Consider the following 40,446-nt stretch of genomic DNA (forward strand, 5'->3'; position numbering starts at 1 on the left):
GGAGTGGCTATGCATGATCTGCCAGGTATCACGCATGCCGCCTGTTGCCCCTCCCTTTGCCGCAGGCAAGGGGAGGGCTGGGGAGGGGGAGATTGCGAACATCTCGTCGTTGCGACTTGGCCCCCAATCCACGGCCAGCGCGCTGCAGCAGGCATAATTCGCGCCCCTCCTTTGATTCCGCCAGTATCCGCCGCTTTCCTCGGCAGGCACCGGCGGCTGGCGCGTATGTCTTTCCTGAACACCGAGCTGGCGCAATGGCGCGCCAATCCGCTGCGTGAAATGCTGGCCGGCGCGGTCGCCACCTTTGCGCTGATTCCCGAAGTCATCGCTTTCTCATTCGTGGCGGGCGTGGACCCGCAGGTCGGCCTGTTTGCCTCGTTCGTGTTGAGCATCGTGATTGCGGTGTTCGGTGGACGCCCGGCGATGATCACCGCCGCTGCCGGTTCGGTTGCCCTGGTGGCTGCGCCGCTGGTCAGTGCGCATGGCTTGCCGTATCTGTTCGCTGCCGGCCTGTTGGCCGGTGTGTTCCAGGTGATGTTCGGCGTACTGCGGCTGGGCGTGTTGATGCGCTTTGTCAGCAGCTCGGTGCGCACCGGCTTCGTCAATGCGCTGGCGATTCTGATTTTCTCGGCCCAGCTGCCACAGCTGCAGGGCGCCACCGCAGTTACCTGGATGATGCTCGGCCTGGGCTTGCTGCTGATCTACGGATTGCTGCGGCTGCCAGTGCCGGGGGTACGGGCGATTCCTTCACCGTTGATCTGCATTGTGGTGTTGAGCGTGCTGGCGTCGTGGCTCAGGTTGGAGCTGCCCACCGTGGCGGATCTTGGCACGTTGCCCGAATCACTGCCGCATTGGCTGGGCCTGCCGGCTCTGCCGTTTGATCTGGATACGCTGCGCATCATCGCCATGCCGGCCCTGGCGATTGCGATGGTCGGTTTGTTGGAGTCGATGATGACTGCGCGCGTGGTTGATGAACTCACCGACACACCCAGTTCCAAGAACCGCGAATGCACCGGCCTGGGTGTGGCGAACATCGCCGCTGGGCTGTTCGGGGGCATCGCCGGCTGCGGCATGATCGGGCAGACCGTGGGCAACGTGAAGTACGGCGGTCGGGGGCGCTTGTCCACCTTGTTTGCCGGCGTGTTCCTGCTGGTGTTGATGGTGCTGCTGAAGCCGTGGGTGGCGCAGGTGCCGGTGATCGCGCTGGTGGCGATCATGGTGATGGTCAGCGTCTCCACGTTCGATTGGCGCAGCCTGGGTGCGCTGGTGCGGCACCCGCGCCTCTCCGGCGTGGTGATGCTGGCGACGGTGGCGGTCACGCTGGGTACGCACAATCTTGCGGCCGGTGTTGGCGTGGGTGTGCTGCTCAGTGGCGTGTTCTTTGCGCTGAAAGTGGCGCGCCTGCTGCAGGTTGAATCACAGGATGAAGCCGATGGGAGCCTGCATTACGCGGTGAGCGGGCAGGTGTTCTTTGCCTCGGCTGATGCCTTCATCGATGCATTCGATCCGCGTGTCGCGGAGGGGCGCGTTGTGGTGATTGATCTGTCGCGTGCGCAGTTGTGGGACATCACCGCCGTGGCCGCGCTGGAGAAGGTGGTGAGTCGCTATCGCCATCACGGCGGAAGGTGGTGAGTCGCTATCGCCATCACGGCGTGAAGCCGCGCGTGCGGGGATTGGATCGCAATGGCCGCATGTTGCTGCGGCGGGTGCTGCGCGAAGGTGCTTTGGCATTGGAGGATGCCTGAGCCCGTAGGAGCGGCCTTGGCCGCGAAGCTACCATGCATCCGCCGCAGGCAACCCCTGCAATTGCAGGAGTGCTGCGATGGACAGCCGTATCGGCTTCGCGGCCGAGGCCGCTCCTACGGCGCTACTTCTTTAGATCACATCCCAGGCATAGCCGCCGCGTTCAAGCACCGAGGTGGCCAGCGATTCGATGATCTCGTCTTCGTTGCGCTCCAGCCCGCGCACATTGCGGGCCATGCGCCGACGCGCCTGGCGGGCGAACAGGCGCGCGATCTGGTTGGCGTCATCGGCTGCCGGGTGATTGGCCTGGATGAGGCTCTCCACGCGCGAGAGCACGCACAGGCCGACGAACAGATCAATGGCGATGTCAGCCACGCGCTTCTGGGCGTGCTGTTGATCGGCGATATGTTTGCCGTGCTTGCGCAGCAGGCGGTCCGATGCCTTGGACAATTCCACGGCATATTTTTCCAGCAGACGCGCCAAGGGGCGCAGGGATTCGTCCAGCGGTGCGCGGATGCGGCCGGTACCGTAGCCGGTGGCCTCGCGCATGCGGCGGCCGGCATAGTCACCCAGCACGCCGAAGCCCTTGATCGGGTCATTGAAGATGCCGCCCACCGCGCTCTGCAGCTCGCTCAGTGTCGCGCCCACGCCCTTCAAGCCATTGAGTGCCACGTACAGGCGCAGAATCTCGTTGGTGCCTTCGAAGATCGAAAGGATGCGGGTGTCGCGCGTCATCTGCTCGTAGGGCAGTTCACGCATGAAGCCGTTGCCGGCGGCAATCTGCAGCGATTCGTAGCAACAGCGTTGCACCGCTTCACTGGCGAATACCTTGCTCATCGCCGCTTCCACCGAGTAGTCGGTACGGCCGCTGTCGATCAGGTGCGCAACCATCCACACCGTGCTTTCGGCGGCGAAGCAGTCGGCGGTCATCTGCGCGATTTTCTCGCGCACCAGGCCGAACTCGGCAATTGCCTGGCCGAACTGTTTGCGCTCACTGGCCTGTGCGCAGGCCATGCGGATCAACGCCCGCATGCCGCCCACCGCGCCGCCGCCCAATCCGGTGCGGCCGCTGTTGAGGATGTTCATCGCCACCTTGAAGCCCTTGCCGACCGGGCCCAGCACATTGGCCGCCGGCACGCGCACGTCGTTGAAGGCCACGGTGGTGGTGGACGAGGCACGGATGCCCATCTTGTCTTCGTGCGGGCCGTGGCTCACGCCGTCCCACTTGGCCTCGACGATGAAGGCGGTGACCTTGCCTTCGGGTGTGTCGGTGCGGGCGAACACGGTGTAGAAATCGGCGATGCCGCCGTTGGTGATCCAGATCTTCTCGCCGTTGAGCGTCCAGGTACCGTCGTCGTTGCGCGTGGCCTTGGTGCGGATGGCCGCGGCATCGGAGCCGGCGCTGGATTCGGTGAGGCAGAACGCGGCAATCATCTCGCCGCTGGCCAATGCAGGCAGGTAGCGCTGCTTCTGTTCATCGTTGCCGAACAGCAGCAGGCCCTTCATGCCGATGGAACTGTGCGCGCCAATGGTCAATGACACCGAGCTGTCATGGCTGCTGGTCTGCCCCAGCACGCGTGCATAGGCGCCGTTGGACAGCTCCAGGCCGCCGTATTCCTCGGGAATGATCAGGCCGAACAAGCCCATCTCGCGCAGCGCCTGGATGAACTCCGGTGGCTGCTCGGCATCGCGGTCGTACTGGCGCAGCTCGGCGGTCTTTTCGCCCAGGAACTGGTCGATGGCGTCGGTCATCGCACCGAGCATCTCGCGGTCGCGTTCGCGGATCTGCGGATAGGGAAACAGGGCATCTTCGGCGATATGGCCGAAGAACAGCTGCTTGGCGATGCTTTCGTCCAGGTTCTGCGATGCAACGTCGTTCACGGAACAGCTCCTTTCACTGCGGGGAGGATCAGCCTTGCTGCAATCATCGCCCACCGCCATGAAAGGATCATCCCCCGGGACGTTGCCATGGCTGGAACTTGCCGTCCTTGCCGTGGTCAGTGTGTTGCGCAGATGTGCCGTGGCAGGGCCGGTAACCGCCTTGCGGAGCTCCCTTGATGGACATGCATGCACTACCGCAGTCAGCCTGAACCTGTGTGGGTACGGACCGTCGCCGGCATCGCCGCGCTGGCGTTCCTGTCGGCGCTGGCGCGCCTGTTGCTGCAGGTGCCTGAGGCGGCACCGACGACGCGTGAGCCGCGCGTGCAATTGCGCTGGCTGCCGCCGGCAGCCGCCCAGCCGCAGCGCGTGGAGCCGCTGTTGATCCCGCTGAAAGCGGCGCCTGATCCGGTTGTGGCGGCCGATCAACCGGCAGGCACGCAGCCGCTTGCTTCCGCTGCAGAGGCATTGCCCGTTGCTGCCGAACCCCGGGATGATCTGCTCAAGCGCCTGTACGGCTCCGATGGCCGGCCCGATCTTCCCGATGCCCCGGCTGAGCGACAGAAGGCGTCAGTGGAGCGAGTGTTCGAGCATCGTGATGAACTGGCCACCGGCGTTGGTGAACGGGCAACGGCGGACCTGTTCAACGGCAAGACCGCAGGCACCCGCCAAACACGCACGCAGCGTGCGCTGTATGGGCGTGACATCCAGGCGGCGGAAGCGCGGCGGCCACCGGAAGTTGCCTTCAACCCGGCTTCGCACGAACGTCCATCGGACCTGGGCAGCGAGGCCACGGGTGACGCTTACAAGGCCGCGCCGATTCGTTTTGAAAAAGTGCCGGACATGAAGGGCGAAGCCAGCCGCCGCATCCGCGCCGCGATCGGCGCACTGGAAGGCCGCTACCCGCGTTGCAGTGGCGAACAGCGCACGCGCTGGTTGGCGCCGGCATTGGCGCACCTGGATACGCTGCAGCGGGTGGAATACCGCTACAACAACGGCGCCGACCCGACCGAAGCCGAACATACCTTGCCCAGCGCCGCCGACAGCGCCTATGACCAGGCCCGTCGCGCCCTGTGGGATGCCGAGCGGCGCATGAAGACCTGCGGGTAACCGCACTGTCCTGCACGAGCCGCCCGGTGCACCGGGATGGCAGCTGGTGTGGCGCCTTGCGCGGAGCCGGATGACAGGATGTCTGTCGTGCTGCGCTGCACTGTGGACATGCCCCGGACAGGGCGGCGACAAACCCGGACAGGTTTCATAACCAATTGTTTTTCTGTGGTTTTATCGGCGAATTGTGTGTCTAGAATCGGGGTTCCTACACGCTCCGGTATTGCGATGAAGTCGATCACCCTGATGTCATGTGTGCTGGCCCTTGCCTCCACTTTCGGTTGCCAGGCCAATACCGCCCCGGCCCCCGCCACGCAGGCAGGTGTTGCCCCCGGCCATAGCCACCCGCTGCCCAAGCACGCGCTGGTGGGCTACCTGCACAACTTCGACAACGGCCAGGGCCTGCTGCCGGTGGCCAAGGTGGACGACAGCTGGGACGTGATCGTGCTGGCCTTCGCCGACGACATGGGCGAGGGCAAGGTGGCCTTGAACCCTGACCGTGCGCTGGACCGCACGCAGCTGATCGCCGATATTGCCGCCAAGCGCGCGCAGGGCAAGATCGTGGTGCTGTCGTTCGGCGGCGAGCTGGGCAGGGTGACGCTCAACACCCAGCGTGACGAGGACAACTTCGTGCGCACCACCGCCGAGGCCATCAACACCTTCGGGCTGGATGGCATTGATATCGACCTGGAAAAGGTGGCCGGTGTGGTGCACGGCGCGCCGGTCACACCGCATCTGATTTCAGCGGTGAAGCGCCTGCATGGCATGTACCCCAACCTGTATGTGTCGATGGCGCCGGAGCACCCGTATGTACAGGGTGGCCTGGTGTCGATGGAAGGTATCTGGGGCGCGTACCTGCCGCTGATTGATGGCCTGCGCGAGGAACTGGATCTGCTGCACGTGCAGCTCTACAACAACGGTGGCCTGCCCACGCCGTACCGCGCGGAAAAGTACCCCGCCGGCAGCGTGGACATGATGGTGGGTTCGGCAAAGATGCTGATTGAAGGCTTTGCGCTGGCCGGCGGCAAAGGCCGCTTTGAAGGCCTGCGCGCCGACCAGGTGGCGCTGGCATTGCCGTCGGGCCTGCGTGCAGCCGGCAATGGCTATGCGACCCCGGCCGACATCAACCGCGCCTTCGATTGCCTGACCACGGCAACGCAGTGCGATGACGTGAAGCCGTCACAGCCGTACCCGGATTTCCGCGGCGTGATGACCTGGTCGATCAACTGGGATGTCAGCGACAACCGCGCATTCTCGCAGCCGGTGGGTGAACATCTGCGCGCGGCCAACGCGCGTTGAAGCATTGCGTTGCCGCGTAGGTGGGGAACAGACCCCCGCCTATGTGGCGGCGCTGTTTCCGCAGGAGCGACCTCGGCCGCGAAACTACCAGTGTCTTTCGGATTGCAGCGTTGGCGCTTCCTGCAACAGGTTCGATGCCGGCTTCGATGCAGTACCGGCTTCGCGGCCGAGGCCGCTCCTACGGCGGCGGCCACTGGAAATGCAGCAGCGTGACCATTTCGTCGGGCATGAAGCCCGGATACAAATGCTGCATCACCGCCAGCAATCCTTCCGGCGTACGACATTGCCGATCGTGCTCATCGCGTAGATCGACGGCGGTCAGTGTGTCGAAGCGGCGTAGATCCGTGATCAGCGATACGGGTGTGGAATGCCGGCCCGGCGCCAGTTCGATGCGTGCCTGCGTAATCCCATGCCAGCGAGCTCCTCGCCGTACGCTGGTGTTGCGCCCGGTATGGAACCGGGGGTTGGCGAAACCGAGCAGGGGCGGGGAATTGGGCATGACCGGCAGTCGTGGGACGGCCGTTCATTCTGGCCGTGAAGGAAGCGGTTTTCATCACCTGCCGTTCAAACGCCGGGGATCAGCATCAGCGCCGTTTCCCCTGATCGGTTTCCGGCATGTCGCGCGCGGCGATGCTTGCAGTGGTGCTGTTGTGGGTGGGCGTGTGTACGCCGTTGCAGGCGCGCACCATCTACCGCTGCGTGCAGAAGGGCACGGTAAGCATGGCCACCGCACCGGAACCCGGCTCCACCTGCAAGGCGATGACGGTGGATGACAACGCGGTGCAGACGCCCAATCTCTGGGGCAATTTTGGTGTGTTCAGCGGCACGCTGTATGAGCGTGAGCAGGACGGCAAGCTGGTGTATTCAACGCGCAATCTGCCGGGCTCGCGCCCGTACCTGCGCTTCACCGTGGCCACACCGCCGGGCGAGCCGGCGCATGAAGGGCTGGGCCGCGTGGGCAGGCCGCAACTGGACCGGCATGCACGGCAGTTCCGCGCTGCCTCGCGGGCGACCGGCGTGGATGATGCCTGGCTGCGTGCGGTGGCGCATGCCGAAAGTGCGTTCGACGAAAAGGCCATCTCCCCCAAGGGCGCGCAGGGGGTGATGCAGTTGATGCCGGAGACGGCCACCGAGTACGGCGTGACCGATCCATTCTCGCCATCCCAATCCATCAACGGCGGTGCGCGTTACATGAAGTCACTGCTGGGCCGCTACAACGGCGACCGCACCCTGGCTGCTGCGGCGTACAACGCCGGCATCGGCGTGGTCACCCGCTACGGTGGTGTGCCGCCGTATGCGGAAACGCGGCACTACGTGGACAAGGTGTTGGCGTTGTACGCGCGCTACCGCGAAGCCATGGGCACCGGCCCGGAGCGGCCGGCGCAGTAGGGCCAGTGCAGGCAGCGGTGTTCCTTCCGATTGATTGCTGTGGGCAAGGGCGCATGGAGTGCACATGCGCCTGGCCTTCGAGCCGTGTCGTGTTCTACGGCAGCTGCAATTGCTTCCAACCCACGTGATGCATCAGTTCACGCACCACCAGCAGTGCGGCGATGAATGCGGGCTGTGCGGGGACGCCCATTGAATGCGCGGGCATGCCGGAGGCAACCTGTGCCACCTGGTTGAAGCTGTATTCCACATCATCGATGCGGATCTGCGGTGCAGCGGAGCGTTCGCGCCCCAGCAGCGACGGCAGCGCAGCAAGTGAATCATCTGCGGCTATCAGAATGTCCAGTGGATGGCTGCGTAGCGCTGCCACGTGCGGCATCAATGCGTCTTCGCTGAGGGCGATGGCGCGCTCCAGTGCCGGCTCCGACGGTGGGAAGCCTTGCAGCCCCGCATCCAGCAGATCATTCAACGACAGCGGCAGCACAATGGCTTGTGCCCCGGCGGGCTGCAGGCGGATGCAGGGTTCATCCATGTACAGGCGGGTATGCATGAGGGTGGGGATATCCGTGGCTTCTGGGAGGTTTCCGCGTGGCCTTGCAACGTCTATGGTGCCTGCTCCGGAATGGGGTGGGTGTGGATGGAACGCAAGTATTGGGTGAGCGCTGTCGTCGTTGTAACCGGGGCCGCGCTGGCTGCCAGTTTCCTGTGGGCGCCGCCGCCGCCGTTGCCCAGCGGCCCGGCACCAACGCCGTTGGGGTGGCGGGCGCAGGTGGGCCTGTTGGGCGGCGACGGTGTCATCGGCAATGCGCAGGGCACGCCGGCACAGACACGCTTCAGTGACCCATGGGGGGTGGCAATCAGCGGCGGCGTGCTGTTCGTGGCCGATGCCGGCGACAACAACCGCATCGTCTACCGCACGCCCGATGGCATGTTCCATGTGCTCGCTGGCGGCCGCGAAGGTTTTGCCGATGGCGTGGGCGATGCTGCGGCGTTCAACACGCCCTCGGGTATTGCAGTGGATGCGCACGGCAACCTGTATGTCGCCGACACCGGCAATCACGCCATCCGCAAGATCACACCGCAGGGGCAGGTGCGTACGCTGGCCGGCAACGGGCGTGCCGGGTTTGCCGATGGCGCCGGGGCGCAGGCGCAGTTCGACGGGCCGATGGGCGTCGCGGTGGGGGCTGATGGGCGTGTCTACGTCGCCGATACCTGGAACGACCGCATCCGTGTGATCGAAACCGATGGCCGCGTGTGGACGCTGGCCGGCGGTGATCGGCCGGCCTGGGTTGATGGCCCGGGCGCGCAGGCACGCTTTGATACGCCGACCGACGTGGCCGTGGATGCGCACGGCAACGTGTGGGTGGCCGACCTGCAGAACAATGCGGTGCGCACGGTTACCCCCGCAGGTGAGGTCAATACCCGGATGGGTGGCCCCGACGGCGCGCGGGTGCTGTGGGGGCCGATGACGTTGGCGCTGGCCCACGATGGCGTGGCATACATCGGCGAGCGGTTGAGCGGCCGTGTGGTGCAGGTATCGGCCAGCGGCCATGTGGTGGCGGTAGCGGGCAATGATGCCGAGCGTTTCGCCCGCCCCGCCGGTGTGGCCGTGGCGGCCGATGGCAGTGTGGTGCTGGCCGATGCCGACGCCCATCGTGTCCATCATCTGCAGCAGCTGCCGGCTGGTACGGTGCCGCAGCTCGCCGAGCTGGGGCCTTCGGCGGAGAACCCGCTGCCGCGCAATCAGGGGCGCTGGCCGCTGGCACCGCAGACCGGCTGGCATGAAGTGACCGGCACGCTGGGCGAAGTGCGCGGCAATTTCAGCGGGGAGAGCCGGCATCATCTGCACAGCGGTTTCGATGTGCGGGGTGACTTGGGCCAGACCGTGCTGGCCATTGCCGCGGGCAAGGTCAGCAGCCCGGCCGCCACCTGGTCGCTGGGCGGGCAGGCCGAAGGATTCTCGCTGGACAAGCTCGACTACATCCACATGAAGGTGGGCCGCGATGCTGGCAACCGCCCGCTCGATGCGGCGCGCTTCCAGTTGCTCAACGATGAAAGCGGGCGGCTTGATCGCGTGCGCGTGCGCCGTGGCACGCGATTCCAGCCGGGCGATGCGCTGGGCAGCATCAACAACCAGGCGCATGTGCACCTGGCGGTGGGGCCGTCGGGCTACGAACGCAATGCCGTGCGCCTGGGCTTCAACAACTACGCCGATCATGTAGCGCCGAAGATTGACGACATCGCGCTGCTGGACAGCTTTGATCAGCGCCTGCGCGACAAGGTGGATGGGCGCTTGCAGGTAGCCCGCGATGGCGGGGGCCTGCAACTGGTGGTCGAAGCCTGGGACCAGGTGGACAACAACCTGCCGCGCCGCCGGCTGGGGCTGTATGCACTGGGCTACCAGATCCTCGATGCGAACAACCGGCCGCTGCCCGGTTACGAGCAGCCGCGCATGAATCTGATCTTCAACCGCATGCCACCGCAGCGCGAAGCGGTGAAGGTCGCCTATGCGGCCGACAGCGGCATCACCGTGCACGGCAACAGCAGCACACGTTTCCGTTATGTGCTGACCAATACCGTGCGCGATGGCCAGCTCGCCACTGGAATGCTGCAACCAGCGGAGCTGCAACCGGGTAACTACACAATCCGCATCACCGCCAGGGACTACAGCGGGAATGAGGCGTCAGCGGGACGCGAGTTGCAGATGTCGGTGCGGTAAATCCTCGCAATCAACGCATGCGAGCGTAGTGCCGAGCCATGCTCGGCAGAGGCTTCACTGGGAACATGTCTGTCAGGTACGTGCTGCACATTGCCGGATCGCCTGGAAGCGCTGAAAAAAAGCCCCGGCATTGAGCCGGGGCTTGAAGTACTTCTTCTAAGAGAGATTACCGTGCAGCGCTACGATCAGAAATCATAGGATGCGGTCAGGCGCACCGAGCGCGGCGCGGTGTAGTACGTACCCATGCCGTAGGTGTTTGACTGCGTGTACGGGCCGGTCTCGAAGGTGGCGTCGGACTGGACCGGCTTCAACTCGTTGAGCACGTTGAACACATCCAAACCGAGAGCCAGCTTGTGGTCGGCAAAGGAGGGGCGATACATCACGCCCAGATCCAGTTGCTTGGTCCACGGCTGGCGACCTGCGTCACCCGGGCGAGACGGCTTGCCATCGCAATAGTGATAGGAAGAACCATAACCATTGAGCGGATCGGTATGGTTCGCGCCGTAGTAGCCCAGGCAGCTCTTGGGCATGCCCGACATGATGCGCAGGGTCGCCGAGGCAGTCCATTCGTCATTGAACTGATAGGCGCCGAAGCCCTTCAGCTGGTGGCGACGGTCGTTGGCCATGTAGCCACCGGCGTACTCCATCAGTACCGAGGAGTCCCAGTCCTGGGTCTTGGAGACGTCATCCTGACCAATGTCGGACTTCACCTGGCCTTCGGTGTTGCCGAAGTTGCGCGACCAGGTGTAATCCAGGCGGCCGTACCACTTGTCGGTCATCGGGTGTTCCAGGAACAGGTCGATGGCGACGTAGTCACGCTTGGCCTTGGTGCCGCCGTAACCCCAGTCCTGGCCATTCATCTGGAACGCGGTGTAGCCCGATCCATCGATGTGCTTGGCACGGAACGTATTGGTCTTGCCCGGATTGAAGATCACGCAGCCCGGGATCTCCAGCCCCGAGGTGTCGACATTCATCGACTGGAGCTTTGCTTCCATCAGGTCGGGATCGCAGATGTCATCGATGGCGGTCTGCAGACGACGGTAAGTGACCTTGGCACCGCTGTTCCACGATTGGCCGATGGTCTTCTCGAAGCCGAGGATCAGTTCATCCTGGTACTGCGACTTCAGGTCGGTCGGTGCAACAGCGGCCGGATCCGGAGTAACGCCATATTCGCCGTTGGACGACACCGGGCCTGGGCCCAGCGCGGTGAGGCCGGTCGGGTTGCCGTTGGCATCGATGCCCGTATAGGTGAAGTACTCACGCGTGAAGGTCGAGGCCGACGCACCGCGGATGGCGACGCTGTTGGGCAGGGCCAGGTAGTAACGGCCCAGGTTGGCAAACACCTTCAGCGAGGAGTCGCCGAACACGTCCCAGCTGGCGCCAAGGCGCGGGGCCCACTGGTCGCCGCTCTCCACGTACGGCACGGCCGCACTGTTGAAGTTGGTGAACTTGTCGTTGCGGACGCCCAGCGTGACCAGCCAGTTCGGCGTGATCTGCCAGTTGTCTTCCACGAAGTAGGCCTTCTGCTTGACCGACATGCTGGTGGTGGTCGAGAACACGTACTTGTATGCGAAGTAGCCGTCACCGCCCGGGGGCGTGATGTTGAAGCCAGGGCTCGGCGATTGGTCCGGGCTGATGCGTGAGTAATACCAGGCGTAACCGGGGCCAGTGATGGTCTGACCTTCGTTGTTGGCGTTGTAGTACATGTTGTCGATACCGGCCTTGAGCTGGTGATCGCCAATGCGGTACTCCAGGTCCACGCGCAGTCCGCGGGTGCTGCTGCCGGCATCACGGGCCTTGGTATCACGGGCAGCCTGATCGTTGCGGATCGGGGTGCCGCCGGTGATGGACGGGTCCTGCAGGTTGACGCCGCTCAGGTACGGGTTCTGCGATTCGCCGGGGTTGTACTGCAGGTTGCTCTGCTTGCTGCGGCCCCAGACTGCACTCAGCGTCAGGTCCTCGGTGAGGTAGCCGGTGTATTTGAAGATGTCGAAGTCATCCTTGATCTTCGTCGTGTCGGAGAAGGTTCCGGTGCGAGCACCTTCCTGCAGCGTGCCGTAGTCAAAGGCAGTGTAGTAGCCGCTGGTCCGGTCGGTATTCTGGATACGGGTGTATTCCAGGGTGTGGTCGTCGGTGATGTTCCAGTCGATCTTGCCGTAGAACTTCGGCGTGTCGATGGTGTAGTTGTTGCGCGCCTGCGTGCTGGACGCAACGCTGTTGGTGGATACGCCATCCTTCTTGTCGGTTTCTGCGGCCAAGTGGATGAACAAACGGTCCTCGATCAACGGGCCGCTGACATAGCCGCTGACCGTGGTACGGCTGGCGGTGTCATTGTTGCGGTAGCGATACAGCGTGCCCGGCCTCTTGTCATCGGTGTACTCGTAGCCCGGTGCCAGCGCGTTGTTCGGATACCAGACATCACGCGGAGATGCCGCCAGCTTGTCAGGTGCCCAGGTGGTCTGGAAGCCGAAGTGCCATTCATTGGTACCGCGCTTGCCCAGCTGGTTGATCACGCCGCCGGTGGAGCGGCCATAACGGGCGCTGTAGCCGCCGGTGTAGGTTTCCTGCTGGTCGATCGAGCCGTAGGGCAGGCCGACACCGCCGATGTTGCTCAACGGATTGGAGGTGTTGAAGCCGTTGAGGTAGTAGGCATTCTCCGTGACGCTGGAGCCACCAAAGGCCAGTACCGTGCGTGAGCCATTGGAGAATTGCTGGCTACCGGCAACAACGCCGGGTGCCAGCAGTGCGATGGATTCGGCGCTGCGGCCCAGCGGCAGCACATCCAGCTGCTCGGAGGTGATGACCGACTTGGAGACGGTGTTGGTGACGTCGATCTTCGGCATATTGGCCGCAGTGACGGTCACCGCATCCAGCGTGGTGGCCCCGCCACCGCCGAAGGAGACCTCGACACCGGCGCCGACGCGCAGCTGCACGTTTTCGCGCTTGTCGATCACGGCGCCATCGCGCTGCAACGTGACCGAGTAGTTGCCGACCGGCAGCGAGCCGAGGTTGTAGCGGCCATTGGCGTCCACCGTGGCGGTGCGCTTGAGGCCGGATTCATTCTGGACCGTGATGGTCGTACCTGCGGCGGCAGGCGCGTTGCCATACAGCGAGCCGGTGGTGCTCTGGGCCGACGCGGCGGCGATGACCGAAGTCAGGATCACCGCGAGCGCTGTGCGCTTCAGTCGGACTGCTTGCTTTGCACTGCTCATTGAATTCCCTTGGTCTTGGAAGCGATTTCGTGCCGGTAGCTGAATAGAGTGAAACTTCCGTTACAGCTGAACGAAATATTAATTTCATTTCTTATTGTTTTGCAATACCAGCTGTAACTATCAATAAGTGCATGAATTTAAAGGATATTGCTAATTCATTTAAAAATGAATGGGCGCTGAGCGGCCTACTGATTTGCCCGCTGTAAGAGAGCTTGGGAGGCACAGTGGCTCTCCCGGTCGCAGCTGAGCGCGACGCCAAGGGCGGATCGGGTACGGGGCTCTTACGGAGAAAACCACGCATGGCAGCCGGCGCAGCCATGCTGATGACGGGCCGAAGTGCCCGTCAGGGAAGAGGTCTGCAACTGCGCGTTGCGCCCCCTTGTTGCCGTTCCCATCGGTGCTGGCAGCACCGCACAGGTGGTGCCAGGAAGGTGTTGCGGGCCCAGCGTGCGGCAATCATCCCGTGGTGAGCATCCCCAATCGCACCCGCTCCGCCTCCAGGTCATCCAGCGGCCGCACCTCAATGCTGCCGTAGGCCGACCACGGGAACTGCTGGGCAATGCGCATGGCTTCATCGGCATCGGTGGCTTCGATCAGGTTGAAGCCGGCCAGCACTTCACGGGTTTCGGCGAATGGGCCATCGATGATGCGTGCCTGGCCCTGGCGGGTGCGCAGGGTCTGTGCGGCGGTGGGCGGTTGCAGCTTCTGTGATGCCAACAGCTTGCCGCTGGCCCGCAACTGGTCGGCATGGGCGATGCAGCGGCGCATCAGCGCGTCGTAGTCGGTTGCCGGCAGGGCTTCCAGCAGGGTCGGTTCGATGTAGATCAGCAACAGGAATTTCATCGTGCGTGCCTGGCGTCGGGAAGGCGGCCATCTTGCCGCATGTGTCTCGCTGCATTGCCGCATTAATGCGTTCAGAAAAATCCTGTGCGGCGCTGTCGAGAATCCCTGCGCTGGATCGTCGTATCGGATGTGAGCCGGCAATGGGCCGGCGACGGAGACATGGCGATGAAAGTGATTGTCCTGGTGAAAGCCAACGCCGATACCGAGGCCGGGGTGATGCCCAGCGAAGCGGAGCTGGCGGCGATGGGCGCGTTCAACGAGCAACTGGTGAATGCCGGAATCATGCTGGCCGACGAGGGCCTGCATCCCAGCGCCAAGGGCGTGCGCGTGCGCTTTGACGGGGCGACCGGGCGCAGCGTGATTGACGGCCCGTTCGCCGAGACCCGCGAACTGGTGGCCGGGTTCTGGCTATGGCAGGTGCACTCGATGGCCGAGGCCGTGGAGTGGCTCAAGCGCGCCCCGTTCAACGCCGAAGGCAGCGAGCCGGTGGAGGTGGAGATCCGCCCGATCTTCGAAGACGCGGATTTCGGTGAGGCCTTCACTCCGGAATTGCGTGCGCAGGAGCAACGTCTGCGTGACCGCATCGGCCAGAACAACTGATCCCATTCATACCGCGAGGAGCACGACCATGAAACTGATTCCGTTCCTGGGTTTCAACGGCAATACCCATGAAGCCATGGCGTTCTACGCCAAGGCGCTGGGTGGCAAGGTGGTCTCGGAAATGAAATATGGCGACATGCCGTCCAGCCCCGAAATGGATGGCGAGGGCTGCGCTGGCTTCAACCCCACGCCGGACCAGGTGGCGCACAGCCTGGTCGAGGTCGGTGGCGCGATCCTGATGGCCGCCGATGGCTCACCAGCCGATGGGCAGACCGCCACCACCATCAATGTCGATGTGGACAGCATCGAAGAGGCCGAGCGCGTGTTTGCCGCACTGGCCGAAGGTGGGCAGGTGCAGATGCCGCTGGCCGAGACGTTCTGGGCCAAGCGCTGGGGCATGCTGGTGGACCGTTACGGCAAGCCGTGGATGGTCAATTGCATGAAGCCGATGGAGGGTGGCTGATGACGACCACGCCACAGATGATCTTCGTCAACCTGCCGGTGCGTGACCTGGACGCTTCAAGGGCTTTCTTCGCTGCACTGGGTTACAGCTTCAACCCGCAGTTCAGTGACGAGAACGCCGCCTGCATGGTCATCAGCGACAGCATTTTCGTGATGCTGCTGGTGGAGCCGTTCTTCCAGACCTTCACCAACAAACCGCTCAGCGATGCGCGCAGGCAGACCGAGGTCATCACCTGCCTGTCGGCCGACAGCCGGGCGGCGGTCGACAAACTGGTGGACAAGGCCCTGGCGGCCGGCGCCAGTGAGCCGCAGCCGGCACGCGACTACGGCTTCATGTACCAGCGCGGCTTCCAGGATCTGGACGGCCACCTGTGGGAGATCGCCCACATGGATGGCGAGCCGGGTTGAATCACTGCGTGACCGCCTCGCCGTGGGGCGGTCAACGTGCAGACAACGCTACGAAGGAGACACGTATGAGTTACGTCGATGGATTCGTATTGCCGGTGCCGCAGGAGCGCTTGCCTGAGTATCGCCGCCTGGCGCGCAAGGCCGGCGCGGTGTGGAAGGAACATGGTGCGCTGGCTTACCTGGAAGCGGGGGCTGATGACGTCAAGCCGGGCAAACACACCTCGTTCCCGCAGGCGGTCAAGTTGAAGGAAGGCGAAGTGGTGGTCTTTGCCTATGTGGTCTACCGCTCGCGTGCGCATCGCGACCGCGTCAATGCCAAGGCAATGGCTGATCCACGCCTGGCGTGCATGGATGCCAAGACCATGCCGTTCGACGGCAAGCGCATGTTCTGGGGCGGCTTCAAGACCTTCATCGATCTGTGAATACGGGCAGAGGGTGCTGGGCGCTGTTGCTTGCGCGCATGCCGGGGCAGTGATGTGATCACTGCCTGATGAAACATGCAGATCTCCAGCAACAGCTCGACACGTTGTGGCGAATGGAGTCGCCACGCCTGGTCGCGCGCCTGGCCCGCATGCTGGGCGACCTGGACAGCGCCGAGGAGCTGGCCCAGGACGCCCTGGTCGCCGCGCTCGAACACTGGCCGCAACAGGGCATTCCCGACAATCCAGCCGCATGGCTGATGGCTACCGCGCAGCGGCGTGCCATCGACCGCCTGCGGCACCTGCGTCTGCACGCGCAGCGGCAGGCGCAGGTGCTGGACGAACTGCAGGATCACGTCATGGGTGCGGATGCGCACGATCACATGGATGACATCGGCGACGACCTGCTGCGGCTGGTGTTCGTTGCCTGCCATCCGCTGTTGCCGGCCGAAGCACGTGTCGCACTGACCCTGCGCCTGTTGTGCGGCCTGACCACGCATGAAATCGCGCGTGCGTATCTGCAACCGGAGCCCACCGTTGCCCAGCGCATCGTGCGCGCCAAGCGCCTGCTTGCCGAGCGGCAGGTGCCGTTTGAGGTGCCGCGTCGCAACGAGTTGGCGCAGCGCCTGCAGTCGGTGCTGGAGGTGGTCTATCTCGTTTTCAACGAAGGCTATGCAGCCAGTGCCGGTGATGACTGGACGCGGCCGGCGTTGTGCGAAGAAGCGCTGCGGCTGGCGCGCGTGCTGGCGGGGTTGATGCCCAATGCGGTTCCGGTGCTGGGCCTGCTTGCCTTGATGGAACTGCAGGCCTCGCGGTTGCGCGCGCGTGTCGGTGCTGACGGCGCAGCCGTGCTGCTGCTGGAGCAGGACCGCAGCCGCTGGGATTGGCTGCAGATTGGACGCGGCCAGGCCGCGTTGGAAAAAGCATTGGAGCTGCACGGCGGCGATGATCCGTATGTATTGCAGGCGGCCATTGCCGATTGCCATGCGCGTGCGCGGCGTGCCGAGCACACCGACTGGCAGCGCATTGCCACGCTGTACGCACGCCTGGGCGAAGTGATGCCCTCGCCGGTGATTGAACTCAACCGCGCCATGGCCGTGGCCCAGGCGCAGGGTGCCAGCGTGGCGTGGCCGCTGGTTGAGGCGCTGCAGAACGATGAGCGCCTGCAGGGCTATGCGCCCCTGGCGGCGGTGCGCGGCGACCTGTTGGCCCGCCTCGGCCGCCATGACGAAGCGCGGGCGGCCTTTGAACAGGCCGCCGAACTCAGTGGCAATGCCCGGGAGCGCGCGGTGCTTCGCGCGCGTGCAGCCTCGGTGTAACCAAAAAACGGTGGGAACAACCGGGTGCTGGGCAGGCGTTGAGGCCTGCTTGGCCCTTTGGCATGCCTGCACGTTCTGGCAAAGGGGATCAGACGTAACTATTTGATTTCATGAACAGGAGGGGCTTGGATCAGCCCCGCCTCACCCCATCCAGTTATTTGTTAATTAGATGAACGGAAATTTAAATTGCTGAATTCCACTTAAATTTATTGTTAACGAGTTGTTCAGCGATTTATATTTCCGTTGTCCTTCCGTTCAGGTTGGGCGAAATCCTTGAAGTCTATTCCGTTGTTTTGGTCATTTTGGCTCAGAGAGAGGAGTAACAGATGGCTTCACATTACGTTTCCAGAGGACTCAAACGCAGCGCATTGACGGTCGCGTTGGGCCTGTGCGTTGCAGGCGGCGTTCATGCGCAGAACACGACGGGCAACATCGCCGGCACGGTGCCGGCGGGCTCCAGCGTGACCATCGTCAACAACAGCGGCTTGAACCGCACCATCACCGCAGATGCGAATGGGCGCTACAACGCCAGCAACCTGCCGGTGGGTAGCTACACGGTGACTGTCGGCGGCAGCAAGCGTGACGTCGTGGTGACGGTTGGCAATACCATCAATGTGTCTTTCGGTGGCGGAAATGCGACTACCTTGGACACCGTGAGTGTCACAGCTACCGCAGCCAATGCCATTGACGTGCGCACCGTGTCTACGAGCACCGTAATCACTGCGCAGGATCTGCAGCGCCTGCCGCTGACCCGTTCCGCCGAGGCGATTGCCATGCTGGCGCCGGGCGCGGTGGCGGGCAACAGCGTGTGGTTTGGCAATGCGGTGTCGCTTGGCGGCGCCAGCGTGGCCGAGAACGCTTACTACATCAACGGCTTCTTCACCGGCAACCCGATGACCAACGTGGGTGGCTACACGCTGCCTTATGGCTCGATCGAACAGCAGGAGACCTATACGGGTGGTTACAGCGCCAGGTACGGCCGCTCCGATGGTGGCGTGATCAACCAGATCGGCAAGAGCGGCAGTAACGAGTTCCATTTCGGCGCGCAAGTCACCTGGACGCCGAAGGGGCTGCGCGAGGGGGCGCCGAACCGCTACTACCCGAACGCGACGCTGCCGCCGGGTTATGCCTACGAGGATGATTCGGTCCCGGGCCAGCTTTTCAGCCGTGGTGATCGCAACAAGAGCTGGAGTCAGACCTACAGTGCCTATGTCAGCGGTCCGCTGATCAAGGATCGCCTGTTCGGCTTCATTTCGGCCGAGCAGGAAAAGAGCGAGGCCGATACGTTCCCGACGGCGGTAGGCGCGCCGCAGGTCCTGAATGACACCACCAAAAATCCCAAGCTCTACGCCAAGTTGAACTGGAATATCACCGACAACCATCTGTTGGAGATGACCTATATGGCGCAGCGCTACCGCTACAGCGGTAGCTACTCTGACTATGATTTCGAAGAGAACACTGTTGGTGAGCGCAACGGCGCGGTGCCCAATGAGGTCCGGGAGAACGATGAGTTCTCGATCCTCAAGTACACCGGCTATCTCACCGAGAACCTGACGGTGAACGCGATGTACGGTCACTCGCGCCTTCGCTACAGCAGCATCCCGACGCTGACGGGTTTTGCGCGTGTTTCCAGTGCGAATCTGCAGAACAAGGCCTACTGGCCGGCGGGTACGCCGAACAGTGGTATCACCAATCCCCAGGTTGCCAGCAACGGCACGCCGGGGGCCAGCGATTACGGTGACGGACTGCGCCTTGAGCTGGAATATGTTCTGGGCGACCACACCCTCACCGCAGGTATCGACAACCAGAAGTTCGAGGCCAAGAACGAGGGTGTTGACCAGTTGGTGGATCGCTGGATTTATCACAGCACCAATGCGCCGAACAACCCGATCAACCGTACGCTGGATGTGGGCGCGCCGGGTTCCCAGTACTACGTGCGCAAGTACATCTACAGCAACTCCACCAGCATGTCGCTTGAGCAGAAGGGCTGGTACCTGGAAGACAAGTGGCAGGTCACCGACAACCTGTTGCTGTCGCTCGGCATCCGCAACGACCAGTTCACCAACAAGAACAACACGGGCGCCGCTTATGTGGACACAGGTGATCAGTGGGCACCGCGCCTGGGCTTCAGCTGGGACGTAAAGGGGGATTCCTCGTTCAAGATCTTCGGTAATGCGGGTCGTTATTACCTGGCACTGCCGCAGGCTGTGGCAGTGCGCGGCGCGTCCTCGTCGATCTTCACCAGTGAGTACTTCACCTATTCGGGAATCGACGCCAACGGTGTTCCGACCGGGTTGACGCCGATCCTGAACCTGGCCGGCACCGGGCCCGCGGGCCCGGTTTCGTCCAACCATGAAACCGGCCAGCCCAAGGACGCCGGCAGCTTCGCACCGACCGACTTGAAGTCGTCCTATCAGGACGAATTCATCCTCGGTTTTCAGGCTCAGTTGAATGAGCACTGGAACTACGGCGCCAAGTTGACGTACCGCGATCTGAAGGCCGCGATGGATGACACCTGCGATGCCCCGGCAATGGAAGCCAAGCTGACCAAGATGGGCATTGACCCGTCAACCGTGGCCATCCCGGGTTCCACTGGCATCGACGGTGGCTGCTTCATCGTCAACGTGGGCGACAGCAATACCTTCAAGTTCGCCAACAAGGACGGAAACGGCTACACCCAGTTCCGCATGACCCCGGACGATTGGGGTTGGACGGTTCCGATGAAGCGCACCTACAAGGCGGTGGACCTGTTCCTGGAACACCCGTTCGACGGCAAGTGGGAAGCGCGGGTGGATTACACCTACAGCAAGAGCCAAGGCAACATGGAAGGCCCGGCCAACTCCGATTCCGGTCAGGGTTCGGCGTCGCATGACAACGGTGTTTCCACCAGCGTCAACTGGGACGGTCCGGCGTTCATGTACTACTCGATGGGTTATCTGCCGAATGACCGGCGCCACCAGATCAAGATGCGTGGCAGCTACGCGTTGACGCCGGAATGGCTGGTCAGCGGCAGCGTGCGCATCCAGTCGGGCATGCCGATCACCTGCTGGGGCTACTTCAATGACCAGGGTGGCGATCCGGCGCAGAACGAGACCGATCCGGTGGGCTACGACGGCTCGTATTACCACACCTGCTTCGGCGAAGCCTCGCCTCCGGGCAAGAAGTTCGCGCCGTGGACCAAGCGTGTCGATCTGGGGGTGACGTACCGTCCATCGTTCGCCGAGGACAAGCTGGCGGTTTCGCTGAACGTGATGAACCTGTTCAACGAGCGCAAGCCGACTGCCATCGACGGCGAAACCGAGACGTCTGTGGCCACCGTCAGCAACACTTACAACATGCCCCTGCGCTTTGCGACTCCGCGCTACGTCATGATGAACGTGTCCTACGACTGGTAAGCCAGCTCCGCTGTAGTCGTTCAACCCTGAGCCGGCCTTCGTGAGAGGGCCGGTTCTTTCTTGTCCGTGCCCATGTATTCCGACACTGCCCGCTGAGCCGTGCTGCTGGCTACACTCCAACGGTTGCCTGACCAGTGGAGAATCAGTGTGAAGCGAGTAGTAATCAGCCTGTTGGCGATGTCGGTGTCCACCGCCTTGATGGCCGCACCGCCCAAATTTGACGGCGCGCGGATTTCCGCCGATGTGAAGGAGCTGTCCTCCGACGCCTACGAAGGCCGCTCACCGGCCTCGGCCGGCGAGGAAAAAACCATTGCCTACCTGAGCCAGCAGTTTGCTGATGCCGGTCTGCAGCCGGGCGGTGACCTGAAGGACGGCAAGCGTCTGTGGACGCAGGCGGTACCGCTGCTCAAGGGCGATATCGTCGGCAAGCCGCAGCTTGTGCTGACCAGCCAGGGCACGCCGCAGACGCTGACCCAGGGCCAGGAAGTTGCCGTGCGTGCGGCGATGAACGGCGACAGCCAGGTGGCCATCAGCAACGCGCCGCTGGTGTTCGTCGGCTATGGCGTCAAGGCCGCCGAGCGCAACTGGGACGATTTCAAGGGCGTGGACCTGAAGGGCAAGATCGCCGTGGTGCTGATCAACGACCCGGATTTCGAGAGCGGTGCCGGCGACTTTGACGGCAAGGGCATGACCTACTACGGCCGCTGGACCTACAAGTACGAAGAAGGCGCGCGCCAGGGCGCGGCCGGCGTGCTGATCGTCCACGAAACAGAACCGGCATCCTATGGCTGGGCAACGGTGGCCGGTTCCAACACCAACACCATGTTCGACGTGGTGCGCGACAACCCGGCTGAGGCGCATCCGGCGCTGGAAGGCTGGCTGCAGCGCGATCTGGCAGTGGCCATGTTCAAGCGCGCCGGCCTGGATTTCGAGGCGCTGAAGAAGCAGGCACAGTCGCGTGATTTCCAGCCGGTGGAACTGCGGGGCGAAACCTTCTCGGCCAACTACCAGGTCAAGAACGAAGTCATCACCTCGCACAACGTGGCCGCGCGTCTGGAAGGCAGCAGCCATGCCGACGAAACCATCATCTACAGCGCGCATTGGGACCATATCGGTGTTGGCGAGCCGGACGCACGTGGCGACCGCATCTTCAACGGTGCCATGGACAACGCCAGCGGCACCGCCGCACTGGTCGAACTTGCGCGTGGTTTTGCCAAGCAGCCGCAACCGCAGCGTTCGGTGCTGTTCCTGGCGGTCACGGCCGAGGAAAAGGGCCTGCTTGGCTCGGAGTACTACGCCAGCCACCCGTTGTATCCGCTGTCCAAAACGGTGGCGGTGATCAACATGGACGGCATGGCGCCGTACAGCCCGTCGCGTGACTTCGGCATCTACGGCTCGGCGAAGATGGAGCTGCTGGACCAGCTGAAGGACGTCGCCAAGGGTTGGGACATCCGCTACACGCCGGACCCGAAGCCGGAAGCCGGTTTGTTCTTCCGCTCCGATCACTTCCCCTTTGCCAAGCGCGGCGTGCCGGCACTGTCGTACGCAGCCGGGCAGGACTGGATTGACGGCGGCGTTGCAGCCGGCAAGAAGGCCTCCGACGACTACACCGCCAAGCGTTACCACCAGCAGGGCGACGAATGGCAGGCCGACTGGACCTTTGCTGGCGCTGTGCGTGACCTGGAAGTGGTTTACACCCTGGGCGAACAGCTGGCCAATTCACGCAGCTGGCCGAACTGGAGCCAGGAAGAGGCGTTCCGCGCGGTACGTGATGCGAGTGCTGGCGAACGCAAGTAAGTGCTCAAGGCCCCTCTCCCGCACGCGGGGTGAAAGGAGCAGCTTGCGAACCACGGGTTCGCTGCTCCTTGAACGACCTTGCGCAAGGGCCGGGGCGCGGAGCGGGGCTTGGGGTGAGGGCAGGGGTGCCCCAGTCATCTACGCAAGCCAGGAAGAAACACCAGCAAGCCCGCTCAAAGCCACCCCTCCCCAACCCTCCCCTTGCCTTCGGCAAAGGGAGGGGGCTCACAGCCTTGTCGCGCTGCGTATTGTTCAAGACGCATCTTCCGCACGCAGGGTGAAGGCAGCTTTCCGCTTGCCTTGCCATTGATTCGCGCCCTCTTCAACCTCACTCACCTACCATCGGCGCGTGCAGCAGCCAAGGAGCAGGGATGTCGAACAAAGGTGTGTGGGGCGTGATGTTGTGGTTGGCGGGGGTCGCTGCCCCGCTGGGGGCCGATGCGGCGACCTTGCCGCCGAACTGGCAGATCCTGCCAACGCCCCCGGATCTGGCCGAGGACGGCCTTCCCGCCGCGCTGCGCACACCCGAGCTGGGCAAGGACGGCAAGCGCCTGCCACGGGTGCAGATGGTCGTGGACCTGCCGTTCGCGCAGGTGTTGCCGGTGGTGCAGTCGGCACTGAAACCGATGGGCACGCTGGTCGGGGAGCTCGACAGCAACCAGGTGGCGCGTATTGGCCAGGGCTGGGGCGATGTACTGATGGCGCGCCGGCCCGAACTGGTGCGCGAGTACCTGCGTGACTACGAGTTGCCGCAATTGCAGCAGTACGTCAGCGAAGGGGCGTTGCTTGAATCGGAGATTCCCGTGCGCATGGCCCGGCTTGAGCGGAATTTCCGTTTCGAAGGGCGCGGGGAACGCATGCCTGCGTTGCAGGGTGCCTTCAGCTACTGGACCGGCAGCAGCGAGCAGCGCCACGGCGCAATGGGGCGCAGCAAGGGTACGGTGCATGTCCGGGTGACCCAGCTGGATGCGGTGATGGGCAAACCCGCCACCGCTGTCACCCTGTGGCGCACGGACGACTGGCCCAATCCCGATGGCGGCATCGTCGGGCAGTTGCGTGCGCTGGCCAACAGCAACATTTTGAGCAGCGGCCCGCAGAAGCGGATCCAGCGCAACAGCGTGCCGCAGCCGGTGTTCAACCCGGTGTTTGAAGCATTGAGCGCGCTGCCGGGCGCGGGGCTGCGGATGGGCGCGGACGCATCGGAGTGGATTGCGCCACCGGCGCCGGTGGCATCCATCATCGAGCCGCAGCTACAGGCGCCGGATGCCGGCGCAGCGGGCGTCAAGGCCAACCCCGTGCTGCGCATCGAGCAGGTGCTGGCACGCAAGACCTTCGAAGCCGATGGCATGCAGGTGCTGGCCGATGGCAGCGCCCTGCTGGTGCAGAACTACCCCTTTACCTTGATGCACTGGTCGCCTGCCGATGGCGACGCACCGCGCACCCTGTGGACCTCGCCACAGCAGAGTGTGGGCCGCTGGCAGCTGTCGGCCGATATCCCCGCGCAGGTGGCGTATCTGCGGGTGGATGGGCAGGTGGCACGCTACGACACCGCCCAGTCCTCGCTGGTCTGGCATCGGTTGGCGTTTGACCAGAAGGGCGTGCTCGGCGACAGCTACGTCCGTTACATCCACGATGGCAACGGCATTCCGCTGGCGTACCGGCGTGACTACACGGGCCTGCGCGAAACCTTCAAGGTATGGGCACCGGACCGACCGTCCGACAATGCCGGAGCCCCCTGGAACTACACACTGCGCTGGGCTTCGCCACGCCAGCACGTGATGCGCGGGAACCTCCCCGGCAACCTGCAGGTCAAGCCGGTGCAGTGGGACGGCCCGTTGGCCAACACCTGGATTGAGGATGTGTTCGGCCTCGCCGAGCTGGATGGCGACAGTGGCCGGGTGCTGCGGGTGGTGCCGCTGCCGCGTCGCTTTGGTGGCGTGGATACGCAGGAAGACATTGGCATGACGCAATGGACGCCGGAACCGTTTGGTTCGATCAAGGGGCGCTGGATCGCCGTCGGCTTCGTGTTGATGGACGGTGAGCAGCGCAACCCCGGCATGCATGTGGTCGACGTGGACAGCGGCAAGGTACGCCATTCATTGACCCTGCCCGGATTGGATTCACTCAAGGTCGCCGCCGGCTCACCGGACGGCCGCCTGCTCGCGCTGGGCAGCGCCGGCCGCGGTGTGGCGGCCGTGTTGTGGAACCTGGACAGCGGCCGCTCGTTGACCCTGCAGGCGGACCGCAGCAGTTGCTCGGAGCTGCGCCAGTTGCAGTGGAGTCCCGATGGCGAGCGCCTGTGGGGGCGTTGTGTCAACGCACTGGTGCAGTGGGAGCTGCCTTCTGCCTGGCAGTCGCGCCGGCAATGAGTGGTCGGCGAACAAACGCACCACGCACGCTCACCACCCGCGACATTCCGCAGGTGATGGCGCGGGCGGGGCGTGAGCTGCGCTGCGGGGCGGCCGGCTCCCCGGGCTGAGGGGTTCTGGTCGGCGGCCGGCCCGGTCCGGTCGCCGATTTCCCGGTTTCGTCGCATGGCCCTTGTGCCGTGGCAGCGGCCACTTATCCTCGACGCCAGTTCCCACGCTTCGGGCCCCACCATGCTTGCCAGCCTCTTCCTTGGCTTCCGTATCCTCGCCGTCTGGGCGCTGACGCTGGTTGTCTGCGGCTTTCTGTGGAGTGGTCTGTTCAGCGGTCTGGACGAGCCGCCGGGCTGGATCTTCGGCCTGCTGGCAATGACCTTGATGGTCTTCACCCTCAGCGCCATCGTCGGCCATGTGCGCCGTGTCGGGCTGATCGCCGACCGCCTGGATGCCCAGACCCTGGGCAACCGTCACCGTCGCCAGGTGGAGTTGCCGCTGGATGCGACCACCGCATTCGGCCTGCTGGAGCAGGTCATCGGCCAGATGCCCCGGCTGGAAGGCTTCGAGCGTTCGGTGGGCACCCTGCAACTGCGCGCCCTGCAACGCCGTGCCGATCCCTATGGCGACCGCCCGCCGTCGCGCTGGAACCCGCTGGCGCGGCTGGCGATCAAGCGCAACCAGATCACCGCACGCGTCACCCCGGGCACGGATACCTGCAGCGTGACCTTGTTGTTCGAGCCCGATGCCGGTGCCTGGGTGGATCTGCTGCTGCTCGATGAAGGCAGCAACTTCGAGAACGCCGAGGCGGTGACGCACGCGCTGAGTGGCAAGGTGGCCGAACAGCGCCGCGCCGAGCGCGAGCAGGCCGCCCGCACCGAGGCGGAGAAGGAACTCACCGTGGCCCGGCTCAACCTGCTGCATGCGCAGGTGGAACCGCACTTCCTCTACAACACGCTGGCCAACGCACAGGTGCTGACCCGCGCCGACCCCGAGCGCGCCGAGCAAATGCTGGGCCACTTGATCCACTACCTGCGCAGCTCACTGCCGGGCATCGACCAGTCGGTTTCCACGCTCGGCCAGGAACTGGAACGGGTGCAGGCCTATCTGGAAATACTGCGCATCCGCATGGGCGCGCGCCTGGCGCTGCAGATCGATGTTCCCGATGCACTGCATCACGTCGCGTTGCCGTCGATGTCGCTGCAGACCCTGGTGGAAAATGCCATCAAGCACGGGCTGGAACCCAAGTCCGGTGGTGGCACCGTGTGGATACTGGCGCGGGAGCTGGGCGGCCAGCTGACCGTGACCGTGGCCGACGACGGGCAGGGCATCAACAGCCACAGCAGCGGTACTGGCATCGGCCTGAAGAACCTGCGTGAACGCCTGCGCCTGACCTGCGGTGAGCAGGCCTCGCTGGCCATGGTTTCCAATTTTCCCAGCGGCGTAGCGGCAACCATCAGCCTGCCGTATGTGCCACCTGCGCCGCCGGCTGCCGCTTCTGCGGCGGTGGTGATTCCGCCGGTGCCGGAGTACCCGCATGTTCCTTGAGGCGCTCATTGCCGAAGACGAAGCACTGCTGCGCGAGGCATTGCTCAAACAGCTGCAGCGCCTGTGGCCGGAGCTGCAGGTGGTGGCCGAATGCGAGGATGGCGCCGCCGCACTGGAAGCGCTGGAAAGCCTGCAGCCGGATCTGGCTTTCCTCGACATCCGCATGCCTGGCATCACCGGCATTGATGTGGCGCGTGCACTGCAGAGCGTGAGCCCGAAGACCCAGGTGGTGTTTGTCACTGCCTACGACCAGTACGCCATTGCCGCGTTCGAGCAGGGCGCGGTGGATTATCTGCTCAAGCCGGTCACCGACGAACGCCTGCTGGCAACGCGGCAACGCGTGCTGGCGCGGCGCCAGGCCGGCGTGCCGGATCCGGGCATGCTCGACCGCTTGTTGAAGCAGCTTGTACAGCAGCCGGCCACGCCGCAGACCGCACCGCCGCTGGCCTGGATCACCGCTAGCAACGGCCGCGAAACGCGCCTGGTGATGCTGGAGGACGTGTTGTATTTCCGCGCCGACAGCAAATACACCTCGGTGGTCACCGCCGAGGAAGAACTGCTGCTGCGCAGCTCGCTGCGCGAACTGGCGGCGGCATTGGACCCGAACTGCTTCCGCCAGGTGCACCGTTCCACCATCGTCAACATGAAGGCGGTGGTGTCGGTGAGCCGCGAGGAAACCGGCCGCGGCATCCTGCGCTTGAAGCATCGCAGCGAGACGCTGGTGGTCAGCCAACCGTTCATGAGCCTGTTCCGCGGCATGTGATGCCGCCACCGTTTTTCCAGGAGATGTGCCATGCATTACCTGACCATGTTGCTGGGCGGCCTGCTGTCGATGCTGGGGATCAACGAACCCCCCGGGCAGACATCGGTGACGCGCATCAGCGGTGAGCACACGCTGTTGAGCCGCACCACGGTGCGCCCGGGTGTGGCCAAGTTCCAGTGCCTGCAGAGCGAAAGCGGCAGCTGCGTGTATCAGCTCTACCGCGAGCAGTGCGATGCCCGGCAGGGTACGCAGGTCTGCAGCCGCGAACCGTTGATGGATTTCGTGGTGTTTGTCGGCCGCAGCCGCCAGCTGACGGGCCTGCCGGAAGGCTTTGGCCAACAGGTGCAGATCCGCAGATGACATCGCCGCGACAAGCGCGGCGATGGGGTCCAGCCTTTGCTGTGCTCTCTCCCTTCTCCCGCGTGCGGGACTGCAGCCCCCTTCTTGGGGGAAGGTGCCCGAAGGGCGGATGAGGGCTGCTTCAAATCAGAACGCCGGCTGCAACCTCAAGCCGTCGTCACCAATGTGGTTGAGCCTGCCCACCAGCTCGGAGTGCTGCCGCATGCGGCCCAGCTCACGCATGATGCGGATGTCCTCGTGGCGCAGCTCGCGGTTGGCGGTGACGGCCTGCTTGTAATCCAGCACTTCCGGGTAGTGCTCGGCCATCTCCAGCGCCTGGGCCACGTCGTCCACGCTGTCGGCATCGGAGCTGATGCGCGCGCGGCTGTTGAAGGCCTTCATCCAGCGCTCGAAGCCGGCGGTGTGGTCGAACATGTTGGCCATGAACCAGATCACGAACAGGATCGACACCCACGAGCCCAGCACGATCACCACGCGGGTGAAGGTGATATGGAAATCATCGCGCCACAGGTAGTTGGTGATCAGCCCGAGGATCAGCAGCGAGGATGCCTGCCAGAGCACGATCGAGGCCATCAGCCATTGGCACTTGGCCTGGGCCAGCACCGCGACTTCGTCGCGTATCTGCTGGTCGCTCAGGTTCTTCCAGTGGTCAACCTGCTTCTGGAAGGGCTGGCGGTAAAGTTCATTGTCCTGCAGCAACAATCCCAAACCTTTGAACAACGCAATCATGGTGAGCTCCTTGCAGATCCTGGCTGGAACGAGCGACGGCGAAGCATGAAGCGGTCAGGCGGCTTTAGTTCTAGCACTTTCAGCGCGCTTGGCAATGGGGGTTGTGCGAAGGCACCGCGCTGTCGCGGTTGGATAAATGCGTGAGGGCGGCGGAAATTCTGCGTTGCAACATCACGCAGATGGCCGATTCAAAGAATGCGCGCCGGGAATCGTGCTGCGGCCGCACATGCGGGGGTGAATGCCGCAGCGGGGTGTTTGCCGGGCCATCAGGGCGACAGTGTGGGCAAGGGCAGGGAGCCAGTTGCGCACGCACATCGGTACGATAGCGCCCATGTCGTCCTTATCCCGTCGTGTTTCCGATGCCGCCACCGCCCAGATCCGGCGCTGGGTCCTTGATGCCTTCCCCCGCAACCAGAGCGGTGTGGACTATGACGCACCGCGCGGCGATCCGGGCTGGTTCGGCCCGGACAGCGTCACCTGGCGCATTCATTCCGAGTTCCCCGGCATGTTGGCCGGTGGCCTGTGTGCCCTGATGTTGCAGCTGCTGCATCCGCGCGCGCTGGCCGGCGTGTATGACCACTCCAATTTCCGTGAAGACCTGGTCGGGCGCTTGCGTCGTACCACCAGCTTCGTGGCCGCGACCAGCTACGCGCCGCGGGCCGAAGTGGAAAAGCTGATTGCGCACGTCAAGCGCATTCATGCGCGGGTGGTGGGGCATTTGCCCGATGGCAGCGCGTATGCGGCCGATGATCCGCAGCTGCTGACCTGGGTGCACGTCACCGAGGCATATGGCTTCCTGGAAGGTTGCCGGCGCTATTGCCGCGGCGTGTCCGACGCCATGGCCGACCGTTATTATGACGAATACCGGCGCGTTGCCGAAGCACTCGGCGCCACCGACGTGCCGGCCAGCCAGTCGCAGGTGCATGACTACTTTGCCGCGCAGCAGCCACAGCTGCGCATGGACGAGCGTTCACGCGAAGTGCTGGAGGTGCTCAGCGCCGTGCGCCTGCCGGTGCCGTTGCCGGGCATGTCGCGGGAAGTGTTCCTGGCCGCCGGTGCCGCGTTGCTGCCGCAATGGGCCGAGCAGTTGATCGGCCGCAGCCGTGGCCAGCACCTGCAGTCGGTGGTGTCCGCACGCATGTTGCGCAGCGTGGCGCCGTTGTTCCGCATTGCATTGAACGATGGCATTTCCACCCGTGCGTGCAAGCGGGTGGGCGAAGATCCGGCGGTTTTGATGCAGTGGCCGGCGTGAGGGTTTGATGGGTTTGTTGTTGGGGTGAGAGGGGGCGCGGAGCAAAAGCTCACCCCTCCCCAACCCTCCCCTTCGCCATGCGAAAGGGAGGGGGCAGATGCGGCTTTCGTCGCACGCTGACAGACCACGCAAGACCGCTCCCTCCCTTTGCCAAAGGCAAGGGGAGGGTTGGGGAGGGGTAAAGCCTTTCACAAACACACCAACAGAAAAACGGGCGCCGAAGCGCCCGTTTTCCATCAAGCACTCACAACGCCAATCACCAGACCTTGACCCGCTTGTCCGGTGCCAGATACAGCGCCTGGCCGTCCTTGACCTCGAATGCCGGATACCACGCATCCAGGTTGCGCACGGTCAAGGTGCGGAACTGACCCGGTGCGTGCACGTTGGTCAGCAGTGAGTTGCGCAGCGACTGCTCGCGTGCCTTGCTGCGCCAAGCCTGGGCAAAGCCGAGGAAGAAACGCTGGTCTGGCGTGAAGCCTTCCAGGGTCTGCTCCTGTTTGCCCTGCAGCGACAGGCGGTAGGCGTCGTAGGCGGTGGCCAGGCCGGCGACATCGGCGATGTTCTCGCCCAGGGTCAGGCGGCCGTTGACGTGCACGCCGGGGAAGGGTTCGTAACTGCTGAACTGCGCAGCCAGTGCATCGCCGGCGGCGTTGAACTGTTTCAGATCATTGGCCGTCCACCAGTTGTGCAGCTTGCCGGTTTCATCGAACAGTGCGCCGGCATTGTCGAAGCCGTGGCTGATTTCATGGCCGATCACCGCGCCGATCGCGCCGTAGTTGATCGCATCATCGGCGGCACCGTCGAAGAACGGCGGCTGCAGGATGGCGGCCGGGAACACCAGGCGGTTTTCCAGCGGCACGTTCATTGCATTGATGGTCTGCGGCAGCATCGCCCACTCGTCGTGATCGACCGGCTGGCCGAGTTTGGCCAGGTTGCGCTGGTACTCGAACAGCGAGGCACGCTGCGCATTGCCCAGTGCATCGTCGCGCTTCACTTCCAGGGCGCTGTAGTCGCGCCACTTGGCCGGGTAGCCCATGCCGACCTTGAGCCCGGCAACCTTGGCCTTGGCGTGTGCCTTGGTTTCCGGCGACATCCACTCCAGTGCGTCGATGCGTTTGGCGAAGGCGGCAATGATGTTCCTGGCCATTTCGTCGGCGCGTGCCTTGGTGGCCGGGTCGAAGTGGCGCTCGACGTAGATCTTGCCCACCGCTTCGCCGATGGCGTCGTTGGTAGCGGCCACGCTGCGCTTCCAGCGTTCGCTCTGCTGCGGGGTGCCGCTCAGGGCCGTGCCATGGAAGGCGAAGTGTGCATCGGCGAACGCCTTGGGAAGGTAGGGCGCGGCTTCATCCACTGCGTGGAACGCCAGGTAGTCCTTCCAGGTTTCCAGCGGTTCGCTGGCGACCAGCCGGGACAGGCCGGCGACGGCCCCGGGCTGCCACACGATGAAGTCCTGCTGTGCCGACAGGCCCGCACCGTCCAGGAACGCGGCCCAGTCCAACCCCGGCGCCTTGCTGCTCAGGTCAGCCTGCTTCCAGGCATTGGCGCCTTTTTCGACGTTGTTGGTTTCTTCCTGGGTGGCATGGGCACGGGCGATCTTCGTTTCCAGGGCGACGATGCGTGCGGCCTTGGCAGTGGCATCGCGGTCGCCGGACAGTTCCAGCAGCTTGGCAACGTAGCCTTCATAGGCCTTGCGCAGCTCGGCCATGCGGCCGTCCTGCAGATAGAAGTCGCGGTCCGGCATGCCCAGGCCGCCCTGCACCAGATACGGCGCGTTGCGCTCGGGCTGCAGCAGGTCGGCCGATACCCATACGCCGAACAGGTGCGGCGTATAGAAATTGGTGGCGTTGAGCAGGTCCACGTCCGCGCGCAGCGTGCCGCCCAGCGCCTTGGCCAGCGCCTGCTTGTCGGCGATGCCGGTGATGGCCTGCAACTGCGGCTGCAGCGGTGCGGTGCCGCGTGCCTCGATGGCGGCCTCATCCATGAAGGCGGCGTAGTAGTCGCCGATCTTGCGGGCTTCGCCATCGCTGGCCTTGGCGCTTTCTTCCATGATCGCGCGGGTGTCGGCCAGGGTCTTTTCGGCGATTACGTTGAAGCTGCCCTGGCTGGAACGGTCGGCGGGGATCTCGGTGCGTTTGACCCATTCCCCGTTGGCGAAGTCGAAGAAGTTGTCGCCCGCCGCGACGCTGCGATCCATGCCGCTTGCATCAAAGCCGAAGCTGCCCAGCTGGGCCTTGGCCGCGGCGGTGGCTGCTGCTGCCGGCGCGGCATCGTCGGCAGCCCGGGGGGCGTCCTTGTTGCAGCCGCTCAGTGACAGTGCAGCGCCGATTGCCAGCATCAAAAGGGAACGTTGCAGGGCCATCATGGGGTCCAGGTGAAAAGACCGGCCAAGTCTAATCCCGTGCCCGCAAGGATGCAGATGCGGACTTTGGCAATTGATTTCGTCGTGCAGGTGCAGCAAAAAAAGCCGGATTTCCTCTTCACGGCAGTAGTGGTTGTGCTGCATGCTGTGTGCGGTTTGCTGCTGGTGGTGTCTGGGGAGACACTTGCAGCGCAGTCTCATGCCGGAGCATGCGGTTGCTTTTTTGCTGGCTCCCTGTTGCCCACGCTCTTGGAACAACCTAGTGATGCCTGCCTGTCGCCCCGCCATGCGCTGGAAATGCCCGTGAACCGGGTTCAGGGGCATCCCTTGCGTGTGATTTCCATCGCCGGTGCCTCGGTCGCGGTCATGTTGGCGGTGGCCTTGGCGCTGATGCTGTGGAACGACCGCAGCAGCCGGCTGGAAGCCGCGCAACGGCAGAGCATGGCCCTGGCCAGCGGCAGTGACCGCCTGCTGCGTGCGCAGCTGATCACCCTGGAGCGGGCATTGCGGGGCACCGCCAACGATGGCCGTGAGTTCTACCGGCGGGTGCCGGACAAGGCGGTGGAACTGCTGGAAGCCAATATCCGCGGCGTGCTGGAGCGCAACCGCGACCTGGCCTCGATCACGCTGGTTGATGACCAGGGAAAGCCGCTGTCGCACGGACTGGGTGATCCCACGCTGCGCAGCTGGGTGGTGCCGCAGAACCGCCTGCTCAGCGGCGAGTTGTATGTCGGCGCGCTGGAGCAGTTGCCCGAAGGCGTCTGGGTGGTGCGTACCGCCTTGCCCATGCAGCCGGGGCAGTGGCTGCTGACACGGGTGCGGCTGGGCATGTTCCAGGATGTCGTCAGGGGGCTGGATGTCGGCCGCGACGGGGTGGCCTCCATCGGCAACCTGTACGGACAACTGCTGGCACACAGCCGTGACCCGGCCGCGCTGATCGGCAAGCAACTGCCTTCGCCGATGCACATACTGGCGCCCTCGCCGCAGGTGATGCCGCGTGGCGTGGTGGAGAGCCCCTCCGACGGGCAGAAGCGCATCGCCGCGGTCAGCGTGCCCACCGACTATCCGCTGACCCTGTACGCCGCGTTGTCCTATGACGAAGTGATGGCGCGCTGGTATGTGTTCCTCTACGCGGCCATCGGCATCTTCCTGCTCTACCTGCTGGGGCTGGCCTACCTGCTGCACAGCCTGCGCCGCAGTGCCCTGCAGGAAGAACGCCTGAACGAAGAATTGCAGTCCGGAACCGCCGAGCTGGCACTGGCCCATGAAGTGGGCAAGGTGGGCACCTGGTCCATCCACGGCGATGGGCTGACCCTGGACTGGTCGCTGCTCACCCAGCAGATGTTGAACCTGCCCACGCGGGCGTCAACGCTGGACGGCTTCCTGCGGCGGGTTCATGAGGAAGACCGTGACTGGCTGCAGGTGATGCTGAACCACGCCCGCGAGGGCAAGGGCGCGTTGAATGCCATGTTCCGCCTGTACATGGCCGATGGAACCTTGCGCTGGTTGTCCGCACGTGGCGAAAGAATCAACAGCCCGGGCCAGTCGCCGCGTCTTGCCGGTGCGGTGGTGGACATCAGCGAACGGGTACATATCGAAGCCCGCGCGCTGGAAGCCGAGCGCCAGTTCCGCCTGGTGTTCGACCGCAACCCCGCGCCGTTCTGGATCTTCGACCTTGCCACGCTGCGTTTTCTGGAAGTGAACCAGGCGGCGGTGGACCAGTACGGCTTCAGCCGCGATGAATTCCTGTCCATGTCGATCCTGGACGTGCGGCCGGCCGAAGACCGCGAAGCCATTCGCCGCACGGTGATGGCAGTGGCCAGCGGCCAGCCGATGCTGTTGCCGGTGCACCGGCACAAGCGCAAGGACGGCAGCATCTTTGAAGTGCAGGCGCATGGCGCGCGGCTGGAATTCGGCGGGCACGATGCCTGCCTCGTGCTGGCCGAAGATGTCAGCCAGCGGCTGCGCTACGAGAAGGAACTGGCCTACCGCGCCAGCCACCATGCAGGCACCGGCCTGCTGACCGTGCGCGCCCTGGCCGAAAAGCTCGACGCTGGCGGTGGCGGTTACACCATCGCGCATGTGCAGCTGCGCGGCCTGCAGATGATCGCCGACACGCTGGGGCGTGAGGCTGGCGAGGAGGCCCTGCACTCGGTGGCCGTGCGTCTGGGCGGGCTGGCCGCACGGCATGGCCTGCTGGCACACCAGCCGGCCGAGGATTTCGTGCTGGCGATCCATCCGACGGCCGATGTGCAGTTGGCCCTGGACGCTTTGTTGGAGGCGGTGACCGAGCCGGTCCGCGGCCGTGACACTTTCCACCAGCTGGAAGCGCGTATCGGTGTGGCCAGCAACCCGGTCGATGGTGAGCTGGCCGAACAAGTGCTGGGGCGCGCGGCACAGGCGGCCCACGCCGCGCGCGAGACCGGCGTTGCCCTGGCGCGGTTTGTACCGGCGATGGCCACGCGCTACACCGAGCGGCTGCAGTTGGCCGGGCGCGTGCACATGGCCATTGACCGCAACGAGTTCGACCTGCATTTCCAGCCCATCCGCCACGCCGCCGACGGCAGCCCGGTGGCACTGGAGGCATTGCTGCGTTGGCCGCAGGCCGATGGCAGCTTCATCCCGCCGGGCGACTTCATCCAGCTGTGCGAGGACACCGGCCTGATCATCGCGCTGGGCCGCTGGGTGATCCGCAATGCGGCGCATGCCCAGCAGCAACTGGTGGAGGCCGGCTGGGACCAGCTGCCCATCGCAGTGAATGTATCGGCGGTGCAGTTCTTCAATACCGACCTGGCCAACGAGTTCTGCCGCGTCATCGAAGAATTCGGCCTGCCGCGCGGCTCGCTGCACCTGGAGCTGACCGAGAGCAGCCTGATGCGCAACCCGGCACAGGCACTGCAGACCATGCAACGCCTGCATGAGCGGGGCATCCACATTTCACTGGATGACTTCGGCACCGGCTTCTCGTCGATGTCCTACCTGCAGCACCTGCCGCTGGATTCGCTGAAGATCGACCGCAGCTTCGTGGCCGATGTCGAGACCAACCCGCGCAATGCGGCCATCTGCCGCGCGCTGTTGTCGCTGGGCCACAGCATGGGCCTGATGGTGATTGCCGAAGGCGTGGAGACCGAAGGGCAGTACGGCTGGCTGGCCGCGCATGGCTGTGACCAGGTGCAGGGCTACCTGCTGGGCCGGCCGATGCCGCTGGCCGATATCCTGGCGCTGCTGGCAACGGTGCACAGCGTGGAGTGAGCCACCCTCACGCGGAGGCTTCGCCGTCCTCGCCCATGCATTCCACCAGGTAGTCGATGAAGCTGCGCACCTTGGGTGCCAGGTGGCTGCGGCTGGCATAGACCGCATGGATGTCCAGGGGCGGCACGTCCCATTCCGGCAGCACCGGCACCAGCTGGCCGCTGGCCAGTGCCGGGCCGATGAGGAAATCAGGCTGCGCGATGATGCCCATGCCGGCGATGGCCGCCTCGCGCAGCACTTCGCCATTGTTGGCCCGCATGCGCGGGTTGAAGGTGACGCTGGTCTCGCCGTCGGGCCCGCGCAGCGTCCAGCTGTCGCCACTGGCCGAGTAGGTGTAGGACAGGAAGTCGTGCTCGGCCAGCGCCTGCGGCGTGCCCGGTGCGCCACGCCGGGCGATGTAGGACGGCGCGGCGCACAACGTGATGCGGGCCTGTGCCAGCCGCCGTGCGATCAACGAGGGAGAAGGATGACGGGTGATGCGAATGGCCAGATCGAAGCCTTCTTCCACCATGTCCACCAGCCGGTCGGACAGGGACAGATCCAGCTCCACCTGTGGGTAACGCGCGCTGTAGCCAGGCAGCAACGGCGCCAGGCGGGTGATGCCGTAGCTGACCGGGGCGTTGATGCGCAGCCGCCCGGACGGCTGCAACGCCTGCGCACCGACCGAGGCTTCCAGTGCGTCGAATTCGGCCAGCAACTGGACGCAGCGCTGGTAATAGGCCGCGCCGGTGCTGGTTGGGCTGACCCGGCGCGTGGTGCGGTTGAGCAGGCGCGCGGACAGGCGTTTTTCCAGCGCGGCAATCTGCCGGGTGACGGCGGCGGTGGACATGTCCAGGGCATCGGCGGCGGCACTGAAGCCGTTGCGCTCGACCACGGCGACGAACACCCGCATGGCATCGATCGTGTCCATTGTTTCCGCTTCCGCAATAAAACGTTGTTGCCGAGGTTATTTGTTGCCATGGCGGCGCGCAATAAGCTGGCGAGCATGTTCCTGTCCTGCTGGAGACACCTGCCATGAGTCGCCTGCCTTCGCTCTATATCTCCCATGGTTCGCCAATGACCGCGCTGGAGCCGGGCCTGGTGGGGCCGCGCCTGGCAGAGCTGGCCGCCGGCATGCAGCGCCCGCGCGCCGTCGTGATGGCTTCGGCGCATTGGCTGGGACGCATGCCGCTGGTGTCTGGCAGCGCCGCGCCGGAAACAATCCACGACTTCGGCGGCTTCCCGGACGCGTTGTATCAATTGCAGTACCCGGCGCCGGGCGCGCCGGAACTGGCCCAGGACGTGGCGCAGCGGCTGCAGGCAGCCGGGCTGAAGCCCGTCATCGACCCCAACCGTGGCCTGGACCACGGCGCCTGGGTGCCGCTGCGCTATCTGTATCCGCAGGCGGACATCCCGGTGCTGCAGGTTTCGATCCAGCCGATGCTGGGCCCGGCGCACCAGTTCGCAATGGGCCGTGCACTGGCGCCGCTGCGCGAGCAGGGTGTGTTGCTGGTCGGCTCCGGCAGCATCACCCACAACCTGCACGAGTGGCGCAACTACCCGCAGGGCAAGGAAGCGCCGTACGTGCGGCCGTTCATCGAGTGGGTGGAGCAGAAGCTGGGCGACAACGACATCCCGGCGCTGTTCGACTACCGCCGGCAGGCGCCGTTCGCCGAACAGGCGCACCCCACCGACGAGCACCTGCTGCCGCTGTACTTCGCCATGGGCGCGGCCGGTTCCGACGAGCTGGGCGCCACGCGGATCGATGCAGGCATCGACATGGGCTTCCTGGCGATGGACATCTATCGTTTTGATGGCGCGCGCTGAAGCAAAAATGCAACTGCAGCCGCCTCTACTCCCTCCCTTGCGAGGCAGGGGAGGGCGGGGGAGGGGTAAAGCACGTAGCGCTGACGTCAGGGTGGAATGCCTGAACACACGGCTGTGGATGCAATGCATGCAGCAACAAGCAACAAAGGCACCCCTCCCCAACCCTCCCCTTCACCTTCGGTGAAAGGGAGGGCGCGGTGCGCCAGCAATGCACCGCCCCTCTTGCAGCTTCGGCTCTCTCCCTTGCGAAGCAGGGGAGGGGTAAAGCACGCAGCGCTGACGTCACGATGGAATGCCTGCACACGGCTGTGGATGCAACGCATGCAGCAACAAGCAGCAAAAGCACCCCTCCCCAACCCTCCCCTTCACCTTCGGTGAAAGGGAGGGAGCGGTGCGTCAGCAATGCACGGCCCCTCTTGCAGCTTCCACCCCCTCCCTTGCGAAGCAGGGGAGGGTTGGGGAGGGGGGCTTTTCACCCAACCTCCGCTGACGAAACACCACATCGCCTCGCATTCATCGTGTGCTGTGCTAGTTTTTTTGGGTTGCCAGCGCAGCGCCTCAGCAGGCTCTGCGCGCGCCCGTTTCTGGAACACGCATGCATACGATCGAAGTCGTCCTGGCGATGCTGGTGGCCGTTGTCGCCAGCGGCTACCTGGTAAGAATCCTGCCGTTCTCACTGCCGCTGCCGCTGGTGCAGATCGGCCTGGGGGCGTTGATTGCCGGTGTGTTCAAGCGCGGCCATGCGCTTGAGCCGGACATGTTCTTCCTGCTGTTCCTGCCGCCGCTGTTGTTCCTGGACGGCTGGCGCATTCCCAAACAGGGCCTGTTCCGCGACAAGGGCGCCATCCTGGAGCTGGCGTTCGGGCTGGTGGTGTTCACCGTGGTCGGCGCCGGTTTGCTGATCCACTGGATGATCCCGAGCATGCCGATGGCGGTGGCGTTCGCGCTGGCGGCGATCATTTCACCGACCGATCCGGTGGCGGTCAGCGCCATCGCCTCGCGGGTGCCGATTCCCAAGCGGCTGATGCACATACTGGAAGGCGAATCGCTGCTCAACGATGCCTCCGGCCTGGTGTGCTTCCGCTTTGCCGTCGCGGCGGTGATGACCGGGAGCTTTTCGCTGGCCGAAGCCTCGCTGACCTTCCTGTGGGTGTCGGTGGCCGGCCTGGCCATCGGCGTGGCGGTGACCTGGGGCGTGTCCACGTTCCAGCGCTGGCTGTGGCACGGCTTTGGCGAGGAACCGGGCGCGGCCTTGCTGGTCAACCTGCTGATCCCGTTCGCGGCCTACCTGCTGGCCGAAGAGCTCAATGCCTCCGGCATCCTGGCCGCGGTGGCCGCCGGCATCACCATGAGCTACGTCGAGCTCACCGGCCGCATCAGCGGCAGCATGCGGGTGCAGCGCAGCGCGGTGTGGAACACGGTGCAGTTCACCTTCAACGGCATCATCTTCGTGCTGCTGGGCGAGCAGTTGCCCGGCATCGTGGAGCGGGCGATCCAGTTCATGGAACTCAGCGGCCAGCACAGCGCGTGGTGGCTGGTGGTGTACGTGCTGGCCATCAACGCGATGCTGGTGGTGATGCGGCTGACCTTCGTGTGGTTGTCGCTGCGCTGGAACCTGCTCAAGGCGCGCATGCGCGGCGAGAAGGGCACGCACACGCCCGGGCGGGTGGTGCTGGCGATGTCGGTGGCCGGCGTGCGCGGTGCCATCACCCTGGCCGGCGTGCTGACCCTGCCGCTGATGATTCCCGGCGGCGAGCCGTTCCCGGCACGTGATCTGGTGATCTTCCTGGCTGCCGCGGTGATCCTGGTATCCCTGGTGGCGGCCAGCCTGCTGCTGCCGCGCCTGCTCAAGGGGCTGGAGTTGCCCAAGGACGACACCAGCCGCCGCGAAGAGGACCTGGCCCGCAAGACCGCTTCCAAGGCGGCACTGGCTGCGGTCGAAAAAGCGCGCCAGCAGCTGGTGGAAGGGCAGAGCACCACCAATGTGCAGCTGTACAACGATGCTGCCGCGCGGGTGAGCCTGCTTTACCAGCGCAATCTGGAAAAAGGCCAGGGCCCGGATGAAGACCCGGAGCAGGTCAAGCGCATGGAGCAGGCCTACCGCAGCCTGCGCGCGGCCGGGCTGGAGGCCGAGCGTGATGAATTGTTCCGGTTGACCCGGCGCGGGCAGATCTCCGATGAGATATCGCGCAAGCTGATCCGCAACCTGGACCTGCTGGAAAGCCGGAAGCGGGATTGAGGGTTTTTCTTTGAGGCCTGCCCTCACCCCAACCCCTCTCCCGCTTGCGGGAGAGGGGCTAAAGCGGGTTCGCTTGCGCTCTGAGAGCCCCTCTCCCGCAAGCGGGAGAGGGGTTGGGGTGAGGGCAGCTTTGCGCCTTACGCGTTCTTCAGCTCAAGAAAATACGGCTCCACCGTGCCCTTGATCTTCAGTGTCATCGGGTTGCCGCGACGGTCGCGGGCCTTGCCGGCCTGCACGCGGATCCAGCCTTCGGCAACGGAGTATTCCTCGACGTCATCGCGCTCGATGCCGTTGAAACGTACGCCAACGCCGCGCTCCAGCGCAGCAGCGTCATGGAACGGGCTCTGGGGGTTGACCGCCAGGTGATCGGGAGGGGTCTCGCTCATGTCAATGCTTCATTGAAGGCCACCGTGGCCTTCTTCCGGGCGCAAGGATAACCGCTGGTGACGCATTGCCGGGCGCAACGGCTTCCGCTGCCGCGCCGGCGGCGGCAGAATGCGCGCCATCATGTAGTGGAAAAGTGCCATGCCCGACAACAGCGCCGATTACGAAGATTCCGACGAACTGCAGCCCACGTTCGACGAGGACGACCATCCGGCGCGGGTCTGGAACCTGCTGTGGCTGATCAACCCGGGCGACGAGGACGCGGCCCTGCAGCAGTTCGACGCCTGGCGCGAAGCGCGTGCCGGCGCGGAGGATGACTTCTCCGACGAGAGCTGGTTGTGGGACCTGAAGGACGTCATCGACTGGCGTTCGGGCTTCTACGTGGACTGGAAGGACACCGAGTCCTTCGTCTCGGCGCTGGAGGAGCTGGCCGCGCGCTGGAACCTGGGCATCGACTGGGGCGGCGATCTGGACGATGAGGACTTCGCTGAGGATCTCGACGTACCGGCGCTGATGAGCACGGCTTACGACAAGCTGCGCGAGCACGGTTATTCGGTGTGGAACTGGAACACCGGCGGCGATGCCTATGCCGGCTGGATCGCACTGAGCCGCGACGACGAAGCCATGCTCGCCCTGTGCTCATTGCTGGGCGTGGAAGTACGGCCGGGCAGCGATCCGTTCTGAGCGCAGTCCCGCTTGTAGGAGTCAACTGTCTTGCACAGTCTCCATAGAGCCGACCCGCCAAGGCGCGTTGTCACGCTTCATCGCGTTGAGCCGGGTCAGGTATTTGCGCATGCAGGCGGTAAC

General features: G+C 64.4%; 29 protein-coding genes and 1 pseudogene. 21 read left to right on the forward strand and 9 right to left on the reverse strand.

Features of this window, described 5'->3' with window-relative positions:
* Positions 1-225 precede the first annotated feature (225 nt).
* A pseudogene (locus ACVOLO_RS15465) lies at positions 226-1,617 on the forward strand (SulP family inorganic anion transporter); the annotation flags it as partial.
* A 258-nt stretch (positions 1,618-1,875) separates the two neighbouring features.
* On the opposite strand, the gene ACVOLO_RS15470 reads toward ACVOLO_RS15465, so the two are convergent.
* On the reverse strand, positions 1,876-3,624 hold the full coding sequence (locus ACVOLO_RS15470; protein WP_481571209.1) for an acyl-CoA dehydrogenase family protein: 1,749 nt from the start codon (positions 3,622-3,624) through the stop codon (positions 1,876-1,878).
* Positions 3,625-3,810: 186 nt separating this feature from the next.
* Here ACVOLO_RS15470 and ACVOLO_RS15475 point away from each other — a divergent pair, with 186 nt between their 5' ends.
* Complete coding sequence (locus tag ACVOLO_RS15475; protein ID WP_481571210.1) at positions 3,811-4,731, forward strand: hypothetical protein; 921 nt, start codon at positions 3,811-3,813, stop codon at positions 4,729-4,731.
* 225 nt (positions 4,732-4,956) lie between these two features.
* The gene (locus ACVOLO_RS15480) at positions 4,957-6,027 is read left to right on the forward strand and encodes a chitinase (protein WP_481571211.1); all 1,071 of its coding nucleotides are present in this window, start codon (positions 4,957-4,959) and stop codon (positions 6,025-6,027) included.
* Positions 6,028-6,205: 178 nt separating this feature from the next.
* Here ACVOLO_RS15480 and ACVOLO_RS15485 read toward each other — a convergent pair whose 3' ends face one another.
* Positions 6,206-6,526 carry an ASCH domain-containing protein gene (locus ACVOLO_RS15485; RefSeq protein ID WP_481571212.1) on the reverse strand — a complete coding sequence of 107 codons (321 nt, stop codon included), beginning with the start codon at positions 6,524-6,526 and terminating at the stop codon, positions 6,206-6,208.
* A 116-nt stretch (positions 6,527-6,642) separates the two neighbouring features.
* On the opposite strand from ACVOLO_RS15485, the gene ACVOLO_RS15490 reads away from it, so the two are divergent.
* Positions 6,643-7,416 carry a lytic transglycosylase domain-containing protein gene (locus ACVOLO_RS15490; RefSeq protein ID WP_481571213.1) on the forward strand — a complete coding sequence of 258 codons (774 nt, stop codon included), beginning with the start codon at positions 6,643-6,645 and terminating at the stop codon, positions 7,414-7,416.
* A 94-nt stretch (positions 7,417-7,510) separates the two neighbouring features.
* Here ACVOLO_RS15490 and ACVOLO_RS15495 read toward each other — a convergent pair whose 3' ends face one another.
* Positions 7,511-7,963: a hypothetical protein gene (locus ACVOLO_RS15495; RefSeq protein ID WP_481571214.1), complete on the reverse strand. Its 453-nt coding sequence runs from the start codon at positions 7,961-7,963 to the stop codon at positions 7,511-7,513.
* Positions 7,964-8,050: 87 nt separating this feature from the next.
* Here ACVOLO_RS15495 and ACVOLO_RS15500 point away from each other — a divergent pair, with 87 nt between their 5' ends.
* A complete protein-coding gene (locus ACVOLO_RS15500) occupies positions 8,051-10,132 on the forward strand; it encodes an NHL repeat-containing protein (RefSeq protein WP_481571215.1) in 2,082 nt (693 codons plus the stop codon).
* A gap of 185 nt (positions 10,133-10,317) precedes the next feature.
* Here ACVOLO_RS15500 and ACVOLO_RS15505 read toward each other — a convergent pair whose 3' ends face one another.
* Together ACVOLO_RS15505 and ACVOLO_RS15510 are read right to left on the reverse strand one after the other, a co-directional pair.
* The gene (locus ACVOLO_RS15505; protein ID WP_481571216.1) at positions 10,318-13,344 is read right to left on the reverse strand and encodes a TonB-dependent receptor; all 3,027 of its coding nucleotides are present in this window, start codon (positions 13,342-13,344) and stop codon (positions 10,318-10,320) included.
* 456 nt (positions 13,345-13,800) lie between these two features.
* Positions 13,801-14,187, reverse strand: a complete 387-nt coding sequence (locus ACVOLO_RS15510) for a YciI family protein (protein ID WP_481571217.1) — start codon at positions 14,185-14,187, stop codon at positions 13,801-13,803.
* A 165-nt stretch (positions 14,188-14,352) separates the two neighbouring features.
* On the opposite strand from ACVOLO_RS15510, the gene ACVOLO_RS15515 reads away from it, so the two are divergent.
* The 11 genes from ACVOLO_RS15515 to ACVOLO_RS15565 all read left to right on the forward strand — a co-directional run bounded on the left by ACVOLO_RS15515 (position 14,353) and on the right by ACVOLO_RS15565 (position 27,618).
* A complete protein-coding gene (locus ACVOLO_RS15515; RefSeq protein ID WP_481571218.1) occupies positions 14,353-14,787 on the forward strand; it encodes a YciI family protein in 435 nt (144 codons plus the stop codon).
* Positions 14,788-14,815: 28 nt separating this feature from the next.
* Positions 14,816-15,250 carry a VOC family protein gene (locus ACVOLO_RS15520; RefSeq protein ID WP_481571219.1) on the forward strand — a complete coding sequence of 145 codons (435 nt, stop codon included), beginning with the start codon at positions 14,816-14,818 and terminating at the stop codon, positions 15,248-15,250.
* Positions 15,250-15,657 carry a VOC family protein gene (locus ACVOLO_RS15525; protein ID WP_481571220.1) on the forward strand — a complete coding sequence of 136 codons (408 nt, stop codon included), beginning with the start codon at positions 15,250-15,252 and terminating at the stop codon, positions 15,655-15,657. Before ACVOLO_RS15520 ends, ACVOLO_RS15525 begins: the two co-directional genes overlap by 1 nt.
* 65 nt (positions 15,658-15,722) lie before the next feature.
* Positions 15,723-16,079 (forward strand): DUF1428 domain-containing protein, encoded by a 357-nt coding sequence (locus tag ACVOLO_RS15530; RefSeq protein ID WP_481571221.1) that lies wholly within the window; start codon positions 15,723-15,725, stop codon positions 16,077-16,079.
* A 68-nt stretch (positions 16,080-16,147) separates the two neighbouring features.
* Positions 16,148-17,395 carry an RNA polymerase sigma factor gene (locus ACVOLO_RS15535; RefSeq protein WP_481571222.1) on the forward strand — a complete coding sequence of 416 codons (1,248 nt, stop codon included), beginning with the start codon at positions 16,148-16,150 and terminating at the stop codon, positions 17,393-17,395.
* A 326-nt stretch (positions 17,396-17,721) separates the two neighbouring features.
* Entirely contained in the window at positions 17,722-20,790 is a 3,069-nt protein-coding gene (locus ACVOLO_RS15540) for a TonB-dependent receptor domain-containing protein (protein WP_481571223.1), read from the forward strand.
* Positions 20,791-20,937: 147 nt separating this feature from the next.
* On the forward strand, positions 20,938-22,587 hold the full coding sequence (locus ACVOLO_RS15545; RefSeq protein ID WP_481571224.1) for a M28 family metallopeptidase: 1,650 nt from the start codon (positions 20,938-20,940) through the stop codon (positions 22,585-22,587).
* Positions 22,588-22,958: 371 nt separating this feature from the next.
* Positions 22,959-24,956, forward strand: coding sequence for a WD40 repeat domain-containing protein (locus ACVOLO_RS15550; protein ID WP_481571225.1), 1,998 nt, complete (start codon positions 22,959-22,961; stop codon positions 24,954-24,956).
* Between the two features lie 231 nt (positions 24,957-25,187).
* Positions 25,188-26,495, forward strand: a complete 1,308-nt coding sequence (locus tag ACVOLO_RS15555; protein ID WP_481571226.1) for a histidine kinase — start codon at positions 25,188-25,190, stop codon at positions 26,493-26,495.
* Positions 26,485-27,258, forward strand: a complete 774-nt coding sequence (locus tag ACVOLO_RS15560; RefSeq protein ID WP_481571227.1) for a LytR/AlgR family response regulator transcription factor — start codon at positions 26,485-26,487, stop codon at positions 27,256-27,258. The genes ACVOLO_RS15555 and ACVOLO_RS15560 overlap by 11 nt, the downstream gene beginning before the upstream one ends.
* A gap of 30 nt (positions 27,259-27,288) precedes the next feature.
* Positions 27,289-27,618 carry a hypothetical protein gene (locus ACVOLO_RS15565; RefSeq protein WP_481571228.1) on the forward strand — a complete coding sequence of 110 codons (330 nt, stop codon included), beginning with the start codon at positions 27,289-27,291 and terminating at the stop codon, positions 27,616-27,618.
* A gap of 126 nt (positions 27,619-27,744) precedes the next feature.
* Here ACVOLO_RS15565 and ACVOLO_RS15570 read toward each other — a convergent pair whose 3' ends face one another.
* On the reverse strand, positions 27,745-28,347 hold the full coding sequence (locus tag ACVOLO_RS15570) for a hypothetical protein (protein WP_481571229.1): 603 nt from the start codon (positions 28,345-28,347) through the stop codon (positions 27,745-27,747).
* A 331-nt stretch (positions 28,348-28,678) separates the two neighbouring features.
* Here ACVOLO_RS15570 and ACVOLO_RS15575 point away from each other — a divergent pair, with 331 nt between their 5' ends.
* A complete protein-coding gene (locus tag ACVOLO_RS15575) occupies positions 28,679-29,599 on the forward strand; it encodes an oxygenase MpaB family protein (RefSeq protein WP_481571230.1) in 921 nt (306 codons plus the stop codon).
* A 256-nt stretch (positions 29,600-29,855) separates the two neighbouring features.
* Here the strand turns inward: ACVOLO_RS15575 and ACVOLO_RS15580 are convergent, their stop codons facing one another.
* On the reverse strand, positions 29,856-31,961 hold the full coding sequence (locus ACVOLO_RS15580; protein ID WP_481571231.1) for a M13 family metallopeptidase: 2,106 nt from the start codon (positions 31,959-31,961) through the stop codon (positions 29,856-29,858).
* A gap of 294 nt (positions 31,962-32,255) precedes the next feature.
* On the opposite strand from ACVOLO_RS15580, the gene ACVOLO_RS15585 reads away from it, so the two are divergent.
* Complete coding sequence (locus ACVOLO_RS15585; RefSeq protein ID WP_481571237.1) at positions 32,256-35,210, forward strand: bifunctional diguanylate cyclase/phosphodiesterase; 2,955 nt, start codon at positions 32,256-32,258, stop codon at positions 35,208-35,210.
* A gap of 7 nt (positions 35,211-35,217) precedes the next feature.
* On the opposite strand, the gene ACVOLO_RS15590 is transcribed toward ACVOLO_RS15585, so the two are convergent.
* Positions 35,218-36,120 (reverse strand): LysR family transcriptional regulator, encoded by a 903-nt coding sequence (locus ACVOLO_RS15590; protein WP_481571232.1) that lies wholly within the window; start codon positions 36,118-36,120, stop codon positions 35,218-35,220.
* A gap of 104 nt (positions 36,121-36,224) precedes the next feature.
* On the opposite strand from ACVOLO_RS15590, the gene ACVOLO_RS15595 reads away from it, so the two are divergent.
* Both ACVOLO_RS15595 and ACVOLO_RS15600 read left to right on the forward strand, forming a co-directional pair.
* Positions 36,225-37,016: a dioxygenase family protein gene (locus tag ACVOLO_RS15595; protein ID WP_481571233.1), complete on the forward strand. Its 792-nt coding sequence runs from the start codon at positions 36,225-36,227 to the stop codon at positions 37,014-37,016.
* Positions 37,017-37,611: 595 nt separating this feature from the next.
* Positions 37,612-39,255 carry a Na+/H+ antiporter gene (locus ACVOLO_RS15600; protein WP_481571234.1) on the forward strand — a complete coding sequence of 548 codons (1,644 nt, stop codon included), beginning with the start codon at positions 37,612-37,614 and terminating at the stop codon, positions 39,253-39,255.
* Positions 39,256-39,392: 137 nt separating this feature from the next.
* Here the strand turns inward: ACVOLO_RS15600 and ACVOLO_RS15605 are convergent, their stop codons facing one another.
* Complete coding sequence (locus ACVOLO_RS15605) at positions 39,393-39,641, reverse strand: DUF3297 family protein (protein WP_481571235.1); 249 nt, start codon at positions 39,639-39,641, stop codon at positions 39,393-39,395.
* 139 nt (positions 39,642-39,780) lie between these two features.
* Between ACVOLO_RS15605 and ACVOLO_RS15610 the strand changes: the two genes are divergently transcribed.
* Entirely contained in the window at positions 39,781-40,323 is a 543-nt protein-coding gene (locus tag ACVOLO_RS15610) for a DUF6630 family protein (protein WP_481571236.1), read from the forward strand.
* Positions 40,324-40,446 lie beyond the last annotated feature (123 nt).

The sequence above is a fragment of the Stenotrophomonas sp. STEN056 genome (assembly GCF_056759635.1).

What these genes read in the sequence shown, in the direction of transcription:
- ACVOLO_RS15475 (WP_481571210.1), top strand. Translation starts at nt 3,811, where the DNA reads ATGCACTACCGCAGTCAGCCTGAACCTGTGTGGGTACGGACCGTCGCC.
- ACVOLO_RS15480 (WP_481571211.1), top strand. Translation starts at nt 4,957, where the DNA reads ATGAAGTCGATCACCCTGATGTCATGTGTGCTGGCCCTTGCCTCCACT.
- ACVOLO_RS15485 (WP_481571212.1), bottom strand. Translation starts at nt 6,526, where the DNA reads ATGCCCAATTCCCCGCCCCTGCTCGGTTTCGCCAACCCCCGGTTCCAT.
- ACVOLO_RS15490 (WP_481571213.1), top strand. Translation starts at nt 6,643, where the DNA reads ATGTCGCGCGCGGCGATGCTTGCAGTGGTGCTGTTGTGGGTGGGCGTG.
- ACVOLO_RS15495 (WP_481571214.1), bottom strand. Translation starts at nt 7,963, where the DNA reads ATGCATACCCGCCTGTACATGGATGAACCCTGCATCCGCCTGCAGCCC.
- ACVOLO_RS15500 (WP_481571215.1), top strand. Translation starts at nt 8,051, where the DNA reads ATGGAACGCAAGTATTGGGTGAGCGCTGTCGTCGTTGTAACCGGGGCC.
- ACVOLO_RS15505 (WP_481571216.1), bottom strand. Translation starts at nt 13,344, where the DNA reads ATGAGCAGTGCAAAGCAAGCAGTCCGACTGAAGCGCACAGCGCTCGCG.
- ACVOLO_RS15510 (WP_481571217.1), bottom strand. Translation starts at nt 14,187, where the DNA reads ATGAAATTCCTGTTGCTGATCTACATCGAACCGACCCTGCTGGAAGCC.
- ACVOLO_RS15515 (WP_481571218.1), top strand. Translation starts at nt 14,353, where the DNA reads ATGAAAGTGATTGTCCTGGTGAAAGCCAACGCCGATACCGAGGCCGGG.
- ACVOLO_RS15520 (WP_481571219.1), top strand. Translation starts at nt 14,816, where the DNA reads ATGAAACTGATTCCGTTCCTGGGTTTCAACGGCAATACCCATGAAGCC.
- ACVOLO_RS15525 (WP_481571220.1), top strand. Translation starts at nt 15,250, where the DNA reads ATGACGACCACGCCACAGATGATCTTCGTCAACCTGCCGGTGCGTGAC.
- ACVOLO_RS15530 (WP_481571221.1), top strand. Translation starts at nt 15,723, where the DNA reads ATGAGTTACGTCGATGGATTCGTATTGCCGGTGCCGCAGGAGCGCTTG.
- ACVOLO_RS15535 (WP_481571222.1), top strand. Translation starts at nt 16,148, where the DNA reads ATGAAACATGCAGATCTCCAGCAACAGCTCGACACGTTGTGGCGAATG.
- ACVOLO_RS15540 (WP_481571223.1), top strand. Translation starts at nt 17,722, where the DNA reads ATGGCTTCACATTACGTTTCCAGAGGACTCAAACGCAGCGCATTGACG.
- ACVOLO_RS15550 (WP_481571225.1), top strand. Translation starts at nt 22,959, where the DNA reads ATGTCGAACAAAGGTGTGTGGGGCGTGATGTTGTGGTTGGCGGGGGTC.
- ACVOLO_RS15555 (WP_481571226.1), top strand. Translation starts at nt 25,188, where the DNA reads ATGCTTGCCAGCCTCTTCCTTGGCTTCCGTATCCTCGCCGTCTGGGCG.
- ACVOLO_RS15560 (WP_481571227.1), top strand. Translation starts at nt 26,485, where the DNA reads ATGTTCCTTGAGGCGCTCATTGCCGAAGACGAAGCACTGCTGCGCGAG.
- ACVOLO_RS15565 (WP_481571228.1), top strand. Translation starts at nt 27,289, where the DNA reads ATGCATTACCTGACCATGTTGCTGGGCGGCCTGCTGTCGATGCTGGGG.
- ACVOLO_RS15570 (WP_481571229.1), bottom strand. Translation starts at nt 28,347, where the DNA reads ATGATTGCGTTGTTCAAAGGTTTGGGATTGTTGCTGCAGGACAATGAA.
- ACVOLO_RS15575 (WP_481571230.1), top strand. Translation starts at nt 28,679, where the DNA reads ATGTCGTCCTTATCCCGTCGTGTTTCCGATGCCGCCACCGCCCAGATC.
- ACVOLO_RS15580 (WP_481571231.1), bottom strand. Translation starts at nt 31,961, where the DNA reads ATGATGGCCCTGCAACGTTCCCTTTTGATGCTGGCAATCGGCGCTGCA.
- ACVOLO_RS15585 (WP_481571237.1), top strand. Translation starts at nt 32,256, where the DNA reads ATGCCCGTGAACCGGGTTCAGGGGCATCCCTTGCGTGTGATTTCCATC.
- ACVOLO_RS15590 (WP_481571232.1), bottom strand. Translation starts at nt 36,120, where the DNA reads ATGGACACGATCGATGCCATGCGGGTGTTCGTCGCCGTGGTCGAGCGC.
- ACVOLO_RS15595 (WP_481571233.1), top strand. Translation starts at nt 36,225, where the DNA reads ATGAGTCGCCTGCCTTCGCTCTATATCTCCCATGGTTCGCCAATGACC.
- ACVOLO_RS15600 (WP_481571234.1), top strand. Translation starts at nt 37,612, where the DNA reads ATGCATACGATCGAAGTCGTCCTGGCGATGCTGGTGGCCGTTGTCGCC.
- ACVOLO_RS15605 (WP_481571235.1), bottom strand. Translation starts at nt 39,641, where the DNA reads ATGAGCGAGACCCCTCCCGATCACCTGGCGGTCAACCCCCAGAGCCCG.
- ACVOLO_RS15610 (WP_481571236.1), top strand. Translation starts at nt 39,781, where the DNA reads ATGCCCGACAACAGCGCCGATTACGAAGATTCCGACGAACTGCAGCCC.